General features: G+C 67.7%; 47 protein-coding genes and 2 tRNA genes (2 of these 49 only partly in view). 27 read left to right on the top strand and 22 right to left on the bottom strand.

What is annotated here, in order from left to right; translation table 11 throughout:
* Both H9634_RS06265 and H9634_RS06260 read right to left on the bottom strand, forming a co-directional pair.
* Window positions 1-793 carry the 5' portion of an MFS transporter gene (locus H9634_RS06265; RefSeq protein ID WP_191725846.1) on the bottom strand. It extends 416 nt beyond the left edge of the window, so only the first 793 of its 1,209 coding nucleotides appear in the window; it begins with the start codon at window positions 791-793; its stop codon lies off the left edge, out of view.
* A complete protein-coding gene (locus H9634_RS06260; RefSeq protein WP_191725845.1) occupies window positions 790-1,428 on the bottom strand; it encodes an O-methyltransferase in 639 nt (212 codons plus the stop codon). Before H9634_RS06260 ends, H9634_RS06265 begins: the two co-directional genes overlap by 4 nt.
* Window positions 1,429-1,556: 128 nt before the next feature.
* On the opposite strand from H9634_RS06260, the gene H9634_RS06255 reads away from it, so the two are divergent.
* The gene (locus H9634_RS06255) at window positions 1,557-1,979 is read left to right on the top strand and encodes a twin-arginine translocase TatA/TatE family subunit (RefSeq protein ID WP_225210650.1); all 423 of its coding nucleotides are present in this window, start codon (window positions 1,557-1,559) and stop codon (window positions 1,977-1,979) included.
* 68 nt (window positions 1,980-2,047) lie between these two features.
* Here the strand turns inward: H9634_RS06255 and H9634_RS06250 are convergent, their stop codons facing one another.
* On the bottom strand, window positions 2,048-3,175 hold the full coding sequence (locus H9634_RS06250) for an Mrp/NBP35 family ATP-binding protein (protein ID WP_191725844.1): 1,128 nt from the start codon (window positions 3,173-3,175) through the stop codon (window positions 2,048-2,050).
* A gap of 184 nt (window positions 3,176-3,359) precedes the next feature.
* Here H9634_RS06250 and H9634_RS06245 point away from each other — a divergent pair, with 184 nt between their 5' ends.
* Both H9634_RS06245 and H9634_RS06240 read left to right on the top strand, forming a co-directional pair.
* Window positions 3,360-3,707, top strand: a complete 348-nt coding sequence (locus tag H9634_RS06245; RefSeq protein ID WP_191725843.1) for a hypothetical protein — start codon at window positions 3,360-3,362, stop codon at window positions 3,705-3,707.
* Between the two features lie 75 nt (window positions 3,708-3,782).
* Complete coding sequence (locus tag H9634_RS06240; RefSeq protein WP_175294515.1) at window positions 3,783-4,256, top strand: general stress protein; 474 nt, start codon at window positions 3,783-3,785, stop codon at window positions 4,254-4,256.
* Between the two features lie 30 nt (window positions 4,257-4,286).
* Here H9634_RS06240 and H9634_RS06235 read toward each other — a convergent pair whose 3' ends face one another.
* Both H9634_RS06235 and H9634_RS06230 read right to left on the bottom strand, forming a co-directional pair.
* Window positions 4,287-5,396, bottom strand: a complete 1,110-nt coding sequence (locus H9634_RS06235) for a P1 family peptidase (RefSeq protein ID WP_225210649.1) — start codon at window positions 5,394-5,396, stop codon at window positions 4,287-4,289.
* A gap of 2 nt (window positions 5,397-5,398) precedes the next feature.
* Window positions 5,399-6,970 (bottom strand): aminopeptidase P family protein, encoded by a 1,572-nt coding sequence (locus tag H9634_RS06230; RefSeq protein ID WP_191725896.1) that lies wholly within the window; start codon window positions 6,968-6,970, stop codon window positions 5,399-5,401.
* A 68-nt stretch (window positions 6,971-7,038) separates the two neighbouring features.
* Here H9634_RS06230 and H9634_RS06225 point away from each other — a divergent pair, with 68 nt between their 5' ends.
* The gene (locus tag H9634_RS06225) at window positions 7,039-7,890 is read left to right on the top strand and encodes a PHP domain-containing protein (protein ID WP_191725842.1); all 852 of its coding nucleotides are present in this window, start codon (window positions 7,039-7,041) and stop codon (window positions 7,888-7,890) included.
* Window positions 7,891-7,922: 32 nt separating this feature from the next.
* On the opposite strand, the gene H9634_RS06220 is transcribed toward H9634_RS06225, so the two are convergent.
* Window positions 7,923-9,416: a DEAD/DEAH box helicase gene (locus tag H9634_RS06220; RefSeq protein WP_318245022.1), complete on the bottom strand. Its 1,494-nt coding sequence runs from the start codon at window positions 9,414-9,416 to the stop codon at window positions 7,923-7,925.
* Between the two features lie 70 nt (window positions 9,417-9,486).
* On the opposite strand from H9634_RS06220, the gene H9634_RS06215 reads away from it, so the two are divergent.
* On the top strand, window positions 9,487-10,119 hold the full coding sequence (locus H9634_RS06215; RefSeq protein WP_191725840.1) for a ferritin-like fold-containing protein: 633 nt from the start codon (window positions 9,487-9,489) through the stop codon (window positions 10,117-10,119).
* Between the two features lie 60 nt (window positions 10,120-10,179).
* On the opposite strand, the gene H9634_RS06210 is transcribed toward H9634_RS06215, so the two are convergent.
* A complete protein-coding gene (locus H9634_RS06210) occupies window positions 10,180-10,404 on the bottom strand; it encodes a DUF3107 domain-containing protein (RefSeq protein ID WP_191725839.1) in 225 nt (74 codons plus the stop codon).
* Window positions 10,405-10,406: 2 nt separating this feature from the next.
* On the bottom strand, window positions 10,407-11,096 hold the full coding sequence (locus H9634_RS06205; protein WP_191725838.1) for a TetR/AcrR family transcriptional regulator: 690 nt from the start codon (window positions 11,094-11,096) through the stop codon (window positions 10,407-10,409).
* A 151-nt stretch (window positions 11,097-11,247) separates the two neighbouring features.
* On the opposite strand from H9634_RS06205, the gene H9634_RS06200 reads away from it, so the two are divergent.
* Both H9634_RS06200 and H9634_RS06195 read left to right on the top strand, forming a co-directional pair.
* Entirely contained in the window at window positions 11,248-14,592 is a 3,345-nt protein-coding gene (locus tag H9634_RS06200) for a UrvD/REP family ATP-dependent DNA helicase (protein WP_191725837.1), read from the top strand.
* Window positions 14,589-18,128: an ATP-dependent helicase gene (locus H9634_RS06195; RefSeq protein WP_191725836.1), complete on the top strand. Its 3,540-nt coding sequence runs from the start codon at window positions 14,589-14,591 to the stop codon at window positions 18,126-18,128. Before H9634_RS06200 ends, H9634_RS06195 begins: the two co-directional genes overlap by 4 nt.
* 4 nt (window positions 18,129-18,132) lie before the next feature.
* Here H9634_RS06195 and H9634_RS06190 read toward each other — a convergent pair whose 3' ends face one another.
* A complete protein-coding gene (locus tag H9634_RS06190) occupies window positions 18,133-19,434 on the bottom strand; it encodes a phosphotransferase (protein ID WP_191725835.1) in 1,302 nt (433 codons plus the stop codon).
* A 140-nt stretch (window positions 19,435-19,574) separates the two neighbouring features.
* Between H9634_RS06190 and nudC the strand changes: the two genes are divergently transcribed.
* Both nudC and H9634_RS06180 read left to right on the top strand, forming a co-directional pair.
* On the top strand, window positions 19,575-20,555 hold the full coding sequence (nudC, locus tag H9634_RS06185) for an NAD(+) diphosphatase (RefSeq protein WP_175294524.1): 981 nt from the start codon (window positions 19,575-19,577) through the stop codon (window positions 20,553-20,555).
* Window positions 20,552-22,699: an ATP-dependent DNA helicase UvrD2 gene (locus tag H9634_RS06180; RefSeq protein WP_191725834.1), complete on the top strand. Its 2,148-nt coding sequence runs from the start codon at window positions 20,552-20,554 to the stop codon at window positions 22,697-22,699. The genes nudC and H9634_RS06180 overlap by 4 nt, the downstream gene beginning before the upstream one ends.
* Here the strand turns inward: H9634_RS06180 and H9634_RS06175 are convergent, their stop codons facing one another.
* Window positions 22,700-23,590 (bottom strand): hypothetical protein, encoded by an 891-nt coding sequence (locus H9634_RS06175; protein WP_191725833.1) that lies wholly within the window; start codon window positions 23,588-23,590, stop codon window positions 22,700-22,702.
* A gap of 674 nt (window positions 23,591-24,264) precedes the next feature.
* On the opposite strand from H9634_RS06175, the gene H9634_RS14860 reads away from it, so the two are divergent.
* Window positions 24,265-24,807 carry a M48 metallopeptidase family protein gene (locus H9634_RS14860; RefSeq protein WP_318245021.1) on the top strand — a complete coding sequence of 181 codons (543 nt, stop codon included), beginning with the start codon at window positions 24,265-24,267 and terminating at the stop codon, window positions 24,805-24,807.
* 12 nt (window positions 24,808-24,819) lie between these two features.
* Here H9634_RS14860 and H9634_RS06165 read toward each other — a convergent pair whose 3' ends face one another.
* A complete protein-coding gene (locus tag H9634_RS06165) occupies window positions 24,820-25,389 on the bottom strand; it encodes an NUDIX hydrolase (protein WP_191725832.1) in 570 nt (189 codons plus the stop codon).
* Window positions 25,361-26,800, bottom strand: a complete 1,440-nt coding sequence (locus H9634_RS06160; RefSeq protein WP_191725831.1) for a zinc-dependent metalloprotease — start codon at window positions 26,798-26,800, stop codon at window positions 25,361-25,363. Before H9634_RS06160 ends, H9634_RS06165 begins: the two co-directional genes overlap by 29 nt.
* A 233-nt stretch (window positions 26,801-27,033) precedes the next feature.
* Here H9634_RS06160 and H9634_RS06155 point away from each other — a divergent pair, with 233 nt between their 5' ends.
* The 4 genes from H9634_RS06155 to H9634_RS06140 all read left to right on the top strand — a co-directional run bounded on the left by H9634_RS06155 (window position 27,034) and on the right by H9634_RS06140 (window position 32,873).
* On the top strand, window positions 27,034-28,221 hold the full coding sequence (locus H9634_RS06155; protein ID WP_318245020.1) for a YlbL family protein: 1,188 nt from the start codon (window positions 27,034-27,036) through the stop codon (window positions 28,219-28,221).
* Between the two features lie 24 nt (window positions 28,222-28,245).
* The gene (locus H9634_RS06150) at window positions 28,246-31,239 is read left to right on the top strand and encodes a UPF0182 family membrane protein (RefSeq protein WP_191725830.1); all 2,994 of its coding nucleotides are present in this window, start codon (window positions 28,246-28,248) and stop codon (window positions 31,237-31,239) included.
* Window positions 31,240-31,372: 133 nt separating this feature from the next.
* A tRNA-Met gene (locus H9634_RS06145) sits at window positions 31,373-31,446 on the top strand.
* 251 nt (window positions 31,447-31,697) lie between these two features.
* Window positions 31,698-32,873: an MFS transporter gene (locus H9634_RS06140; RefSeq protein ID WP_318245019.1), complete on the top strand. Its 1,176-nt coding sequence runs from the start codon at window positions 31,698-31,700 to the stop codon at window positions 32,871-32,873.
* On the opposite strand, the gene H9634_RS06135 is transcribed toward H9634_RS06140, so the two are convergent.
* From H9634_RS06135 to H9634_RS06105, 7 genes are all read right to left on the bottom strand, one after another.
* Window positions 32,866-34,137: an aminotransferase class I/II-fold pyridoxal phosphate-dependent enzyme gene (locus H9634_RS06135; RefSeq protein ID WP_191725829.1), complete on the bottom strand. Its 1,272-nt coding sequence runs from the start codon at window positions 34,135-34,137 to the stop codon at window positions 32,866-32,868. The two genes, H9634_RS06140 and H9634_RS06135, sit on opposite strands and share 8 nt — an antisense overlap.
* Window positions 34,130-34,906 carry a histidinol-phosphatase gene (hisN, locus tag H9634_RS06130; RefSeq protein WP_191725828.1) on the bottom strand — a complete coding sequence of 259 codons (777 nt, stop codon included), beginning with the start codon at window positions 34,904-34,906 and terminating at the stop codon, window positions 34,130-34,132. The genes H9634_RS06135 and hisN overlap by 8 nt, the downstream gene beginning before the upstream one ends.
* Before the next feature lie 78 nt (window positions 34,907-34,984).
* Window positions 34,985-36,025, bottom strand: coding sequence for a ribosome small subunit-dependent GTPase A (gene rsgA, locus H9634_RS06125; RefSeq protein ID WP_191725827.1), 1,041 nt, complete (start codon window positions 36,023-36,025; stop codon window positions 34,985-34,987).
* A gap of 2 nt (window positions 36,026-36,027) precedes the next feature.
* Window positions 36,028-37,329 (bottom strand): 3-phosphoshikimate 1-carboxyvinyltransferase, encoded by a 1,302-nt coding sequence (aroA, locus tag H9634_RS06120; protein WP_191725826.1) that lies wholly within the window; start codon window positions 37,327-37,329, stop codon window positions 36,028-36,030.
* Between the two features lie 5 nt (window positions 37,330-37,334).
* Window positions 37,335-37,814: a DoxX family protein gene (locus tag H9634_RS06115; protein WP_191725825.1), complete on the bottom strand. Its 480-nt coding sequence runs from the start codon at window positions 37,812-37,814 to the stop codon at window positions 37,335-37,337.
* 172 nt (window positions 37,815-37,986) lie between these two features.
* Window positions 37,987-39,105, bottom strand: a complete 1,119-nt coding sequence (locus tag H9634_RS06110) for a fatty acid desaturase family protein (protein WP_191725824.1) — start codon at window positions 39,103-39,105, stop codon at window positions 37,987-37,989.
* 160 nt (window positions 39,106-39,265) lie between these two features.
* A complete protein-coding gene (locus H9634_RS06105) occupies window positions 39,266-39,469 on the bottom strand; it encodes a cold-shock protein (RefSeq protein WP_102159650.1) in 204 nt (67 codons plus the stop codon).
* A gap of 668 nt (window positions 39,470-40,137) precedes the next feature.
* On the opposite strand from H9634_RS06105, the gene H9634_RS06100 reads away from it, so the two are divergent.
* The gene (locus tag H9634_RS06100; RefSeq protein WP_404801674.1) at window positions 40,138-40,974 is read left to right on the top strand and encodes a sigma-70 family RNA polymerase sigma factor; all 837 of its coding nucleotides are present in this window, start codon (window positions 40,138-40,140) and stop codon (window positions 40,972-40,974) included.
* Window positions 40,971-41,267, top strand: coding sequence for a mycothiol system anti-sigma-R factor (gene rsrA / locus H9634_RS06095; protein WP_191725822.1), 297 nt, complete (start codon window positions 40,971-40,973; stop codon window positions 41,265-41,267). The genes H9634_RS06100 and rsrA overlap by 4 nt, the downstream gene beginning before the upstream one ends.
* A gap of 69 nt (window positions 41,268-41,336) precedes the next feature.
* Here the strand turns inward: rsrA and H9634_RS14995 are convergent, their stop codons facing one another.
* The 3 genes from H9634_RS14995 to H9634_RS06085 form a co-directional block, all read right to left on the bottom strand.
* The gene (locus H9634_RS14995; RefSeq protein ID WP_375544706.1) at window positions 41,337-41,414 is read right to left on the bottom strand and encodes a 50S ribosomal protein bL37; all 78 of its coding nucleotides are present in this window, start codon (window positions 41,412-41,414) and stop codon (window positions 41,337-41,339) included.
* 95 nt (window positions 41,415-41,509) lie between these two features.
* On the bottom strand, window positions 41,510-42,124 hold the full coding sequence (locus H9634_RS06090; RefSeq protein ID WP_191725821.1) for a GDSL-type esterase/lipase family protein: 615 nt from the start codon (window positions 42,122-42,124) through the stop codon (window positions 41,510-41,512).
* Window positions 42,125-42,127: 3 nt separating this feature from the next.
* Window positions 42,128-45,913, bottom strand: a complete 3,786-nt coding sequence (locus H9634_RS06085) for a multifunctional oxoglutarate decarboxylase/oxoglutarate dehydrogenase thiamine pyrophosphate-binding subunit/dihydrolipoyllysine-residue succinyltransferase subunit (protein WP_318245018.1) — start codon at window positions 45,911-45,913, stop codon at window positions 42,128-42,130.
* A 99-nt stretch (window positions 45,914-46,012) separates the two neighbouring features.
* Here H9634_RS06085 and guaB1 point away from each other — a divergent pair, with 99 nt between their 5' ends.
* From guaB1 to thrB, 11 genes are all read left to right on the top strand, one after another.
* Window positions 46,013-47,467, top strand: a complete 1,455-nt coding sequence (gene guaB1, locus H9634_RS06080; RefSeq protein ID WP_191725819.1) for a GMP reductase — start codon at window positions 46,013-46,015, stop codon at window positions 47,465-47,467.
* Between the two features lie 90 nt (window positions 47,468-47,557).
* Window positions 47,558-47,719, top strand: a complete 162-nt coding sequence (locus H9634_RS06075) for a hypothetical protein (protein ID WP_191725818.1) — start codon at window positions 47,558-47,560, stop codon at window positions 47,717-47,719.
* Window positions 47,719-49,074, top strand: coding sequence for a hemolysin family protein (locus H9634_RS06070; RefSeq protein WP_191725817.1), 1,356 nt, complete (start codon window positions 47,719-47,721; stop codon window positions 49,072-49,074). Before H9634_RS06075 ends, H9634_RS06070 begins: the two co-directional genes overlap by 1 nt.
* Window positions 49,071-50,132, top strand: a complete 1,062-nt coding sequence (locus tag H9634_RS06065; RefSeq protein ID WP_191725816.1) for a hemolysin family protein — start codon at window positions 49,071-49,073, stop codon at window positions 50,130-50,132. Before H9634_RS06070 ends, H9634_RS06065 begins: the two co-directional genes overlap by 4 nt.
* Before the next feature lie 400 nt (window positions 50,133-50,532).
* Window positions 50,533-51,459, top strand: a complete 927-nt coding sequence (locus H9634_RS06060) for a M15 family metallopeptidase (protein WP_191725815.1) — start codon at window positions 50,533-50,535, stop codon at window positions 51,457-51,459.
* Window positions 51,460-51,573: 114 nt separating this feature from the next.
* Window positions 51,574-51,646 (top strand) — tRNA-Arg (locus tag H9634_RS06055).
* A gap of 154 nt (window positions 51,647-51,800) precedes the next feature.
* Window positions 51,801-53,498, top strand: a complete 1,698-nt coding sequence (gene argS, locus H9634_RS06050) for an arginine--tRNA ligase (protein WP_191725814.1) — start codon at window positions 51,801-51,803, stop codon at window positions 53,496-53,498.
* Window positions 53,498-54,994 carry a diaminopimelate decarboxylase gene (gene lysA, locus H9634_RS06045; protein ID WP_191725813.1) on the top strand — a complete coding sequence of 499 codons (1,497 nt, stop codon included), beginning with the start codon at window positions 53,498-53,500 and terminating at the stop codon, window positions 54,992-54,994. The genes argS and lysA overlap by 1 nt, the downstream gene beginning before the upstream one ends.
* A complete protein-coding gene (locus H9634_RS06040) occupies window positions 54,991-56,301 on the top strand; it encodes a homoserine dehydrogenase (RefSeq protein ID WP_191725812.1) in 1,311 nt (436 codons plus the stop codon). The genes lysA and H9634_RS06040 overlap by 4 nt, the downstream gene beginning before the upstream one ends.
* 42 nt (window positions 56,302-56,343) lie before the next feature.
* Complete coding sequence (gene thrC, locus H9634_RS06035; protein WP_191725811.1) at window positions 56,344-57,432, top strand: threonine synthase; 1,089 nt, start codon at window positions 56,344-56,346, stop codon at window positions 57,430-57,432.
* A protein-coding gene (gene thrB, locus H9634_RS06030; protein ID WP_191725810.1) for a homoserine kinase crosses the window boundary here: on the top strand, window positions 57,432-57,671 show its 5' end (the start). The gene runs 729 nt beyond the window's last position; the window shows 240 of its 969 coding nt (coding positions 1-240); its start codon is at window positions 57,432-57,434; its stop codon lies off the right edge, out of view. Before thrC ends, thrB begins: the two co-directional genes overlap by 1 nt.

The following is a 57,671-nucleotide window of genomic DNA, read 5'->3' as shown; positions in this document are numbered from 1 at the left end:
CGAGAGCAGTGACCGACAGCAGCAGGCCGTAACCGACCGGGCCGAGGCCCAACTTCTCTCGCGCGAAGAGCACGAGGTAGGAGAACGGAATCATATAGCCGATGCTCGCCAGTGCCGTGACGGTGATGAGCGTTCCGATCACCGGCTGACGATGCGCCCACCGCACCGCGGTGCCGAGGTCGGCGCACACCGCAGTCCTCTGCTCTGGCGGGGCCTGCGGAGCGTACCTGCCGGTGAGGAGAAGGAAGCAGCCGGTGGCGATGAGAGCGGCCACCGTGTTGGCCCCGAAGGGCAGGAACGCGGCAGCTGCGAACAGCAGGCCACCCAGCGGCGGACCGACGAACTCGTCGATGAGCGTCTGGGCACCCGCGATGCGCGAGTTCGCAGCGTCCAGTGCATGCGGGTGAGGGCCTGACGTCTGCGGGATGACAGCCGCGACGGTGCTGTCTGAAACCAGCTCCGCGATCCCGATGACCGCGAAGATCAGGTACAGCGACCACAGCTGGATCATGCCGGTGAGAACGAGAACGGCCAGCAGCGCGAACAGCGAGGCGCGAACGAGGTTCGACGCCCACAGCAGCCGCCGGCGGGCAACCCTGTCGATGACAACACCGATGCCCAGCACGGTCAGCAGGCGCGGCAGGGTCGAGGCGACGGTCAGACCGGCCACGGCACGCGGATCATCGGTCAGTGCGGCAGCCAGCAGCGGCAACGCGGCGAAGGCGATGCCGTCAGAGAGGTTCGAGGCGGCATTGCCCAGCCACAGGCGGCTGAACTCCCGCCCGAGCCTCACTGACCCAGGCGCCGGAGCACGAGCAGGCCGGCATCGATGGGGATCATGAGCCGTTCGATGTCGGTGCGGGCTTCGATGTCGGAGAGCACGGTGCGCATCACCTGGGTGCGCGGGGCACGGTTGGCCGGCTTGGCCACCGCATCGCCGAGCAGCGCCTGGTTGATGATGAGCAGTCCGTCGGCGCTGAGCCGTTCGATCGCCAGCGGCACGAGCCGTGGGTAGGTCAGCGGCTCGGAGTCGAGGAACACGAGATCGTAGCCGCCGGGTGCGAGCCGGGCGAGGACGTCTTCGCCGCGGCCGTGGATCATGCGCACGCAGTGCGGGCGGATCCGTGCGGCACCGAGCAGCTCGCGGGCCACAGCCTGCTTGTCTGCGTCGACGTCGATGCTCGTGAGCACTCCGCCTGCGGGCATGCCGCGCATGATCGCCAGCGTGCCGGTTCCGGTTCCGGTGCCGACCTCCAGCGCGCTCGCCGGCTTCGCCAGCTGGGTGAGCAGGCGCAGCAGGCCTGCGGTGTTGGCCGACAGCGGGGTGACGGCGTAATCAGCGGCGATGGTGCGGGCGGCGTCGAAGACGGCGTCGGCAGGGTTGTAGCGTTCGGCGTATTGCGCGTTGATCGCCCAGTCGCGGCTCATACGTTCCTTCCTGCTGACAGCGGATCGCGGACCGGCAGAAGAAGACGTGGAAAGCGCCGGCGATCCGTGCCCTCAGTGTAGCCCGGAGCAGCCGTGAGACCCCTGAGCGCACTGTTAGAATGAGGGCCATGTTCGGGATCAACGGCACGGAGATGCTCATCATCGTCATCGTTGCCCTCCTTGTCATCGGCCCGCAGCGGCTTCCCGAATACGCCGAGCAGCTCAAGGAGTTCGTCAAGCTGCTCAAGCGCCGCGCTGACGAAGCCAAGGGCAGCCTGCGTCGCGACTTCGCCGAGGACCTGCCCGATGTCGACTGGAAGACCCTCGACCCGCGTCAGTACGACCCGCGCCGGATTGTGCGCGAGGCGCTGCAGGAGGAGTCCCAGGCACAGGCGTCTTCCGGTTCGCGGAAATCCACAGGCAGCACGGCTGCCGGTTCCAGCTCAGACGAGGCAGCAGCCGCGCAGCTGAGTCCCGTCCAGCGCTACCGCGCCCAAGTCGCTCTGCGCGACGCCGAGGCGGCCCCGCCCTTCGACCCGGAAGCCACCTGAGCCAGAATCCAGGCTGGGGTCAGTCCGGCAGGGGCCGATCAGGCAATGTCTGATGCGGCAGGGGTCGATCAGGCAGGGGAGAGGCCGAGTGATCGGCCGGCGAGTCCGCGCGAGCGCGTCGCCAGCTGCTGAGCCACCGCCCGCAGAGCCGTTGAGGCTGGTGAATCGGGGGCTGCCAGCACGGCAGGAGTGCCCTCATCTCCGCCGGTGCGCACGGGCGGATCGAGCGGGATCTGGCCGAGCAGCGGCACCTGACCACCGGTGATCTGAGTGAGGTTCTTCGCCACTGACTCTCCGCCGCCGGAGCCGAAGACGTCCATCCGGGTGCCGTCGGGCATCTCCATCCACGACATGTTCTCAATGACACCGGTGACCTGCTGTTGGGTCTGCGTTGAGACCGACCCGGCACGCTCAGCGACCTGTGCGGCTGCCTGCTGCGGGGTGGTGACGACGAGCAGTTCAGAGCGCGGCAGCAGCTGGGCGACTGAGATCGCGATGTCGCCGGTGCCCGGCGGCAGATCGAGGAGCAGCACATCGAGATCGCCCCAGAACACGTCGGTGAGGAACTGCTGGAGAGCCCGGTGCAGCATCGGTCCGCGCCACACGACGGCCTGACCGGGCTGGACGAACATGCCGATCGAGATGACCTTCACCCCGTGGGCGACCTGCGGCAGGATCATCTCATCGACCTTCGTCGGCTTGCCGGAAAGGCCCAGCATGCCCGGGATCGAGAATCCGTAGATGTCGGCGTCGATGACCCCGACGCGCAGCCCTTCGGCAGCGAGCGCCACGGCGAGGTTGGCGGTGATCGAGGACTTCCCGACCCCGCCTTTGCCGGAGGCGACCGCGTAGATGCGGGTGAGTGAGTTCGGCTTGTTGAACGGGATCTCGCGGTCGGCACCGGGCCCCTGCAGCTTCTCTCGCATCGCCTGCCGCTGCTCAGGGGTCATGGTGCCCAGGGTGACCGTCACGCCGGTGACGCCGTCGACCTTCGCAACCGCTGCTTCGGTGTCGCGTGTGATGGTGTCCTTGAGCGGGCAGCCGGCGATGGTCAGCAGCACGGTGACGGCGACATGCCCGTCATCGGCGACGGCGATGTCGTCGACCATGTCGAGTTCGACGATGCTGCGGCGGATCTCGGGATCGAGCACAGTGGCAAGGGCGGCGCGGACGGCATCGATGGTGGGGGCGGTCATATGCGCTCTGAGTGTCCTTCCAGCAGGCCGGAGATCGCGGGCGATTCCAGCGTACTCCATTCGCTGCCGCCTGCAGCTGTGCGATATCCGACTCTCCTCGGCGTCCCGGTCATCATCCGGCGTGGACGCTGCCGACACGCTCCCGCTACCGTGATGCCGTCCCCATCTGAACGGAGTCACTCTCATGCCCGCTGAGCCCCGCATCGTCGCCACCCGGATCTTCGAGACCGACACGGGTGGTCTCACCCTGCACATCAGCGACACCACAACTGACATCCCAACGTTTCGCTACGACCTCGTCGACGAGACCGGGGCGGTCACCGACTCGATGGAGGTCTACGGGGAGGACTCAGTGCAGGCGCTGCTGTTCGCGATCACCGCCGCCGGTGATTACCTGCAGCGCTTCGTCCCGTCCGCCTCGTTCGTCGGGCTGGGAACCCACGGTCTGCTGACAACCGACCTCAGTGCTGCCGACCAGTGGCGGGCACACGTCGTCCTGCCGGCCGGTGAGGTCGACCTGCCCCCAGACTGATGGTGCACACCCGGCAACCCGGCAACCCGGCAACCCGGCACCCATGTGAGCCGGTGACTAGTCCATACTGGAGGTATGGCTTCCAGACGACCGGTCACCCAGATCCCGCACGGCGAAGTGCTCGGCTCCTACCGCACGCATGAGGATGCGCAGAAGGCGGTCAGGTTCCTCGCTGAAAAGGACTTCGACGTGTCCTCACTGACGATCGTCGGCTCCAATCTCAAGATCGTCGAACCGGTCACCGGGATGCTCACCTGGGCAGCCGCAGCCGGCCGCGGAGCGCTGTCCGGAGCCTGGATCGGCATGCTCTTCGGCCTGGTGTTCATGCTGCTCGGCGGCGGCACCGACGCGTCCCTGACCACCGGGGCGCTGCTGCCGGGCATCGTCATCGGCGTCGGCCTGGGCATGATCTGGGGGATTGCGATCAAGGCGATCAACCGCAAGCAGAGTGCCGTGATGTCCAGCCCGCAGGTACTGGCGACGACCTATGACATCATCTGCCCGCCCGGCGTCGTGAACGAGGCGCAGGCGATCCTCGCCACCCGCTGAGACACGGAGCCCAACAGCCGCAGGGGTTCGTCAGTCGAGTGACTGCCAGGCAGCCGCGAGCTGCGGGCACACCGTGCGCAGCGGGGGAGGAGAAGCCGGGAGCGGCGCACCCTCGGCATAGTCGCCAGCGGAGATGACCGCATCGACGATCGCTGCCGAGAGCACATCCGCGGCCGCGATATTCAGCTGCGCGAGCACCATCGTGTCATCCGCCTCACCCGGCGCACCGGCTGACCGAGTCAGCGGTACCGCACCCGTGGCTGCGGCGAAGACCGTATCACCGTCGAAGAGCGTATGCGAGGGGTGGATCGCCCGCGCCAGCCCGGCATGAGCCGACTGCGCCAGCCGGTGAGCCTGCGCGGCATCGAGTTGGGCGTCGGTGACCACCGCGGCGATCGTCGTGTTCCGCGCCGGAGGCGGGCTGCCGGCAGTCTGCGCCGCCAGTGCTGCGAACCGCTCCCGCAGCGCGGCAGAGTCGTCTGCCGGCACGTCGATGCCGTAGCCCGCGAACACCTCGGCAGCATGCAGCCGGCCGGTCGGCGCGATGACGGTGCCCATCGGATTGGCGACAGCGATCGCTGCCACCCGGTGGCCGGTATCGGTGTCGATGACAGCCGAACCGAGGCCGCCGCGCAGCAGCCCGCGACCGGTCCACGCACCGATGCCGCCGCCGACAGACCCGCGGACCACCGCCTCGGGACCGGTGAGCCTGTTGGCATAGGCAGCCTGCCCGGTCTCGATCGTCGGCGGCAGGCAGGGTGCCCCGCCGCGGCCGAGGTCGAAGATCCCAGCCGCCGGCACGAGCGGGACAGTCACGCCGGCCAGGCCGGGAGCGGGGAACCCGCGCCCGGCAGCGGCGAGACCGGCCTGCACGCCGTGAGCGGCGGCCAGTCCATAGGCGCTGCCGCCGGTGAGCACGATGGCATCGCATCCGGCTGTCAGGGTGCCGGGAGCCAGCAGCTCGGTCTCGTGACTGGCCGGCCCTCCGCCGCGCACATCGACCCCGCCGGTCGTGCCCGGCGGCAGGATGAGCGCGGTCGTGCCGGTCAGCGCACCGGCAGCGGAGTCGATGCGGCCGGCGTGGCCGAGTCCGACACCGTCGATCTCGCAGACCCCTCCGCCGCGGCGCAGCACCGGCATGTTCAGCGGCCCTGCTGGACCCAGGCCTCGACTTCGGCGCGGGTGCGCGGGAAGCCGGCCGAGAGGTTCTCGACGCCGTCCTCGGTCACGAGCACGTCGTCTTCGATGCGCACACCGATGCCGCGGTACTCCTCGGGGATGAGCTGGTCCTCGGCCTTGAAATACAGGCCCGGCTCGATCGTGAAGATCATGCCCGGTTTGAGTTCGGCACCCAGGTACATCTCCGCGCGTGCCTGCGCGCAGTCATGCACATCGAGGCCGAGGTGGTGGCTGGTGCCGTGGACCATCCAGCGGCGGTGCTGCTGACCCTCAGGTGAGAGCGACTCCTCGGCACTGACCGGCAGCAGACCCCACTCTTCGAGGCGGTGGGCGATGACGTTCATCGCCGCATCGTGGACCTCGGCGAAGATGACCGGGCGCTGGGTGTGCTCGGCGGCCACAGCGAAGGCGGCATCAGCTGCTTCGAGGACGGCGTCGTAGATCCTGCCCTGCACCTCGGAGAAGGTGCCGTTGATCGGCAGGGTGCGGGTGATGTCGGCGGTGTAGAGGGAATCGGCCTCCGCACCGGCGTCGACGAGGATGAGATCACCGTCGCGAACCTCACCGGTGTTCTTGATCCAGTGCAGGGTGCAGGCATGGTTGCCGGCAGCGGCGATGGTGTCGTAGCCGACGCCGTTGCCGTCGGTGCGGGCAGCGGATTCGAAGGCCGTCTCGATGACGCGCTCGCCGCGGTGGTGGACGATCGCCTCCTTCAGCGAGGTGACGACGTTGTCGAAACCGGAGCGGGTGATGTCGATGGCGTGGCGCATCTGGCCGATCTCATAGTCGTCCTTGATGAGGCGCAGCTCGGAGAGGAACTGGGCCATCTCGGCATCCCCGGCCCGGGAGATCTCCAGGTCGGCCTCGACCTCGGCGCGGGCGGCATCGACCTGCGCGTCGAGCGCCTCATCGGCACCGCGGACCAGGCGCAGCGACATGGCGCCCAGGTCCCGGCAGATCGCCTCGGTCGCGTGGGCGATGTCAGCACACCGGATGCCGGTCTTGATCGCCATCGTCTCCAGGTCCTCGCGCGGGCCGACCCAGTACTCGCCGTAGCGGGCATCGGAGAAGAACTCCTCGGTGTCGGCTCCGGCACGCGGGCGGAAGTAGAAAGTCGACTCGTGGCCGTCATCGGTGGGCTCCATGACGAGGACCGAATCGGGTTCGAGGTCCGAGTGCAGGCCGGTGAGGTGGATGAACGCCGAGTGGGCGCGGAAGCGGTAGTCGGTGTCGTTCGAACGGACCTTCAGCCCGCCGGCGGGGATGACGAGGCGCTCGCCAGGGAACTGCTCAGACAGCGCCTGGCGGCGGGCACCGGTGTAGGCGGCCGAGGCGAAGGGCTCGACATCGTCCTCACTGGTGCGATCCCAGCCGGAGGCGACGAAATCGCGGAAGGCCTTCGACTGGGGACGGCGGGAGCGGTTGTTCACTCGGTCTGACAGGGGCTGGTCGGGGGAGCCGGTGCCGGAGGGGGCACCGGATTCAGCGGCGGAGGGGCTGGTGGTCTGCGCGTTCGGGTCAGAATCCTGAGTCATCATGCGGCCATTCTAGCCACCGCCCACCGGCAGGGGAGGAATCGTGGCGATCGTCCTATGATCGACTCATGATCATCGACCTGCACACCCATTCGACCGTCTCAGACGGCACCCAGAGCCCAGCAGAGCTCATGGCCGAGGCGGCGGCCTGCGGCGTCGATGTCATCGGCCTGACCGACCACGACACCACCAGCGGGTGGGCCGAAGCCAGCGAAGCGGTCACGCGGCTGGGCATCGGGCTGGTGCCGGGCATGGAGATCTCCTGCCGGTACGAGGGCATCAGCGTTCATCTGCTCAGCTACCTCCACGATCCCGGCAGCACCGAACTGGCCGCCACCGTCGGGGCTGCGCGCAGCGACCGTGAGGGCCGGGCACGCGAGATCGTCGCCCGCCTGGCAGAGGACTTCCCGCTCAGCTGGGCCGATATCGAGGCCGTCTGCGAACCGGGAGCGACGATCGGCCGGCCGCACATCGCCGATGCGCTCGTGCGCGCCGGAATCGTCAACGACCGCACCGCAGCCTTCGGCGAGCTGCTCTCCACCCGGTCGAAGTACTACGTCACGCTGCCGACAGTCAGCCCGATCGATGCGATCCGCATGGTCCGCGAGGCCGGCGGAGTATCGGTCTACGCCCACCCCCGGGCGCGGATGCGCGGGCGAGTGGTGCCCGAGGCCGGGATGCGCGAGATGATCGCCGCCGGTCTTGACGGCATCGAAGTCGACCACCGCGACAACCCGGTGGCCGAACGCGCCGAGCTGCGGCGCATCGCCGCATCCCACGACCTCATCGTCACCGGATCCTCGGACTATCACGGTGCCGGCAAGCCGAACCTGCTGGCAGAGCACACGACGGCCCCGGAGATGCTGGCCCGCCTTGTGCGGGCAGCCTCCGGGGCCAGTCCTGTCGGCGTCAGTGTCTGAAGCTCAGCTCTGCCGGCCTCAGCATCTGAAAGTCAGCTCTGCGCAGCCGGCTGCTCGGCATTCGAGCGGCGGCGACGGCGGCGCCGCCGCGGAGCGGACTCACCTGAGCTCTGCTCCGGCTTCGAGGTGTTCGTGTTCGCACCGGCGTCACCGGCATTCTCACCCGAACGCCCGCCGCGGGTGCGGCGGCGCTGACGCCGCTCACCCGTGCGGCCCTCCTGCCGGCCGCGGTCACCGGAACGGCCGGAATCACGGCCGCCGCGGCCACCGCCTCGGCGGCGGTCACGGCCCTCCTCGGCAGGCTTGGCGCCCTTGATCCGGCCCTTCGTGCCCTTCGGGATGTTGAGGTCCTCGAAGAAGTGCGGGGACGTCGAATACGTCTCGACCGGCTCATCGAAGTCGAGGCCGAGCTGGCGGTTGATGAGCTTCCAGCGCGGCACATCGTCCCAGTCGACGAACGTCACCGCGATGCCGGACTCACCGGCACGGCCGGTGCGCCCGATCCGGTGGACGTAGGTCTTCTCGTCATCGGGGCACTGGTAGTTGATGACATGGGTGACGTTCGAGATGTCGATGCCGCGGGCGGCGACATCGGTGGCGACCAGCACGTCGACAGTGCCGTCGCGGAAGGCCTTGAGGTAGCGCTCGCGCATCTGCTGGGGCAGATCGCCGTGCATCGGCTTGGCGTTCATGCCGCGGTCGCCGAGCTCCTCGGCCAGCCGGTCGGCGGTGCGCTTGGTGCGCGCGAAGATGATCGTGCGTCCCCGGCCCTCAGCCTGCAGCAGGCGAGCGACCATCTCGGTCTTGTCCATCGCATGGGCGCGGTAGATGTACTGGGTGGTGTTCTTCGCCGTCTGCGTCGTGTCATCCGGGTCCTGGGAGCGGATGTGGGTCGGCTGGATCATGTAGCGGCGGGCCATCGAGATGACCGCACCGGGCATGGTGGCCGAGAACAGCATCGTCTGCCGCTGCGCCGGCAGGTGCGAGATGATCTTCTCGACATCGGGCAGGAAGCCGAGGTCGAGCATCTCGTCAGCCTCATCGAGCACGGCGGTGCGCACGCCACCCAGGCGCAGGATGCGCCGGCCGACGAGGTCGAGGAGGCGTCCGGGGGTGCCGACGACCACCTCGGCGCCGGATTCGAGCGCCTTGATCTGGGGTTCGAAGTCCTTGCCGCCGTAGATGGTGACAACGGAGATGTTGCGTCGCGTCGACGCGGCCTCCAGGTCGCCGGCGACCTGCTGGGCGAGCTCACGGGTCGGCACGACGACGAGCGCCTGCGGGATCCGGTCGGCCGGGGCGCCGTCCTCATCGGGGCCGACGACGCGCTCGAGCAGCGGGATCCCGAAGCCCAGCGTCTTGCCGGTGCCGGTCTTGGCCTGGCCGATGATGTCGGCGCCGGTCAGTGCGACCGGCAGGGTCATCGCCTGGATGGGGAAGGGGTGCACGATGCCCTTGTCGGCAAGCGCATCGGCGATCGGGGCTGACACACCGAGGTCAGCGAAAGTCTGTTCAGTTGTGGTCACGTTATTCTCCTCACAGTGCTCCTTCGAGGAGCACGCGTTCACGTCTGAGTGAGGCGGTAGGCTATGGGGCATGCCCCAATCCTCGTCAGCTGCCTCGACTCCGGTGACAACCCTTGCCGTCATCGCCCACGGTCAGCTCACCGCATTCGAGCGGTCAGCCACCGATGCGCAGTACGCGCCCACCATGCAGGACAGAGTGGATCTTGCGACTGTCGCCGGACACTGCCTGGACAATTTCTCGCGTCTGGCCGCTCGCATCGGCGAGCTCGGCGAAGACACGACGGCGCAGATGCAGCATGTGCAGCAGGCCTACAGCGAACTGCGGGACCGCACCGCACCCCATGACTGGCACGAAAGCCTGATGAAGGGCTACGTGCTCGACGGGATCATGCACGACTTCTATCGCGCGGTGCTCACCGGCCTCGACGAGGAGAGCCGGCAGGTTGCCACCGCTGTCCTCGATGATACACGCCAGTCCGAGTATCTCCGCACCCGGCTGGCCGCAGCGATCGAGTCCGACCCCTCGCTGTCGTCTCGCCTGGCGCTGTGGGGACGCAAGCTGGTGGCCGATTCGATGGGCCGCGGCAGACGGCTCATCCGCCGCTATCACGCCGCTGAGACGCAGGAGGCGGAGGCGCAGATGGTACAGCAGGCGATGACCGCCCACTCGAGGCGGATGAGCGCGCTCGGCCTCGTGGCCTGAACGCGCTCATCGACGGTGCCGGCATCCGCTGCCGGCGAGGCTGTCAGCTGGCGTGCGGGCTCAGGAGAGCCCGAAGCCGACCGGATGCTGCTGGGCGCTGCCGGTCTCGACGTAGGCCAGAGCGGCTGCCGGGACGATCACCTTGCGGCCCTTCTCGTCGGCGAGGACGAAGGTCGAACCCGAGGACAGCGCCTCGTCGACCTGCTGGGTGATCTCCTCAGCGGTGGCCTCGGTTTCGATGACGAGTTCGCGCGGGGCCTGGCGGACGCCGATCTTGACTTCCATACTCACTCCTTGTGATCCGGGTTCGGGTGGGGCAACCCTGGATAGTCTACGTCCCACGGGCGCGCTTCGGCCGAACCGCCCGGCCCCGGTGGCGCAACCTCGTCGACGCGCGGCATCGACGTCAGCCCCCGGTAGGTCATGAAGGCCATGAGGCGCGCACTCGAATGGGGATCCATCGACGCGGACTCGACCACCTGGCTGGCGGCCTTCTCAGCGATCCCGACGACGCCCTGCGCCAGCAGCAGCGCCTCATCGAGAGTCGCGTAGGTGTAGCGGGTGATGAGCTCGGCGATCTGACTGGCGATCCGGCGCCGGACCGCCTCGGCCCGGCGCGCCGCCTCGGGCTCGTAGCTGTCGGCCGAGAAGAGCACGATGAACTCGTTGCGGTTCTCGCTGACGAAGGTGAAGAAGGCGTTGAACGTGCTGTAGACGCGCTCCTCGTTGTTCTCCGTGGCCTGCAGCGCACTGCGGACGGAGGCGTCGAAAGCGGCCGCTGCCGCATCGATGGCGGCCAGATACAGGTCCTTCTTGGAGGTGAAGTGCTGGTAGAGGACCGGCTTGGACACCCCAGCGGCCTCCGCGACATCGTCCATCGACGTCGTGTGGTAACCGGAGTCGGCGAACATGGCGGTCGCTACGCCGATGAGCTGTTCGCGGCGCTGCTCACGCGGCATACGCTGTGTCGGAACCATGGCCATATCCTATCCGCGGTAGTGGGGTCGGGGCGTTCGGTATGCCCTCTAATTTATGTAACAAGCGTTCGGCGGAGGAGACAGCGGGGGTCGGTGAAGGCGTTTCCGGTGCGGACCCGGCGATGTCCGTGGGCTGTGCTTCAATGAAGCCATGGTCGCAACGGAAGATGAGCTCACACCGCACACCAGCAGGGAAGGCGCCGGTTCCGCGTCTGCTTTGGGTGACGTCATCGAGCGGTGTGTTCGTGAACTGCGCGACATGCATTCTGGGTCCAACATCACAGTCATCGGAGCGCCGGGAACCGGGAAGACGACGCTTGTCTGCACGGTGTTCGAACAGCTCGCCGCGACACCGGGCGTCGGTGCTGATGACATCCTCGTGCTGACTCCCAACCGCGACCACGCCACTGTGCTGCGCGACCGCCTCGGGCCCGGCCGCAACGGAATCCGCTCGGCACCAGCCGCACGCAGCATCCACTCATTCGCCTTCGGGCTCGTCAGCGCGCTCAGCGGAGCCACCGAAGGCCGGCAGTCGCGGTTCATCTCCGGCGCCGAACAGGACGCCTTCCTCGCCGACATGCTCGAGGGCTACGAATCCGGGCGCGTTCCCGCCCCCGCCTGGCCGGAGCACCTGAGTGCCGAGGTGCGGACCACCCGCGGCTTCCGCGACCAGCTGCGCGAAGCCCTCAACGAAGTCATGGCACGCACACTCGATGCCAGCGACGTGTTCGCAGCCGCCGCTGCCCACGCACGAGGGGAGTGGGAGGTGCTGGCCGTCATGATGCGCGAGTACCTGGAGCTCAACTCGTTCCCCGGTTTCAGCGGCGTCGATACCGCCAGTGTGCTCACCGAGGCGACGAGCATCCTCATCGACCAGAACGACCGCGGGGTGCGGGCCGGCAGCCACTGGGACTTCTCGGTGCCCGGCCGTCCTGTCAGCGAACAGCCGGGCCAGCCGGTGCCGCGCTTCGTGCTCGTCGATGCCGCCCAGGATCTGCCCGATGGCGCACTGTCGGTGCTGCAGTGCCTGGTGGCCTTAGGATGCCGGATCCTGCTGACCGCCTCACCTGACACGACGACCCAGGCGTTCCGCGGGGCGACCGGCGTGCTGCTGCGCCATGCGGTCCGCCAGGACGCCACCGGCGGGCCGCTCGCAGGACCCGGCGGCAGCTGCGTGCTCACCCTCGACCCGCGCGACCCGTCCTGCCGCGGTGCCGGTGCGCTGGCGCAGATGTGGCACAGCTTCGCTTCAGCGCTGTCTGCCGAACAGGCATACGGACACCTGCCGATTCCCGACCGCACAGCTGAGGAAATCGCAGAACCCGGTGAGCGGGGCGCGAGTGAACCAGCGTCATTCACCGTGTTCCCCAGCGCGGCCGAACGAACCCGCGGCATCGCCCGGACGCTGAGGCGCTGGCATCATGACGCAGGCCTGGACTGGTCGGACTGTGCGGTGCTGTGCCGCACCGCAGGCACGGCCACGGCGCTGCGGCAGGAGCTCGAGCACTTGGGAATCCCGGTCGCCGGCAGCAGCATGTCGCTGGCCGCCGACCCAGCTGCCGCCCCGCTGCTGCGGCTGCTCGACCTCGATCGCGATGACGACATCGCCGTCGAGGCCGTCGCCCGCGAGCTGCTCACCGGGGTCTACGGTGACGTCGATGCGCTGGCGGTGCGCGGCCTCGAACGCGAACTCGCCGTCCTCACCGGCAGCGCGGACGACGCGCTGCTCACCGCCTTGCGCACCTATCCTGCCGAGCAGCTGCCCAGGGAGCTGGCGATGGTTCACCGGCTGCTGAGCACGGCCGCCGAGGTGCGGGGCGCCGATCCGCACACGGCACTGTGGCAGCTGTGGGAGACCTCCGGCGCGGCGCGCCGCTGGGAGCCGGTCGTCGCATCCCAGCCGACGCACCCGCTCAATGACCGTCTCGATGCTGTCATCCGGCTCATGACACTGGCCGAACGCTACAGCGGCCGCGACGCGATGCCTGCCCACAGCTTCGCCCTCAAGGTCCTTGACCAGGATTTCGCGCAGGACTCCCTGGCCCGCCAGCATCACGGTGACATGGTCGTCGTCGACTCACCGGCAGCTGTGGCCCACCTCGACTTCACCGCCGTCATCGTCGCCGATGTCAACGACGGCCAATGGCCCAACCCCAAGATCCGCGGGTCGATCTTCGACACCGTCGACCTCTGCGACGCCCTCGATGAGCGCCTGCCAACGGCAGGCCCTGAGACCGACAGCTCCGCTGCCCAGGCGGCCCGCTTCGCGCAGCGACGCCGCGAGGTCATCCGCGATGAGGCCCGGCTGCTGCTCGCCGCGCTGTCCCGGGCCCGCACCCACCTGCTCATCACCGCTCTCGATGACGGTGAGTCGAGCCCCAGCGGCTTCTTCACCCTGCTGCGCCCCGACCCCGATGCCGGGGCAGACCACGCCGATGCGGTGGCAGCCGCCGAGGCGCCCGTCGCCGGTCCTGCTGCTGAGCTTGCCACCCAGCAGCTGAGCATCCGGTCGATCGCAGCACACGCCCGGCACCGCTTCGAAACAGCCGACACCGCCGAGGAACAGGAACAGTGGGCAAAGCTGCTCGCCGCGCTCACGCGCGCACATGTGAGCGAAGCCGACTCGACGACATGGCAGCGCTGGTACGAACGCAGCTCACAGGACCCGATCCGGGCAGCAGATGAGATCGTGACCCTCAGCCCGTCGACAATGGAGACATTCGCGACGTGTCCGCTTCAGTGGTTCCTCTCCCGGCACGCCGGCGACACGGCGGCCACACAGGCGCAGACGACCGGCACCCTCATCCACGCGCTGGCCGAGGAGTTCCCCGATGGGGACCTGCTGGGCATGCAGCAGGCGTTCGAAGAGAAATTCGCCCAGCTCGAATTCGACGCAGAGTGGGAACGCGAACGCGAATACGAGGCGATCGCAGGAATGGTCGACAATCTCAGCACCTACCTGCGCGCGCGCCGCAGCGAAGCTACCCTGGTCGGAGTCGAAGCCAGCGTCAGTGCCGTGGAGAACGACCCCGAGCAGGGTGGTCCGTGGCAGATCCGCGGCCGTATCGACCGCATCGAGCAGCTCGCCGACGGACGCGGCCTGTACGTCATCGACTTCAAGACCGGCAAGAACCCGACGCCACGCAAGGAGATGCCCGAACACCCGCAGCTCGGCACCTATCAGGCAGCGCTCGCACATCCGAGCGGGACGGTCGAACTGACCGACGGCAGCCACGTGCACGGCACGCCAGCCGGAGCGGAACTGGTATTCCTGCGCAATAGGAAGCCCACGACCCGCGAGCAGCCTGCCCTGCAGACTGACGAGGACAGCCCCGATGGCCACACCTGGGCTGGCCGGATGGCCGTCGAGACCGCCCGGCAGATGCGCTCGGCGTACTTCCCAGCCACCCCGTCTCCGGAGGCCTGCCGATACTGCCCGGTGCGCAGTTCATGCCCGGCCGTGATGGACAGCGACAACGAGGAGGCACGCGCATGAGCGCGCAGTACAGCGCCGCCGCACTCGCCGAGATCGTCGGAGTGCACCCCCCGACCGATGAGCAGGCGGCGATCATCGAAGCCGAACTCGAACCGACCGTCATCATCGCCGGTGCGGGCTCAGGGAAGACGGAGACGCTCGCGCTTCGCGTGCTGTGGCTCATCGCCAACGGCTACGCCGACCCGCAGCGCATCCTCGGCCTGACATTCACCCGCAAAGCCGTCGGTGAGCTCACTGAGCGGATCTGGGCGTTCGTGCGCACCTTCCGCCGCGCCCGTCCTGCCAGCACCGGCACCGGAGGCGGGCAGCCTGGCAGGCTCGCTGATCTTGAGATGCCGACGATCTCGACCTACAACTCCTATGCCGCCTCGCTCGTGAGCGACTACGGCCTGGCGATCGGCATCGAATCCGACTCCTCAGTCCTCGACGCAGCTGGATCGATCCGGCTGGCCGAGCAGATCATCCTCGCCGCAGAACCGCACGAGATCCCCGCCGACGTTGCGCGCACTGCTCTCATCGCGCGCGTACGCGAGATGGCAGGGCAGATCAACGAGCACCTGCAGACCCCGCAGAGAGTCCTCGACTACCTCGACGACTGCATCGACCACCTGCTCGGTGAACCCGGTCTGACATCGTATTTCGCGAAGATCCGGCGGGGACGATCGCTGCGGAAGGAGGAGAAGGACGGCGTCATCGCCGAGCTGTGGGCGCTGGCCGACGAAGCTGGTGTCGGCCGAGCAGGCAAAAGCCACACAAACCGCGGGACGCGCGACGAACTGGCCGAGCGGATCACCGAACTGTGCAGCAGGACCGCGCTCGAGAAGCTGCTGGACAAGCGGAAGATCACCGTGCTGGCCGAACGGTTCCTCACAGCCAAGCGGCAGAGCTCGGCCATGGAGTTCTCCGACCAGGTGAAATACGCCTACGACATCATGAGCCGGCCCGACGGACGGATCCTGCCGATCGAGCGCAGCAGGTGGGATGCCATCATGCTCGACGAATACCAGGACACCTCGGACTCGCAGTTCCAGCTGCTGCAGCGGCTGTTCAACGGCAAGAACGTCATGGCAGTCGGTGATCCCCGGCAGTCGATCTACGCCTGGCGCGGCGCCTCAGCCCGCAATATCAGCGACTTCCCGAAGCAGTTCCAACGTCAGCTGCCGGCAACCGGCCCGGGCGGCGAGCAGCCGGCCGTCGCCGACGCGCACGTCCGGACGCTGAGCATCGGCTGGCGCAACGACAAGAGCATCCTCGCCGTGGCCAACCGGATCTCCGAGGACCTGCCGGAATACGACGAGAAGGACGTGCTGCGGCCCCGGCCCGGCGCCGGCGACGGCCAGACACACGTCGTCTCGACCATCGGCGAGATCGACCAGACGTACGGCACCGACCTGATGGCAGAACTCGTCGACTTCATGCACGCCGCCACCGAGACCTGGCACGCCAGCGGCAGGACTGACCCACCCCAGCGCGCAGTGCTGTGCCGTAAACGCTCCTTCCTGACTGAAACGGCCACCGCACTGGAGAATGCCGGCTTCGAAGTGCACATCGCCGGTGCAGACGGACTGCTCGAAGACACCTACGTCGCTGATGTACACGCAGCCCTGCACGCGGTGGCCGATCCGAACGCCGGCACCGAGCTCATGCGCCTCATCAGCGGTCGCAGCTGCTCACTCGGTGCTGCTGACATCGCCGCGCTGCACCGGTTCGCCAAGGCCCGCAACGAGCGCGCCCAGCAGGTCTTCGAGGCCAGCCAGAGCGCTGCCGGCACCGAGACCGACAGTGCTGAGACCAGTGGTGCCACCGCAGACGGCACGGGAGTTGTCACCGTTGGGATCATCGAAGCTGTTGACGACCTCATCGCTGTCGCCTCTGCCCTCGACGGATCAGACAGCGCCCAGCGCTCACCGGTCGTCGCTGACTGGCGCAGGTCGAAGCTCAGTGAGACGGCCACGCGCCGGCTCATCCGCCTGGCTGAGAGCCTGCGTCACCTCAGGCGCCTGGCTGTCACCGTGCCCGGCCTCGTGCGGGCAGTGATCGTCGAGCTCGACATCGACACAGAGATCGAATCACTGCCGGAAGCAGCCCGGGCCAACCATGAGAAGTCCGTCGATGCCTTCATCTCGCTGACAAGTGACTTCGTGTCACAGAACCCGGTGGGATCACTCGATGACTTCCTCACCTGGCTTGCGGTCATGGACGCCGAACAGTCACTGAGCATTCCCGAGGAGCCGGCTGCCGAGGGCGCCATCACGATCATGACCGTTCACGGGTCGAAAGGGCTGGGATTCGACATCGTCGCCATCCCGCACCTGACCGAAGGGGACATGCCCACCACGCTGCGCAGCCACCAGGCGTGGCTCACCGGCGGAATGCTGCCGTATGCGCTGCGCGGCGACCGGCACCACATTCCCCGCTTCGACCTCACCGACACCCGATTCGCCACCGAAGACGACATCGAGACATACCGGGACACGGAGCTGAAAGAACAGCTCAACCTGCACCACGCCATCGAGGAACGCCGCATCGGCTATGTGGCAGTGACACGAGCGAAACAGCACCTGTGGCTCGGCGGCAGCCTGTTCACCACCCGGCAGAAGCAGAACGAGTTCTCACCATTCCTGTACGAGGCCGCTGAGGTCCTCGACCTCGACCCCGACGAGGTCCTCAACCCCGGAGACGACGACACCGAACGCCCAGAGGGTGAGGCGATCTCCGTCGAATGGCCGAAACGTCCCGACCCCGCGGAGGCCGCGCGACGAGCGGAGCTGACCGGGGTTTTCGCCTCCGCCCTGCGAGCGAAACCCGAGCTTGAGCAGCTGGCTGAATCACAAGCGGACAGCGACGCCGGCGCGGCTGCCGAGGTTGCCGCACTTGCACAGATGGCGCTGGCACTGCAGGCGGAGCGGACCCAGCAGGCAGACGAGTTTCCCCTGCCGAGCCGGCTCTCGGCCACCGGGCTCGTGCAGCTGGCAGAGGACCCGCAGCGCTACCGCCGCGAACTCAGGCGCCCCATGCCGCAGGGCCCATCGCACGCCGCCGGGCTCGGCACCGCCTTCCACGCCTGGGTGGAGAACTTCTACGGCCAGGCGGCACTGAGCGACCTCGACGACGACCCGAACACCGTGACTCTGCCGGCATACCTGCACGAGCAGCTCGACGAGCTGTGCCGGCGATTCGAGCGCTCACGTTTTGCAGCACTCGAGCCGGCGGCGGTGGAGCAGTCCTTCGAACTCACCCTCACCGGCGCTGACGGACACACGGTGACGGTGCCGGGCAAGATCGATGCGATCTTCGCCATCGACGGCGGCTACTACGTCGTCGACTGGAAGACCGGCAGGTCCCCGCGCAGTGAGGACGAGCTGGCAGACCGGGCGATTCAGCTGGCGATCTATCGGATGGCTGTGCATAAGATGCCGGCTTTTGCCGATGCGGAGCGCATCGAGTGCGGGTTCTACTTCCTCGGTGATGACCAGGAGATCACGGTCCCGCACATCATGAGCGAGTCAGAGCTCGTCGCCCGGCTCGAGCTCTGAGCGCTCAGAACTTCTCGGGACGTTCGCCGGATTCCTGCGGCTGCTCGTCGACATCCATGATGCGCTCCGTCGGCACGTCTGCTGAGACTCCCTCGTCAAACGGGGCGGGGTCAGCTGCCGGACGGAATGTGTCAGGGTCGCTGCTGCGCTGCACCTGCGGTTCGACTCGCGGCTGCAGATCAGGTGCGGACAGCCCAGGCGAGGCCGTGTCGGGCTCATCGTCTGCAGACGTATCCTCTGCAGGAGTGTCCGCTGCGGGAGTGTCCGCTGCGGGAGTGTCCTCTGCAGACCCTGGCGCAGGGGCGTCCTCCTCGTGGGTGGCTGCGTCATCTGCCAGGGCCTCGCGGCGATCGGTGAACTCGTACGGCTGGGCATGCCGGGGCTGTTCGGCATCAGCTGTCGCCACCTCGGCAAGCGAATTCAGCAGGGCGACCGCATCGGACTTCGCGGTCTCATCTTCGGTGTCGACTGCCAGCAGCAGCCAGTCGAGGACTGCCAGTTCGGCCAGCAGCTCGGCGCGTGCCTGCAGACCGGCATCCTTGATGTCGCGCTGCTGGCGGTAGCGGTCGAGGAAGTGCTCGTAGTGGGAGCCCTCCACAAACGTCGACACCGCCGCTAAGTCGGCTGCCGGGTCGCCGACTCGGAAGCGGAAGAAATCACTGACACTGGTGATGCGCTCATCTTCGATGCGGATCGCCTCCGGAGCCAGCGTTGCGTGGATCGGGCAGGGCAGGAACCGCCAGGTCGAGACGTTCTCCAGGGCGTCTTCCCAGCGCTGCAGCAGCACCGCAGGCACAAGCCCGGTGCCGGCCGCGCGATCGAGATCAGCCAGCAGCTGTTCGCGCAGCTCAGCCGAATCATGGACGACGAGCCCGGCATCGGCGACCGCACCGGTGTCGCTGTTGTGCAGGTCGGCGAGGAAGTCGGCCAGTGCGCTGACCAGCTGCTGGGATTCTGCGAAGCCCTCCAGCGTTGCAGGGGTGCCGGCCAGAGGGTCGGAGATCTGGACCTCGTAAGTGCGGTCGTCCTCGGTCAGGTCATTCGGAGCCCGAACGGTCGCGAGGATCTGCGGGAACCCGATCTGCGTATCGGGCAGCAGGCTGCGCAGCACAGCGCACGCCACTGCCTCGGTCTGAGCGGCCGGCACATCAGAGTCGGGGATGAGGCTGACGACCAGCGAGCGGTCCTCATCGCTGAGCAGCACACGCGGGCCGCGCGAATCCGGCAGCTTCGTCCACAGCGACGGTTCGAAACCGGCGATCTGTCCGGCGGCGATTGCTGCAAGCCTGAGTCCCAAGGTGTCCACGTCACCCAATCTACCTGTCCGCGCGCGGAGGTTGGTGGATCTACACTCCGATGCCGCCGCCCGGTGGCAGAAGTTCGCGTCCTCCACAGGCGCGGCCATTCCTCGAATCGATGTCCCTGCCCTTCGCTACAGTGGAACGCATGAAACCCCTCCCGATGCTCCAGCCGGCCAGCCTTGCCCGCAGTGCCGTCGACCGCAACGATGCGGCGCGCGGATCCGACGGCGATCTCTCCGAGCTGTGGCAGCGTTCGCGCGTGCACGGGATCCTTGCCCACCGCGGCTACCTGCTCGTCGCCTCAGGCGGCCTGGCCCCGGTGACCGAAGCTGAGGTGCCGGAGGACTCCACCCAGATCTACCTGGGCGTCGACGACACCGACACCCATTGGATCGGCATCGACCTCACCGATGCGGGACGTGCGGCGATCGACTCCTCATTGGCCGCGCAGCGCGACCGGGACGCCGTCGACTTCCTCGACGCACCGGCCAGCGGCATCGACGCAGCCGAGCCGACCTGGCTGCCGCTGCGCGAGATCGCCGAGGCGCTCAGCGACCGCGACGCAGGACTGGCCTGCGAACTCGTCGCGGTGGGCAACTGGCACCGCACACATACGCACTCGCCGCGCAACGGCGCGCCAACTGTGCCGATGCGCGGCGGCTGGGTGCGCAGGGATCCCGAGGCCGGCAGCGAGCACTTCCCGCGCACCGACCCGGCTGTCATCATGGCCGTCGTGCACACCGACGAGCACGGCACCGAACGCCTCCTGCTCGGCAGCAACGCGGCCTGGCCCGAAGACCGCTTCTCAGTCCTCGCAGGTTTCGTCGAACCCGGAGAGACCCTGGAGAACGCCGTGGTGCGCGAGGTCTGGGAAGAAGCACGCGTGCCGTGCCGCAACCCCCGCTACCTCGGATCGCAGCCGTGGCCGTTCCCTGCCTCGCTCATGCTCGGCTTCAGCGTCGAGGCGCAGACGCTGGACTTCCAGGCCGATCTCGTCGAGATCTCCGGCCTGCGCTGGTTCACGCGTGAGGAGCTGCGCGAACAGGTCGACACCGGTGCCGTCTCGGTGCCCGGCAGCGTCTCGATCGCAGGCCAGCTCATCTCCGCGTGGATGCACAACGCATGAGCCCACAGCCCACCCAGCCCCGCGCGCACAGCCACGCGGATACGCCCCCAGGCCCCGGCGCCTCGGGACCGGTCGCCGAAGAGCTGCTGGCCGCCCTCGACCCCGAACAGCGGCAGGTTGCCGAGCACTTCGACGGCCCGCTCGTCGTCCTTGCCGGTGCAGGCACCGGCAAGACACGAGCGATGACACACCGCATCGCCTACGGCGTGCACACCCGGCAGTTCCGCCCTACCGAGGTGCTCGCCCTGACGTTCACATCGAAGGCCGCCGGTGAGATGCGCTCCCGGCTGCGCAGCCTCGGCGTGCCCAGCGTGCAGGCCCGCACCTTCCACTCAGCTGCGCTGCGACAGCTGCGGTTCTTCTGGTCATCAATCGCCGAAGGTCCGTTTCCCGACCTGCTGACGCACAAAGCCGGAGTGCTCTCGCAGACGATGGCCGGCCTCGGCTTCGAACCAGAACGCGAAGTCGTCCGCGATGTCGCAGCCGAGATCGAGTACGCCGCAGCCTCCCTGCTCGGCGTCGAGGAATACCTGCACGCTGCAGGTGACCGCGAGCTGCCCGACGGCATCGATGTCGCCAGCATGGAGCGGATCATGCTCGCCTACTCGGAGATGAAATCCCGCCGCCGCCTCATCGACTTCGAAGACGTCCTCCTCGTGCTCAACGGCGTGCTCGGCACCCGCGAGGACATCGCCGCGAAAGTCCACTCCCAGTACAGCAGCTTCGTCGTCGACGAGTTCCAAGACGTCTCCCCGCTGCAGTATGACCTGCTGCGCCGCTGGCTGGGCAGACGCGAGAGCCTGTGCGTCGTCGGCGATCCAGCCCAGACCATCTACACGTTCGCCGGTGCCACCGACTCATTCCTGCTCGGCCTGCGCCGGGACCTGCCCAACGCCTCGACCGTCAGACTGGTGCGCAACTACCGATCGAGTGCCGACATCGTCGACACCGCCAACCGGCTGCTGACCCACACCGGCCGCGGGGCGCTCGTGCTCCAGGCCACCCATCCCCGCATGGGCCCGGTGCAGTACTTCGAATACGGCGACGACCCATCCGAGGCAGCAGCCGTGGCAGACGCCGTCGCCCATGAGCTCGCTGCCGGACGCGCCGCCCAGGACATCGCGGTGCTGTTCCGCACCAACGGCCAGAGCCAGGCCTACGAAGAGGCCCTCGCCGCCCGCGGCATCACCTATGTGCTGCGCGGCGGGGAGCGGTTCTTCGCCCGCCCAGAGGTCAAGCAGGCCCTCGTCATGCTCAACGCCGCCACCCGCACCCACGGGGTAGGGCCGCTGCCCGAGGTGGTCCGCGAGGTGCTGGAGAACACCGGCTGGAGTGCCGCCGGCGAATCGCGGGTGGGTGCCGCCCGCGAGAAGTGGGAATCGCTTGCCGCCATCGTCGACCTTGCCGAGGCGATGCAGGCCGACAGCGAGATACCGGTGCCATTGGAGACGTTCGTCGCCGAGCTCGCCGACCGGCAGGAGCACCAGTTCGCTCCGCCGATCAACGGCGTCACACTGGCCTCTGTGCACGCGGCCAAGGGCTTGGAATGGGACAGCGTTCACGTCGTGGGCCTCAGCGAGGGGCTGATGCCCATCAGCTATGCTAGCGAACCAGCCGAGATCGCCGAGGAGCGCCGGCTGCTCTATGTCGCGGTGACCCGTGCGCGCAAGCAGCTGCGGCTGAGCTGGTCGAAAGCCCGGCATGCCGGCCGGGCCGGATCGCGGCGCCCGTCACGCTTCCTGGCCGAACTGCGCGGCGACCAGCTCCGGCAGGTCCCGCAGGCACGGCGCAGCCGGGCTGCCGGCACGACCCGCGGGGGAGACACGGTGCACTGTCAGAAGTGCCAGAAGGTCCTCGTCAACATCGTCGAACGCCGCATCGGTCGCTGCGGCGACTGCCCAGGAGCCATCGACCCGCAGCTGCTCGAAGCGCTCAAGGACTGGCGCAAGCAGGCTTCGGAGGACCACCAGATCCCTGCCTACATGGTGCTGACGAACGCGACGCTGAATATGGTTGCCGAGGTTGCGCCCCGAAACCGGGAAGAGCTCGCCCGGGTGCCTGGCATCGGCCCGGTCAAACAGGAGCAGTTCGGTGAGGCGATCATCGAGACCGTCCGTCAGCAGCGCAGTGACAACGCCTCCTGATCACACGCGGCTCAGATGCTGCAGGACGGATGCCCGGCAATCGCAGCTGGCATGGAACTCCGGTGTCTCGATGACGACCTCGCCGCCGGCGGAGACGACGAGATCATCGGCGACACAGCCGGGATTCAGAATGTGCTCGCGCACGCGCTCGGCCTGATGCGCATACGCCAGAGCGCACAGCACCGGATCGAGCAGCGACGCGGAGGGAGCCTGCTGCCACAGCGCCTGCCAGCTGCCGAACCAGTCGGCGTCGTCATCGCAGCGGAAGCCGATCGCACAGCGCGTGCAGGGAGTCTCCTGTGCCCGGATCACATGCGACAGACGCACCTGCTCCTGCCCGACCGTGACGTGGCAGTGGTCGATCCCGTGCTCATGGAGGAATCCAGCGCCCACCGCGTCATCGACCCAGGCGCCGGTCAGCACGACGAGCGGCCGGTCCGCCGTCAGTGCATCCTCGGCCCGGTCGATGATGTCAGCGCGCATGCCGGCGGCCACGAGCAGGGCCTGGAGTCCGCGTCGCAGCGGCCCGAGGACGAGCACGCTGGGTCGAGTGAGCTGTCCGGTGATGCTGCTGGGCTCTGCCCGGATCCGGGCGGCATAGGCATCGACGTGCGCGGTGCTGCCGGCCCGATACGCAGTGCGCTCAACAGGCATGAGCACACCGGCTTCACTCAGAAGGGACAGCAGCGAAGCTGAGCGAGCCGGGCTGACTTCGAGATGGGCTGCGCGGGCGTCGAAGTCGCGGGCGCTGATGCCCATCCGGATCGCATTGATGAGTTCGGTGTCGGCCGCGGTGAGCCCGTCGATGAGCACGGGGGAGTCGACACCGAATTGGATGCATCGTGTGCTGCGCCAGACCACCGGTACCGATCGGTAAAGCTGATATCTCATGCCGTGAACCCCCTTGTACACCGGCATCGTAGGCTCACACGCACATGCACGGACAGGGGGATGAGGCGATTGTGGAAAACTCTGTGCAGAAACGGGCCCAGACAGAAATGAGACCGGGCGAACGCACTCATGACATGAGGCGTGAGATGCACGCCGTCAGAGCTGTTCGCCCGGTCGAAGCCCTCAGCCGCTCGCGAGTTTCGTGAACCTTCCCCCAGCCCACGAATCTCGGGTTTTCCGAGGGTCTGACTCCTCAAACTATGCCGCTTGCCGCACCCACGTCAACAGACTGCCGAGCACCCCCTGTGCATGGTGTGTGGAAAACGCCGGGGAACTGACGCCGTTTGTGTGGATAACGGTGTGCATTGTGTATCGGGTTCGGGTGAGCGCAACTGCCGGGAAGTCCCGATTGACGTGAGGAATCACCCCCTGGGTGAGGTGTGGACACAAAGAAATCTCGAGAATTTTTTCCGGAGCTCCTGACTGCGGCGTTGCGGCTTGGTTTTCCCTGCCGCCTGTGGCAGGTCGCTGCCGGTCGAGTGGTGGCTGTCACGCGGGAGGTGGAGTCGGCGGGTCCGGCGGAGTCGATGGGCCCGGCGGCGGTGGTGATGTCTGTGCGGCGTGCGAAGATGTCTGCAGTGGCAGAGCCGTGTGAAAGGGCAGGGTGAGAGTACGTGGACGCCTCGGATGTGCGAGCAGGGATCGGCGACGGCACGATCACCCTCAAGCGCTCAGCGCGACGCCGCAAGACGATCTCGGCGACGAAGACCCCGGTGGGTTATCAGCTGGCTGTGCCTGCCCGATTCGACCTGGAGCGCAACATCTCCTCGATCGCACGGCTCATCGAGCGCCTGGAGCGCCGGGCTGCGGTGCCGGCACCAGGTGATGAGGATCTGGAAGCCCGCGCGGATGAGCTGAACGCACGTCTCTTCGACGATGGGATCGCCCCGACCTCGGTGCGCTGGGTGTCCAATCAGCGCACCCGATTCGGGTCGACGACGTCGGCCACCGGTCAGATCCGGATCTCCGAGCGCCTGCGCGAGGTGCCGGCGTGGGTCCTCGATGCGGTGCTCGTCCACGAGCTCGCGCACCTGCGCGAGCCCAATCACTCGCCGGCCTTCCATGCGCTGACGGACCGCTATGAGCGCACCAAGGACGCCGACATCTTCCTGTCGGGGTTCAGCTACGGAGAGGGCGAAGCCCGGCACACCAGCTGACCAGCCTGTGAGTCAGCGCTGTGCGAGCTGGTGAGCAGCATCCCACAGCTTCGGAAGCCGGTCGGTCAGATCCGGCATGAGCTGATCCGGCAGCGCATCGAGGCTGAACCAGCCGAGCGCGTGGGACTCCGGCGAGACGCTCACCGATTCGGTCTCAGAGGCATCGGCTGCGAAGAGCACATCCCGGTGACGGGTGCACCGGCCGTGCTGGGCTGAGAGGGTGTACGAGGTCACGGACACAGGCATGGGGGAGAACCAGCGCCAGGAGCACAGACCCGCCTCCTCGCTCAGCTCGCGCGCGGCTGCGGCAGCAAACGAATCATCATGCGCCTCGACGTGGCCACCGAACTGCATCCACTTGCCGGTCTTGCGGTGCTGCTGCAGAAGCACCCGCCGATCATCGGCTGCGAGGTCGAAGACGACGCAGCTGGCAGTGAAGTGATCCGGACCGGCGCTCTTCGACAATGCGGCAGGCCCCGCAGCGAGCAGAAACTCTGCCTGCGGGGCCTGTCCGGCGCTGCGCAGCTCGGCAGCGAAGTCGTTCAGCGCTCGATCAGCGCTCATCATCCGCATCGGTGCCATCGGCGGCTCCACTGTCACCGTCATCTGCTGCGCCTGCGCTGCTGTCAGCATCGTCAGCGGTCGGCTTCTCGGCCGAACCTTCACTCAGGATCTTCTCGAGCGCCTCGTCGATCTCGGTCTCACTCGACCAGGCTTCCTGACGGCGCTCCCGGTAGCCGAGCGGATCATCAAGATCCTTGGCGCTCGGCAGCAGATCCGGGTGGGTGAAGATCTGGTCGCGTGCCTCAGCGCCCTCGGACTGCTCCAGGTATCCGAACAGTGCGACGGCATCGCGCAGTCGGGTGGGCACCAGTTCGAGGCCGACGAGTTCGGCGAACCGGCGATCAGCAGAGCTCTGGGTGGCCAGCCGGCGATGGAGCGCCTCCCGGATCGCATCGCGCTCGCTCAGCGCCTCGCAGGCGGAGTAGGTGACGACATCAGCCCAGCCGGCGATGACCGACAGCAGGTTCTGCACCTGCTCGAGGGCCGCAGCCTGCTGCGGGGTCTGCTGCGGGTTGAAGAGGCCCTCGCGGACCTCCTGGCTGACCTGCTCCAGGTTGCTCGGATCGATCTGCCCGGCCAGCCCCTCGATGCGGCCCATATCGACTTCGATGCCGGAGGCGTACTTCGCCAGCGCCGTCTCGACGTGGCCGGCCAGCCACGGGGCGCGCGTGAACAGCCACAGGTGGGCAAGCTCACGCACGGCCAGGTAGATGCGCAGCTCCTTCGGGTCGATGTCGAGCTCTGCTGCGGCGCCGACGATGTTCGCGTGCACCAGCACCGGCCTGTCACCGGCGACCAGCGGCAGGCCGATGTCCGTCGACGTCAGCACCTCACCGGAGAGTCCGCCGAGCGCCTCACCGAGCTGCACGCCGAACATCGAGCTGCTCATCGAGGCGAACATCTGCGAGGCACCGGCGAGCATCGGCTTGAGCTCTTCGGGTGCCTGCTCGGCGATCGTGCTCGTCAGCGCCTGGGTCATGTTCGTCTGCACCGGGGCGAGGAACTTCTCCCAGCCCGGCAGCGACTGGTGCACCCATTCCCTGCGGGTCAGGGTCTGCGCATCTCCGATCCTGGCCGGCTGGTCGGTGACCTTCGCCAGCCACAGCTCAGCGACACGGAACGCATCCCGGCTGGCGGCGGCAGTCTCCTCGCTGACGTCCGGATCGGGAGTCGGCACCTTGTCCTCGGCGGCCTTGAGTGCTGCCTTCTGGGCACCGGCTCCGCTCATCATCTCCTGCAGCTGCTGCATGATCCCGCCGAGCATCGCCGGGTCGAACGGGAACCCGCCGGGCATGCCCTGCTGGCCGCCGGAGCCGCCGCCGGGGCCGCCGAAACCTGCACCGCCGCCGGGTCCGAAGAACATGCCGAACATGTTGCCGAAAGGATTGTTCTCGTCAGGCTGCTGTTCGTTGTCGTTCTTATCGGTCATGCGGACCCCCTGGTTCGGTGCGGGCGGTGGTAGTCATGTCAGGCTAACCGGAGAAGCTGGTCAAATGTTCCGAACCACCGGTCCCGAGGCGGTCGTTTCGTCCTCGGCGAAATGCGCGCCGGCCCTCGCACACACAGCCGGCGGACAGGGGATTCCTGAGTGGTTCCCATCCGGTGCCTCGTCTAGACTGGAGCAGGTCTGTTCACTGGTGCGTATCGAAAGGGTTGAACCACGTGACGAACAACGCCGGAGCCGGTTCGGGTCACGCACCTGAGCCCGCCCCCGTCGGCGCGCCGCAGACCCCCACGACCAGCGCTGACAGCGCCGCAGACCCGGCAGGGAAGCCGGCCGGCAGGCCCCGCGCCCGCTCCGGTGGGATCCTGTCCGGAATCATCACCTACGGCCTCGTGCTCGCCTGCGCACTCATCCCGGTGCCCTATCTGCTGCAGATGCCCGGCCCGGTGGTCAACACCCTCGAGCCGGTCGACGGTAAAGATCTCATCACGATCAGCGGCACCGAAACGTATGAGGCTGAGGGCCAGCTCGACATGCTCACCGTCGCCGTCGCCGGCGGCCCGGGCAACACCGTCTACGCCTCCGAGGCGCTGCGATCGGTCATCAAAGGAACCGATACCGTCGTGCCCAACGAGACCTACTACCCGCTGACGACCACCCGCGAGGACGTCACCGGCCAGAACACCGCCCAGATGGCCTCCTCGCAGGACACCGCCACCGCTGCTGCGCTCGGCGAGCTCGGCATCGACTACTCCTCTGTCACCACCGTCGCCGAGGTCGTGGCAAACTCGCCGGCAGACGGGCAGGTCCAGCCCGGAGACGAGATCACCTCGATCGACGGCACCGGACTCGGAGGCGACCCCGATGCCGCGACGGCAGTCGCGGCGGCCGTCACCGAATCCGAGGGCAGCGTGCAGCTCGGCCTCAAGCGCGGGGACAACGAGCTGTCTGTCGAACTGGAGCCCAAGCCGGTGCACGGCAAGAAGATGATCGGCATCTCGATGCAGCAGCGCTTCGACTTCCCGTTCGAGGTCACCTACAACGTCAAAGACATCGGCGGGCCCTCAGCAGGCATGATCTTCGCCCTGACGATCATCGACGAACTCACCCCAGGCAACCTCACCGGCGGCACGCCGATCGCCGGCACCGGCGCCATCGATCCCGCCGGGACCGTCTCGCCGATCGGCGGGGCCCGGCAGAAGGTCAGCGCCGCCTCGGATGCGGGTGCCGAGTACTTCCTGTCACCGGCGAAGAACTGCCCCGAGGTGGTCGACGCCGCCGCCTCCACAGATCTGAATGTGGTCCGCATCGACACGCTGTCCGATGCCCACGCTGCGGTCGAGGACATCGCCGCAGGAAATACCGACAGCCTTCCGCAGTGCGACGCCCAGCAGGGCGCGCGATGACACCGCTTCGACGAAAGGGAACGAGTGACGTTTTCCGCCGGTCCACCCCGTAAGCCCGGTTCGCCCGGTCGGCCGCAAGGCCGGTCGACGAAGGTCTCGCCGCTGGTCCTCACGCTCATCGGCGTGGCCGTCGTGCTGGGCCTGTTCGTCGTGTTCGCGCAGGTCTACACCGACATCCTGTGGTTCGACCAGCTCGGCTTCCTGCAGGTGTTCACCACCGAATGGGTCACGAAGATCGTCCTGTTCGTCATCGGTGTGCTGCTCATGGCCGCACCGCTGTGGCTGTGCCTGAACCTGGCCCACCGCAAGCGGCCGGTCTATGCGCCCACGACGCCGCAGCAGGAGAACCTCGACCGCTACCGCGAGGCCATCGAACCGCTGCGCGCAGTCGTCACCATCGTCGCCTCGCTCGTCGTCGGTGTGCTCGGCGGCATCGCCCTGTCGGCCTCCTGGCAGCAGGTGCAGATGTTCCTGCACTCCACCCCGTTCGGGATCAAGGATCCCGAGTTCGGCTGGGACGTGTCCTTCTTCGTCTTCCAGCTGCCGGTCATCCGCCTCATCGTCGACTACCTCGGCATGGTCGCGCTGCTGGCCTTCATCGGCTCGCTGGTCGCCCACTACCTGTTCGGCGGGCTGCGTCCCGGTGAGCAGCGCGGTCTCGACATGACCCGTGCGGCTCAGGTGCAGATCGCCATCACCGCCGGCGTGCTCATCCTGCTGCAGGCCGCCCGCCTGTTCGTGCTGCGCTACGAGTCGCTGACCAACACCAGCGGCATCGTCACCGGTGCCACCTACACGACCAGCAACATCACGCTGCCGGCGATGCTCATCATTGCCCTGGCCGCGCTCGTCGTCGCGCTGCTGTTCCTTGCCAACGCCTTCCGCAGCATGTGGAAGCTCTCGATCGTCTCGGTCATCATGCTGCTCGTCCTCGGTGCTGTGTCGGTCATCGGCCTGCCGGCTGCCGTGCAGCAGTTCCAGGTCTCGCCCTCCGAGCAGTCCCTGGAGCGCGAGTTCATCCAGCGCAACCTCGACGCCACCCGCTACGCCTACGGCATCCAGGACGTCGATGTGATCCCGTACTCGCCGACCACCGAAGGTGAGCCCGGCGCGCTGCGCGCCGATGCCGAGACCGCCGCCTCGGTGCGTCTGCTCGACCCGAACCTGGTGTCCGATACGTTCCGCCAGCTGCAGCAGCAGCGTCCGTTCTACAGCTTCCCCGAACAGCTCGACGTCGACCGCTACCGGATCGACGGCGAGATGCAGGACACGGTCATCGCGCTGCGTGAGCTCAACCCGGATTCGCAGGCGGATTCCTCGTGGCTCAACCAGGCCGTCGTCTACACCCACGGCTTCGGTGTCGTCGCCGCGTACGGCAACCGCCAGGGCAATGACGGCCAGCCGTCCTTCCTCGAAGCCAACATCCCGCCCACCGGTGAGCTCGGCGAGTACGAGCCGCGCATCTACTTCGGAGAGCGCTCACCGCTGTACTCGATCGTCGGCGCACCCGACGGCGCCGACCCGCGCGAGATCGACTACCCCGCTGACGGCGACGACGGCGAGGCCCAGGTGTACAACACGTTCTCCGGTGAGGGCGGACCGTCTGTCGGCAACTTCTTCAACCGCCTCGTCTACGCCGTGAAGTTCCAGGACGAGCAGATCGTCCTCTCCGATGCGGTCAACGAGGAATCCCAGATCCTGTACGAGCGCACCCCGCGTGAGCGCATCAAGCGCGTCGCCCCGTTCCTCGAAGTCGACGGCGACCCCTACCCGGCGGTCATCGACGGGCGCATCAAGTGGATCGTCGATGCGTACACGACGAGCCCGCACTACCCGTACTCGACTCCGCAGGTGCTGCAGGATGCCACGCAGGACTCGAACACCGAGCGCAGCGGCAGCCAGCAGGCGCTGCCGCCGCAGCAGGTGAACTACATCCGCAACTCGGTCAAGGTCACCGTCGACGCCTATGACGGCGAAGTCGACCTATACGAGTGGGAAGACGACGACCCGGTGCTCAAGACCTGGATGAAGATCTTCCCGGGCCTGTTCAAGTCCACCGATGAGATGAGCGCAGACCTCATGGCGCACGTGCGCTACCCCGAGGACCTGTTCAAGGTGCAGCGTCAGCTGCTCACCCGCTACCACGTCGACGACGCGAACTCCTTCTACACGGGCCAGGACTTCTGGACGCTGCCGACGGACCCGACGGTCAACCAGGAGCGCAACCTCCTGCAGCCGCCGTTCTACCTGACGCTGCGCATGCCCGGCCAGGAGAAGCCGTCGTTCTCGCTGACCTCGTCGTTCATCCCGCGTCAGGCCCAAGGCCAGACGCGCAACAACCTCACCGGCTTCCTGGCGGCCAACGCCGATGCCGGTGAGGAAGCCGGCACGAAGAGCGAGGACTACGGCCGGCTGCGTCTGCTGCAGCTGCCGCGCAACACGACGTTCCCCGGCCCGGGCCAGGCGCAGAACAACTTCAACACCGAGCCTGAGATCCAGTCGAGCCTCAACCTGCTGCGCCAGGGTGAGTCGCAGGTGCAGAACGGCAACCTGCTGACCCTGCCGGTGGCCGGCGGTCTGCTGTACATCCAGCCGGTCTACGTCCGCTCGGCCGGTGAGACCTCCTACCCGGTGCTGCAGCGCGTGCTCGTGGCCTTCGGTGAGCAGATCGGCTTCGCCCCGACCCTCGATGCCGCCCTTGACCAGGTGTTCGGCGGTGACTCCGGCGTTCAGGCCGGTGACGCCGGCCAGGAGCCGGTCGACGAGGACGAGGGTGCGACCGGCGGCACCCAGCCGGAGGAGACTGCCGACCAGGCTCTCGCCAACGCCCTCGACAAGGCCAAGCGGGCCATGGAGGATTCTGACAAGGCCCTGCAGGACGGCGACTTCGCCGCCTACGGTGAGGCACAGACGCGCCTGCGGGAGGCCCTCGACGAGGCGATGAAGGCGGAGAACGAGGCCTCGCCGGCTGACAGCGAAACCGAACCCGGTGACGCTGCCACCGACGGCGGCAACTGAGCCCGCCGGCCCCGTGCCCGAGGCGGCGGTCACCACTGCGGTGACCGCCGCCTCGGCGATTCAGGCAGTGTTAACAAGGTCACCATCAGGGATTTGGACGCACGTCAGGACTGCCGTATAGTGGAACGTGCGCCGCGGGGTGGAGCAGTTCGGTAGCTCGCCGGGCTCATAACCCGGAGGTCGGAGGTTCAAATCCTCCCCCCGCCACGAGAAAAGGCCCGCTGACCAGCAGAAATGCCAGGTCAGCGGGCCTTCTGCTTACCTCCGAGCAAGAGCAACTGCGGGTTGATGCTCCCAAGGCGGGTTGATGCCCACGACGTGTGGATGGGTTCGGCGCGTCATCGGTGCCGTGTCTCGACCGCAAAGCAAGGGACGAGCATCACCTGGAGCGCTGCGCGCATCGGCGGTCGTGGTGAACCGATTGCGCACCGCTGAACGCTGGATGCAAGAATGACGTGGTGAAATCCTCAGCCGCCTACGTTCTCGTCGTCATCGGCATCGTCGCCGCCGGTTTCAACCTGCGGCCCGGCGTCACCGGGCTCTCGCCGCTGCTTGACATGATGGCTCAGCCGCTGGGCGTGACCGCCGCATTCCTCGCCGTGATCGGGATGCTGCCCCCGCTCATCTTCGGCATCGCAGGATTCCTCACTCCACGCCTGACGATCCGCTGGGGTGCGGTGAGCGTCATCAGCCTGGCGATGATCATCATCGCTGCCGGCCTGGCCATCCGCAGCGCCACCGGCTCACCGGTGGTCTTCCTGCTGCTCTCAGGGTTCGCACTCATCGGCATGGGCATCGGCAACGTCGTCATCCCACCGCTGGTGAAGGGATTCTTCCCCACCCGGATCGGCCTGTTCTCGACCATCCACGTCGCAGCCCTGCAGTTCGGCACGTTCATCCCACCGATCCTGGCGGTTCCGCTGGCACAGGGACTGGGATGGCGGGGCTCACTGGCCGTGTGGTCACTCGCCGCTGCCGTCCCCGCCGCGATCTGGCTGCTGCTGTGGATCAGGCGCGTGACCCCCGAAGCCGCCCCGAACTCCGCCGTCGTGTCCTCTGGCCGCTACCTGGAGCTCTTCCGCAGCAGCCGGGCGTGGGCGCTCATGCTCATGACCGGCATCACCTCGTTTAACAACTTCATCCTCTTCACGTGGCTGCCGCTCATCTTCGTGCGCGCCGGCTTGTCCGAGAGCTTCGGCGGGGCGATGCTCTCACTGGTCACCGCGATCCCGTTCGTCCTCGGGCTGGTGCTGCCAATGTTCGCCGAACGCGTGCGCAGCCCGGTGGCCGTGGTGCTGGCCTTCTCCGCCTGTCTGGCGGCCGGCTACCTCGGGCTGTGGCTGGCTCCGGCTGCCGCGCCGGTGCTGTGGACGGTGCTGCTGGGCCTGGGCATCTCGACGTTCCCGCTGGCCCTGACCCTCATCAGCCTGCGCTCCTCAAGCACCGAGTCAGCTGCTGCCCTGTCCGGATTCGTCCAGGGCCTCGGCTACTGCCTGGCCGCCGCCGGCCCGCTCATCTTCGGATTCCTCGTCCAGTCCAGCGTCATCTGGCCGGCGTTCGCACTCGTCCTCGGTTCGGTCGTGGTCAAGGCGTTCGTCGCCGCACGGGCCTGCCAGCCCGGAGCGATCAGCTGAGCTTCTCGGCTGCCGCCCGCACACGGCGTGCAGCCTCAGCCGTCTCCTCCTCGCTCTTGCAGAAGGAGTAGCGGATCGTCTGCGCGAAGGCCTCACTGACCGGGGTGCCGGCTGCGCACAGCGCGGGGCCGGGGATCCCGGTGAATCCGAACTCGCGGGTCAGCCGTTCGTTGAGCGCATAGGCGTCCTCATCGGTGGTGCCGGCGAAGTCGACGAGCGTGAAGTAGCCGCCCTGCGGCTGGGAGACACGCACGCCGGGCAGGTGCTCGAAGGCCGGGACGAGGGTCTCCGAACGGGCAGCGAGGCTGCGCGCCGAGGTGTGGGCGAAGTCCTCATGCTCGTTCAGTGCTGCAGCGACCGCCGGCTGGAAGGGCGCGCCGCCGGTGAAGCAGAAGTACTGCTTGACGGCCTGGATGGCCACGCGCACCGCGGGAGCGGCGATCGTCCAGCCGATCTTCCAGCCGGTGATGTTGAAGCTCTTGCCCGCAGACGAGATCGACACGACGCGTGAGGGGTCGTCGACGATGCTGGCCAGTGCCACATGCTGCCGGTCGCCGAAGACGAGGTACTCGTAGACCTCGTCGGTGAAGATCCAGGCGTCGCTGTCGACGGCTGCCTGGTAGATGCGGGTGAGCATCTCGGCGGTGAACACGAGCCCGGTGGGGTTGTGCGGCGTGTTGACGATGATCGCTGCCGTCTGCGGGCCGATGGTGCGTTCGAAGGCCTCCCAGTCGGGTGCGAAGCCGCCCGCGCCGTCCTCGATGAGCCCGACGGCGCGCAGCTTCCCGCCGGCCAGTGCGGTGGCGGCGGCATAGGAGTCGTAGAACGGCTCGAAGACGATGACCTCGCCGCCGCGGGGGACGAGGGCGACGATCGCAGCGCTGAGCCCCTCGGTCGCTCCGATGGTGATGAGCACCTCGTCAGCCGAGACTTGCTGGCCGTAGCAGCGGCGCCGCTGCTCGGCGACAGCGTCGATGAGGACGCGGTGGCCCTGGCCGGGGGCGTACTGGTTGACCCCGGCGCGCATCGCCTCGGTCGCGGCGTCGATGAGGAAGTCCGGTGTCGGATCCCCCGGCGATCCCTGCCCGAGGTTGATCGCGTCGTGGCGGCCGGCCAGGGCGGTCATCTGCCCGAAGATCGTCTCACCGATCGACCCATCGGCATTCACCAGCCCGGCTGCGGTGGCCATCTGGTGCCACGTCGGGGCCGCGTACAGGCCGGGGTGGGCAGCATTGCGGCTGCCGGACTGGGTGGCATCAGACATAGGTGAGAACCTCCGTGTGCAGTCGTCCGTTGGTGGCCAGGCCGTTGGCGCCGAAGGGCCCGGGCTGGCCGTCGAGATCGGTGAAGCTGCCGCCGGCTTCGGTGATGATCGGCACGAGCGCGGCCATATCGTAGAGCTCGAGCTCTGGTTCGCAGGCGATGTCGACGGTTCCTTCGGCGACCATCATGTACGACCAGAAGTCTCCGTAGGCCCGTGTGCGCCACACCTGATCGGTCAGCGCGATGAAACGGTCCCGATCCCGGTGGGTCGCCCAGCCGGTCAGCGACGAGTACGACAGCGACGCATCACCGAGCGTGCCGACGGTCGAGACCCGCAGCCGCTCGGGCTCACCGCCGCCGAGTCCCGGCGCCAGGGTGCGGAATGCACCGCTGCCTGCTGCGGCATACCAGCGCATCCCGAGCGCGGGGGCGCTCACGACGCCGACCAGCGGCCGCGCGCCGTCGTAGAGGGCGATGAGGGTGGCGTAGACGGGCACGCCGCGCACGAAGTTCTTCGTCCCGTCGATCGGGTCGACGATCCAGCGCCGCGATGCCTGCCCACGGCTGCCGAACTCCTCACCGTAGAACGCATCCTCTGGACGTTCGTCGCCGATCGCCTTCCGCAGCATCTGCTCGACTGCCTGGTCGGCATCGGTGACCGGGGTCAGGTCCGGCTTCGTCGAGACGTGGAAGTCATGCGACCGGAAGCGCGGCAGGCTGATGGCGTCGGCCTCATCGGCCAGGCGCAGTGCGAGTGCGAGATCGTCCATGGTGACACTGTAGCGGTGCCGTTGGCTGTGCCTGCGGCCTGGTCGGCATATGGAAAAGGCAGGCGCCAGGGGAGAGGTTCAGTAGGCCGGCTGCTGCAGGCCGCCGAGCAGGCGGCGCAGGGAGGCCAGCCGCTGCGGCCCGGCTTCCCCGGCCTTCCCCTCGGCGACCCATGCGTCGAGTGCGCAGTCGGGGGCGTCGTCGAGGTGTGTGCATCCGCGCGGGCAGTCGGCGGTGGCCTCGACGAGTTCGTCGAAGGCGGTGAGCACGCTGTCGATGTCGACGTGGGCGAGTCCGAAGCTGCGCACTCCGGGTGTGTCGATGAGCCAGCCGGAGTCCGGCAGCGGCAGGCACAGCGCCGAGGACGAGGTGTGGCGTCCGCGCCCGGTGACGGCGTTGACGTCGCCGATCGCCCGGTCGGCTGCCGGGATGATCGCGTTCATGAGCGTCGACTTGCCCACCCCGGAGTGCCCGACGAGCACCGACAGCCGCCCGGTCAGCTCCGGCAGCAGCTGCCCGATCTGCGGGCGGCCGGTGGCGTCGAAGCCGCAGGCCACCACCCGCACACCGGCTGCGGCATAGTAGTCGCCGATCGCGTCGAGCGGGGCCAGGTCGAGCTTGGTGACCGCGATGAGCGGCTCCATGCCGGCATCGAAGGCGGCGACGAGCGCCCGGTCGATGAGCCCCCAGGACGGTTCGGGGTCGGCGGCGGCTGTGACGATGACGAGCTGGTCGGCATTGGCCACCAGCACCCGTTCGGTCGGGTCGGTGTCATCTGCGCTGCGGCGCAGCAGCGTCCGGCGGTCGAGGATCTCGACGATCCGGGCCATCGTGCCATCGGCTCCCGAGGTGTCGCCGACGACCCGGACGCGGTCACCGGGGACGATGGAGCGGCGGCGCAGCCGGGAGGAGCGCACGCAGGTGACGATCGGCCCGTCGACCGGTGCCTGCCCGTCATCGTCATGGACGACGACCCGGTAGCGGCCGCGGTCGACGGCCGTGACCATCGCCGTCGGGGCATCCGAGTAGTCGGGGCGCTCCTTGGTCCGCGGCCGCGAGCCCTTGCGGTTGGGCCTGGGCCGGTAGTCGTCTTCGGTGAAGTTGTTGTACCGTCGGCCCATGCTCAGCGCTCGCCTGCCAGCATGCCTGACCACAGCTGCGTGAAGGCGGGCATCGTCTTGGCCACGGTGCCCACATCAATGACCTCGACTCCGTCGACGCACAGGCCGAGCACGGCTGCGGCCATCACCATCCGGTGGTCGTGATAGGTCTCGAACCGCCCGCCGGTGCGTGCTGGGGCGTGGATCGTGAGCGCATCGGCATGTTCGGTCACCTCAGCGCCGAGCCGGCCGAGCTCGGCGGCCAGGGCGGCCAGCCGGTCGGTCTCGTGACCGCGCAGATGCCCGATGCCGCGCAGCCGGCTCTCGCCTGGTGCACACGCCGCGACAGCGGCCGTGACCGGGGTGAGTTCGCCGACCGCGGAGAGATCGACGTCGATCGGAGCCACCGCCTCGGGCCCGGTGACGCACAGGGTGCCGTCAGCGAACGCGACCTGGGCGCCGAACTCCGCTGCCAGGCCGCGGAAGGCGTCACCGGCCTGGGTCGTCTCGGCAGGCCAGTGCGGCACGCACACCTGCCCGCCGGTGACGATCGCCGCGGCGAGGAAGGTCGCGGCGTTCGACAGGTCCGGTTCGACGGTGACGGTGAAGCCGCGCGGCCGGCCGGGAGCGACCGTCCACTCGTCCGGTCCGGTGGCGCGGGCATCGATGCCGGCCAGGCGCATCGTCTCCAGGGTCATCTCGATGTGCGGGCGCGAGGGCACGGACCGGCCGGTGTGCACGAGGGTGAGCCCGTCGTCGAACAGGCAGCCGGCCAGCAGCAGCCCGGAGACGAACTGGCTGGAGGCAGAGGCGTCGATCTCGACCCGCCCGCCGGGTACCCCGCCGGGGGAGTGGAGGTCGAACGGCAGGGAGGTGGCGCCGGCTGTGATCTCGACGCCGAGGTCGCGCAGCGCCTCGATCATCGTGTCCATCGGCCGCACGTAGGCCTGTGCGTCGCCGTCGATGCGCACGCTGCGGCCGGTGGCAGCGGCCAGCGGCGGGATGAAGCGCATGACGGTGCCGGCTAGCCCGCAGTCGACGGTGGCGGCGGCGTCCGCGCCCGAGGCGGTGGCCGGCACCGGGGTGATCGTCACCTGGCCGTCGGTCGAGCGGTCGACCTCAGCGCCGAGTGCGGTGATCGCTGCGAACATGAGCTCGGTGTCGCGGCTGATGAGCGGGTTGATGATCGTCGAGGGCTCGGCTGCGACCGCGGCAAGGGCGATGTAGCGGTTGGTCAGGGACTTGGAACCGGGTACTGCGACTGTGGCCCGCACCGGTGCAGTTGCACGCGGGGCGGGCCACAGCGAGACGTCGCGCTGGGTCATCGAGTTCAGCCGAGGTTGACGGCGTCCATCGCCTTGGCGGAGGTCTTCTCGACGTTCTTGCGCAGGTCCTGCGCTGCGTGCTGGACGCGCCAGGCCAGGCCCGGCTTGCCGGCGGTGTCGACAGCGGCGATGAGCGCGCCGCCGATCATCGAGGTCTTCGTCAGCAGCGAGACCTGCGAACGCTCCTCCTTCGGGGTCAGCAGCTGCTCGCCGATGACGTCGATGAGGTAGGTGCCGACGAGCACCGTGGCGGAGAAGCGCGGGAACTTGCCGATCGCCAGCAGGGAGCCGGCGGCGACCTGTGCGACGCCGGTTGCGCGAGCGGCGAGCTCAGCGTCGATCGGGATGTCGACCTGCTTCTTCACGGCGTTGATGACCGGGGTGATCGAATCGGTTGCGGCCTGCGGATGCTTGATCCGGGAGACGCCGTTGGCGATGTAGGCCGAAGCGAGCATAGGGCGGGCGATGAGGCGAACCAGGGACACGGTGGCTTCCTTCCGATTGACGTCGATGAGTCGAGCCTGGCTCAAGCATAGTCGAAGATCAGGCTCACGCCATGCGCTGGCATGTAGATGAGCGGCCGGCTGGTGATCGCTGCTGCTGCGAGCGCTCCGGCAGACAGTCAGAGGCAAGGCGCCTTGTTCCTGTGCAGGAGGCTCAGCTGCGGCGCAGCTGGCTCATGAGCGGGCAGTCGAACGGGTCGCGGGCGGCGAGTCCGACCCGGTTGAGATAGGCGATGACGATGCCGTAGGAGCGCCACAGGCTCGTTTCGGTGTAGGGCACGTCGAAGCGCTGACAGGCATCGCGGACGATGAGGCGGGCCCTGGCCAGGTGCGGGCGCGGCATGGAGGGGAAGAGGTGGTGTTCGACCTGGTAGTTCAGTCCTCCCATGAGTGCGCTGGCCCACCAGCCTCCGGCGATGTTGCGGGAGGTGCGCACCTGCTTGGTGAAGAAGTCGATGCGCTTGGCGTCGTGGGCGAAGACCGGCATGCCCTTGTGGTTAGGGGCGAAGGAGGCGCCCATGTAGACGCCGAAGACCGCCAACTGCACGCCGAGGAAGGCAAACGCCATGCCGATCGGCAGGAAGGCGAAGACGGCGGTGAGCAGGAGGGAGAAGCGGACGGTGATGAGGCAGAGTTCGGTCCAACGCTGCTTGACCGGTCCGCGGCTGCTCAAGTGCTTGAGTCCCTGGAAGTGCAGGTTGATGCCCTCGAGGGTGAGCAGCGGGAAGAACGCCCAGCCCTGATAGCGGGTGAGCAGGCGGCGCAGCCCGCGTGACTCGGCGGCGTCTTCTTGCAGGAAGGAGATCGTGTCGACGGCGATGTCAGGGTCCTTGCCGACCCGGTTGGGATTGGCATGGTGACGGGAGTGCTTCGAATCCCACCAGCTGTAGCTCATGCCCACGACGCCGCAGCCGAGAAGGCGGGCGAGCCGGTCGTTGGCTGGGCCGGAGGAGAGGATCTGGCGGTGGGCGGCCTCATGGGAGAGAAAGGCCACCTGGGTGAAGACGACGGCCAGGCCGCCGGCGATGAGCAGCTGGAACCATGACTCGCCGAGCAGAATGAATCCTGCTGCCAGCGCGGCGAAGGCCACGGTGAGGCCGGTGCCGAGCAGCAGGTAGAAGACAGGGGTGCGGGCAAGGAGTCCGTGGGCGCGGATGGCCTGGGAGACCTCGGCGTAGGTGCGGGCCGCCGGCGGAAAGTCCTCAGGCCGCAGATAGCGGCTCGTCCGGGTCGGCTGGACGGCGGTTGTCGGTGGCGTCTGTGCGGCTGGCATCGGCAGGGCTCCTTCGGGTGTGGATGCGGGGATCCGTCAGTGCCCAGGGCAGCCGGCGGGGGAGGGCTGTCCGCAGTATGCGGTCAGCGCGGTGATGGGAGGTGGGTATGCAGCAGCGGGGCAGGGTCGTCAGACCGCTGCCCCGCTGATGTCAGGAGTCTCAGAGGACGCGCACCGAGGTGGCCTGCGGGCCCTTCGGGGTGCTCTCGGAGGTGTACTCCACCGTCTGGTTCTCCTCGAGGCTGCGGTAACCCGAGCCCTCGATGGCGCTGAAGTGCGCGAACACGTCAGCCGAGCCGTCGGAAGGCTCGATGAAACCGAAGCCCTTTTCAGCGTTGAACCACTTGACGTTGCCTGTAGCCATTGTTTTTCCTCTTTGTGTAGATATGGCCATATTCATGACCTCTTGCTCCATGCCGATAGATGTGACATGGAAATCTGTGGATTGCGCAACACGGCAGAGTTCTGCCCGGGTGCATGCACATGAGATGAACTGAGAATGATGCTGTCCGGCTTCCGCGAGTCAGAGACTCTCAACTGCCAGCATGGATGCGGGCGCGTGCAGATGTGCAGCATGAGAACGCGGCGAAGGTGCCGCGCAGAGAATGGGGGAGACTGAGATAAACCAACCGAATCGTCAGTGGCACGTCCGCGAGCTGATCGCAGGTGCCGAGATGAACAACAGCAAACCGATTCATGATCCTTGACGAAATCGGATGTGCCGCAGCGGATATCCCGAATTCCGGGTTTCATCCGCCTTGGACATCTTCAACTGTATCAGCAATTTCGGCTCACACGAATTCGCTCGTTGAGGTGGGCGTGAAATCGGGATGAACGATGCGCATCTGACCAGGGCCCGGAACCAGTCCCGGGAGCAGTCCTGGGAGCAGTCCTGGGACTTGCTGAGGTGACGCGAGGAATGGACGGCGGCCACCGCCTCGGGCACGGAATGATCGCAGGCCCTCATGCGTTGTGACTCATGAACGGCCAGCCGCGCACAGCCGGCACGACCAGGCAGGAAGGGGCGATGCGATGCCAGTCATAGAAGCGCAGACGCATAAGCGCGTACCATGGACGGTGATGACGAAACCTCTTGCTCCAGACGCACCCCAGTCCTCACCGCCGGACGAGAATCTCGATGCCGCCCACAGTGACGAGACCACCGAGACGCCCGAAGAGCAGCATGCGCGCTTCGAGCGCGATGCGCTCGAGTACGTCAACCAGCTGTATGCGGCTGCCCTGCGCATGACGCGCAACCCGGCTGATGCCGAGGACCTCGTACAGGAAACCTATGTCAAGGCCTACGCGGCCTTCCACCAGTACAGGAAGGGCACGAACCTCAAGGCCTGGCTGTACCGGATCCTGACGAACACCTTCATCAACTCCTACCGCAAGAAGCAGCGCCAGCCGCAGGAGTCCAGCGGTGAGGGGATCGAGGACTGGCAGATCGCACGCGCGGCCAGCCACACCTCATCCGGTGGCCGCTCAGCCGAGCTCGAAGCCCTTGATCACCTGCCGGATTCCGACATCAAGGAAGCGCTCTCGCAGCTGCCCGACGACTTCCGGATGGTCGTGTACTACGCCGACGTCGAGGGCCTGCCGTACAAGGAGATCGCCGAGATCATGGACACGCCGATCGGCACCGTGATGTCGCGTCTGCACCGCGGCCGGCGCCAGCTGCGTGAGATGCTCTCCGACTACGCACGCGAGCGCGGCTTCGGCGTCGAGAAGAACGGCGACACGGCAGCAGCTGATCGGAAGACCGCGACGAAGACCACGACCGCAACGAAGACCACGACCGCGAAGCAGGAGAAGACCGCGAAGCGGGACACGACTGCGAAGAAGACGACCGAGGAGGTGTCCTCATGAGCGAAGAGCCACTCAGCCACACCGGCTGCTGCGATGAGCAGAACCGCCAGAACAGCCTCATGCGGATCTACAACTACCTCGACGGCGAACTGACGCGCGAGGAGATCGACGTCATCAAAGACCACCTGGCCAACTGCTCACAGTGCCAGGACGATTACACCATCGAGGCGCTGCTCAAGGAGCTGGTGCGCCGCTCCTGCTGCCAGGATCAGGCACCGGCCGGGCTGGCCGAGCGGATCCGGGCGCGGATCGTCGTCGAGCGCCGCACCTACGTGCGCCGCACATTCGGCTGAGAGAGACCGCACGCGAAAGGCGGGGCGGAGATGTGATCTCCGCCCCGCCTTCGTCAATGTCTGAATAGATCAGGTGTTGGGACGCTTGCCGTGGTTGGCCCCACGCTTCTTGCGATCCTTACGCTTGCGAGCGCGCTTGCTTGCCATCTCGGTTCACTCCTTCTTTTGAATCCAATCCATTTTTCCACACCCGTGCCAGCGGAGCAAAACAGTCCATGCTGTCAGACGGGCGGTGCGGGTGCTCAGCGTCCGGCGAGCACGTCGGGCACAGCGAGCCAGTCGAACCATCCGCGGTGGATGACGAGCCAGGCGAGCAGACCGTAGCCCTCCTGACTCGGCAGTCCCGTCGACGATGAGGCGATCTCCCGCTGCCACACGGCATGACCGCGCAGGGGAGTGAAGGTGTCGACGTAGGGCACACCTCGGCGATGGGCGACATCGGCGAAGCCTGCGTTGAGATCGGCGATCGACCGGTTCGTCAGCTCCCCGATCGCCGGAGGCGGGCCGACGACGAACGTCGAGATCTCGGCAGCCAGGGCCGCGTCGAGGATATTGGCGAGGTTGAGCCGCGACCGGGCGGTTGAGAGCCCCGCTTCGATGTCGGCGATGCCCGGGGCGATGACGAGGCGGTTGTCGGTCTCCGACGAGAACCGGCGCATCGCTTCTGCGATGCAGCGATCATGCAGGTCAGCTGAGGTCTCATCCGGCGCTGCCAGGGTGTAGAAGTTCGCACTCGGCAGCGCGGGGTGCGTGCGGACGGCGACACGGCCGACCCATCCGAGACCGCGACCATCGCTGTGGCCGGCAACGAGTTCGCTGCCGGCCACGACGATCGAAGTGGACTTCGGGGTGCTCACGCTTCAGCGCTCGAATACGCGCTCGATGAGCTCCGCCTGCTCGGCATCGTGGACGAGCTTGAGGCCGGTCGCAGGCGACGCGGAGGCAGCCCGGGCGACGACGCGGACGTCCCGGCCGAGCACCGGCACGAGGTTGAGCGCCATGAACGGCCAGGCACCCTGGTTCTCCGGCTCCTCCTGCGCCCAGATGAGCTCGGCGTCGCCGTACTGATCGAGCACCTCGGCGATGGCGTCGGCCTCGAGCGGGTAGAGCTGCTCGACGCGCACGATCGCGGTCTTGTCGTCGCCTGCCTTCTTGCGCTTGGCGACCAGGTCCCAGTACAGCTTGCCGGAGACCATGATGACGCGGTCGACCTGCTCGGCATCGACGGAATCATCGGCGATGACCGGCTCGAACCTGCCCGAGGTGAACTGCTCGACCTGCGTGGCGGCGGCCTTGAGACGCAGCATCGACTTCGGGGTGAAGACGATGAGCGGGCGCTTGTTGTCCGTCAGTGCGTGGCGGCGGATGAGGTGGAAGTACGATGCGCCGTTCGAGGGCATCGCCACCGTCATGTTGTTCTCCGCGCACAGCTGCAGGTAGCGCTCGATACGGGCTGAGGAGTGATCCGGTCCCTGGCCTTCGAAGCCGTGGGGGAGCAGCAGCACGATACCGCCGGTCTGCGCCCACTTCTGCTCTGAGGACGAGATGTACTCGTCGATGACCGACTGGGCGCCCTGCGCGAAGTCGCCGAACTGCGCCTCCCAGCACACCAGGGCGTCCTTGCGCTCGACAGAGTACCCGTACTCGAAGCCCATCGCAGCGTACTCGCTCAGCAGCGAGTCGTAGACCCAGAACTTCGCCTGGTCGTCGCTGAGGTTCGACAGCGGCGTCCATTCGTTGCTGTTCTGGTGGTCGATGATAACCGAGTGGCGCTGGGTGAAGGTGCCGCGGCGCGAGTCCTGGCCGGCAAGCCGGACCGGCACACCCTCCATGAGCAGCGAACCGAAGGCCAGCAGCTCGGCGAAACCCCAGTCGATGCCGCCGGAGCGCGACATCTCCTCGCGCTTCTCCAGCAGACTCTTGAGCTTCTTGTGCACCTCGAAGTCCTCAGGAACCTCGGTGTGAGCCGAGCCGATCCGTTCGACAACCTCCTTCGACACCGCCGTCTTGACGGGGTTGTCGGTCTCGAGATCGTCGGGACGCTGGTAGTCCTTGGTGAAGGTGGTGTCCTTCTCCGAGCTGTCCTTCTCCGCTTCCTTCGTCTCGGCGAAGGCGGATTCCAGCTTGGACTGGTAGTCCTTGAGCGCTTCCTTCGCCTCGTCCTCGGTGATGCAGCCACGTCCGACCAGCGACTCGGTGTAGAGCTTGCGCACCGAGCCCTTCTTCTCGATCAGGGAGTACATCACCGGCTGGGTCATCGACGGATCGTCACCCTCATTGTGACCGCGGCGGCGGTAGCACACGAGGTCGATGACGATGTCGCGGTTGAACTCCTGCCGGTACGCGAACGCCAGCTGGGCGGCACGGTAGACCGCCTCCGGGTCATCGCCGTTGACGTGCAGCACCGGAGCGCTGATGATCTTGGCGACATCGGTGCAGTAGTACGACGAGCGGGCCGAAGCCGGCGGGGTGGTGAAGCCGACCTGGTTGTTGATGACGACGTGGATCGTGCCGCCGGTGCGGTAGCCGCGCAGCTCCGACAGGTGCAGCGTCTCAGCGACGACACCCTGCCCGGCGAAGGCGGCATCGCCGTGCACGAGGACCGGCAGCACCGTGAAGCCGCCCTCACCCTGGTCGATGACGTCCTGCTTGGCGCGCGTGATGCCCTCGAGCACCGGGTTGACGGTCTCCAGATGGCTCGGGTTGGCAGCCACCTGCACCTTCGTCGAGTTGCCCGACGGAGAGGTGAAGGAGCCTTCGGCGCCGAGGTGGTACTTCACGTCGCCGGAGCCCTGGAAGCTGTCCGGGGCCATGGTGCCGTCGAACTCGCGGAAGATCTGCGTGTAGCTCTTGCCGGCGATATTGGCCAGCACGTTGAGGCGGCCACGATGGGCCATGCCGATGGTGACCTCGTCCATGCCGACGTCAGCGGCCTGGTTGAGGACCTCGTCGAGCAGCACGATCGCCGATTCGCCGCCCTCGAGCGAGAAGCGCTTCTGGCCGATGTACTTCGTCTGCAGGAAGGTCTCGAAGGCCTCGGCGGCGTTGAGGCGGCCGAGGATGTGGCCCTGCTCAGCGCGGGTCAGCTCCTCATGCGGAACCTCCAGGCGCTCCTGGAACCAGCGGCGCTGCGCCGGGTCGGAGATGTACATGTACTCGATGCCGGTGGTGCGGCAGTACGAGTCGCGGAGCAGCCCGAGGATGTCGCGCAGCGGCATGATCGGCTTGCCGCCGAATCCGCCGGTCGGGAACATCCGCTCCAGATCCCACAGCGTCAGACCGTGCTGGTTGATGTCGAGATCCGGGTGGGAGCGCTGCCGGTAGACGAGCGGATCGGTGTTGGCCATGAGGTGGCCGCGGTTGCGGTAGGCGTCGATGAGCTCGATGACCCGGGCGGTCTTATTGACGTCGTCCTGGTCACCGGTGTCGACATCGGGCACCCAGCGCACCGGCTCGTAGGGCAGGCGCAGGGAGGCGAAGACGTCGTCGTAGAAGCCGTCCTTGCCCAGCAGGTACTCGTGCACAGTGCGCAGGAACTCTCCGGAGCCGGCACCCTGGATGACGCGGTGGTCATAGGTCGAGGTCAGCGTCAGGACCTTCGAGATCGCCAGCCGGTTGATCGTCTCCTGGCTGGCGCCCTGGTACTCGGCCGGGTACGTCAGTGCGCCGACACCGATGATGCAGCCCTGGCCCTTCGTCAGGCGCGGGACCGAGTGGACCGTGCCGATGCCGCCGGGGTTCGTCAGCGACACGGTGGTGCCGGCGAAGTCATCGGCGGTGAGCTTGCCTTCGCGGGCACGGTCGACGAGGTCGTCGTAGGCATCGACGAACTCCTTGAACGACAGGGACTCGGCCTTCTTGACGTTGGGCACCAGCAGCGAGCGGGTGCCGTCCTTCTTGGGCACGTCGATGGCCAGGCCGAAGTTGATGCGGCCGGGCTTGACCATCACCGGCTTGTCGTCCTGGATGTCGTAGTAGACGTTCTGGTTCGGGTTGGCCTTGAGAGCACGGATGACGGCGTAGCCGATGAGGTGCGTGAAGGACACCTTGCCGCCGCGCGTGCGCTTGAGGTGGGAGTTGATGACGATGCGGTTGTCGATGAGCGCCTTGGCCGGCAGCGACCGCACGGAGGTGGCAGTCGGGACCGACAGCGACTCGTCCATGTTCTGGGCGATGAGCTTGGCCGGTCCGCGCAGCTTGACGATCTCGTCTTCACTGGTCTCGTTGTTCGCCGGCTTCGCTGCCGATGTCGTCGAGCGCTTGCGGGCTGCGGCTGCGGACTTCGACTCCGCCTTCTGCGTCTCCGACTCCGTCACCGAGGGCGTGACACCCTTCTGGTCGGTGGAGCTGGTCTTCCTCTCCTTGGCGGGGGCGTCCTTCGCGGCACCGGTGTCCTGGTGGGCGCTGACGTCGTCGCCGGACTTCTTCTGGCTCTTCTTCTCAGATGACTTCTGCGCAGAGGGCTTCGAACCGCCGCCGGAGCCGGAGTCGGCCGGTCCGTCGCCGTTCTCGAACTTCTCGAAAAACGGCCACCATGACTTGTCCACTGAGTTCTTGTCCGCCTGGTACTGCTCATACAGCTCTTCGACAAGCCATTCGTTTGACCCGAAGTCTTCGACGCTGCGGGTGCTGGTCTGTTCCGACACGGCGGGAATCGCCCTCTTCCTCATCTGGATACTAGACGGTTTGCCACAATATTAGCGCTTCCGGGCGACAATCTCGCGTCTGAAAGGGACACTGGTGCTATGCGTTTTCTCACGGAACATCCTCCACATGACCTGACGTACTCCGATGTCTTCCTCGTCCCGCGCCGGTCGTCGGTGGCATCGCGTTTCGAAGTCGATCTCTCCACCTCCGACGGCACCGGCACGACGATCCCCCTGATCGCGAGCAATATGACGGCCGTGTCCGGCCGCCGGATGGCGGAGACGATCGCCCGGCGCGGCGGCATGGCCGTGCTGCCGCAGGACATCCCGCTGCCGGTGGCCGCCGCCACGATCGGGTGGATCAAAGAGCGCCACACCGTCTACGAGACCCCGGTGCGCGTGTCGGTCGACGACACGGTGCTCTCAGCCCTGCACCTGCTGCCCAAGCGCGCCCACGGTCACGCCGTCGTCGTCGACGACGACAGCCGCGTGCTCGGCACCGTCTCCCACTCCTCGCTCACCGGCGTCGACCAGTTCACCTCCGTGCACCGGGTGATGGAGCCGATCGAGGAGCCGGTGCAGGCCTCCCGCCTCGACGACCCCACCCGCGAGGTGCTCGCCGGCGTCTACGAGGAGCTCACCTCCCAGCGGCGGGACTTCGTGCCCGTCGTCGACGGCCAGACCCTCGTCGGCGCGGTGACCGCGCAGTCGATCCTGCGCTGCTCGATCTACACCCCGGCCCTCGATGACCAGGGCCGCCTGCGCGTGGCCGCCGCCGTCGGCGTCAACGGCGATGTCGCCTCCCGCGCCCAGGCGCTCGTCGAGGCCGGCGCCGACGTCCTCGTCGTCGACACCGCCCACGGCCACCAGGAGAAGATGCTCGAGGTGCTGGCCACCATCAGCGGCCTGGAGCTCGGCGTGCCGATCGTCGCCGGCAACACCGTCACCGCTGACGGCACCCGCGACCTCGTCGAGGCCGGTGCCACCATCGTCAAGGTCGGTGTGGGCCCGGGCGCGATGTGCACCACCCGCATGATGACCGCCGTCGGCCGGCCGCAGTTCTCCGCAGTGGCCGAATGTGCAGCCGCCGCCCGCGAGCTCGGCGCCCACGTGTGGGCAGACGGCGGGGTCAAGCATCCGCGCGATGTCGCCCTGGCACTCGTCGCCGGCGCCTCCCAGGTGATGATCGGCTCGTGGTTCGCCGGCACCCTCGAGAGCCCCGGCGATCTGCTCGTCGACCCCGACGGCCGCCAGTACAAGGAGAGCTTCGGGATGGCCTCAGCCCGCGCCGTGGCCGCCCGCACGCAGAGCGACTCGGCCTTCGACCGCGCCCGCAAGGGCCTGTTCGAAGAGGGCATCTCCTCCGGCAAGATGTTCGTCGACCCAGCCCGGCCCGGCGTCGAGGACCTGCTCGATGAGATCACCTCCGGAGTCCGCTCCTCGTGCACGTACGCGGGCGCGCGCACACTCACGGAGTTCGCCGAGCGCGCCCAGGTCGGCGTCCAGTCCGCCGCCGGCTACCAGGAGGGCATGCCGGTTCATCACTCCTGGTGAACAGGCTGCCATCTGAGATCCTCGCCCCGGGCCCGAGGCGGTGGCCGCCGCACATGGCGACCACCGCCTCGGGCACGGTAAGCTTCTCGCATGACCAGTGACAGTCCCAGCCGGCGTGAAGCCGGCAGCCCCGATAAACCCCGAATACCCGGCATCAGCCCCGCCGCGCGCGACGCGGCCCTGCTGATGCGAAGCTCCACCCGGCGCGTGCGCGCCGATCACGGTCACCTGGCGGCAGGGGACAGCCGCTGATGGAATGGCTCCTCCTCGCCCTCGCCCTGCTGCTCATCCTCGGCACCGGCGTGTTCGTCGCAGCCGAGTTCTCCCTCCTCACCCTTGACAAGCACACCGTCGACGAGGCCGTCGCCCGCGGCGAACCGGGATCGAAATACCTGCGCAAGGGCATCACACATCTCTCGACACAGCTGTCTGCAGCCCAGGTCGGCATCACGATCACAACGCTGCTGACCGGTTATCTCATGGAGCCATCGCTCGGTGCGCTGCTGCGCGGGCCCCTGCATGCCCTCGGGCTGCCCGAGGGCGCCTCCGGCAGTGTCTCCCTGACGATCGCGCTGCTCATCTCGACCCTGCTGTCGATGGTCGTCGGTGAGCTCGTGCCGAAGAACATGGCGATCTCTTCGCCGCTCAAGACCGGCAAGATCTTCGTGCCGCTGCAGTACTTCTTCTCCATCGCCTTCCGCCCGATCATCGCAGTCCTCAACGGCACGGCGAACAAGGCGCTGCTGGCGATGGGCATCGAACCGCAGGAGGAGGGCTCCGCCGGCCGCTCGGCCGATGAGCTCACGGCACTCGTGCGGCACTCGGCCCAGGAGGGCACGATGAATGAGCAGACCGCCGATCTGCTCACCCGCACGCTCAGCTTCTCCGAACGCACCGCCGAAGACGTCATGACCCCGCGCACCCGGATGGTCACCGTCAAACGCGAGACGACGGCTGCTGAGATCGTCGAACTCGCCCGCTCGACCGGGTTCTCCCGGTTCCCCGTCACCGGCGAGTCCCGCGACGAGATCGAAGGGGTTGTGCACATCAAGCAGGCCGTGGCCGTACCGCTGGCCAACCGCGCCGATGCCTACGCCGCCGGCCTCATGACCGAGGTCGCCGAGTTCCCCGAGACCCTCGCCCTCGACCCGCTGCTCATGGAGCTGCGCTCGCGCGGCACCCAGATGGCCGTCGTCGTCGACGAATACGGCGGCACCGCTGGTGTCGTGACCTTGGAAGACGTCGTCGAGGAACTCGTCGGCGAGGTCGTCGACGAACACGACCGGCTCTCGGTGACCGTCCGGCCGGCCCGCGACGGCTCGTGGATCATCCCCGGCCGGCTGCGCCCCGACGAGGTCGCCGGCATCATCGGCGTCGAGATCCCCGAAGACCCCGACTACGAAACGGTGGCAGGCTTCGTGCTCATGGAGCTCGGCCGGATCCCCGACGTCGGCGACACCGTCCGCATCGAAGACGCCACCCTCACCGTCGAGCGCCTGCACGGCCGGCGCATCGAACGCCTGCGGCTGCGCCCGGACTACACCACCGTCGAGTGGGATGAGAGCTCCTGGCCGGTCGGAGACTCGAGCGCAGGAGGTCAGTCATGAGCGATTGGCTGGGCCTCGTGTGGCTCGTCGTCCTGCTGCTGGGCAACGCCTTCTTCGTGGCCGCAGAGTTCGGCATCGTCTCGGCCAAGCGCTCGCAGATCGAGCCGAAGGCCGAAGAGGGATCCAAGGCAGCGAAGACCACGCTGTTCGCCATGGAGCACGTCTCACTCATGCTCGCGATCTGCCAGCTGGGCATCACCGTGTGCTCGCTGCTGCTGGGCAACGTCGCAGAACCTGCGATCCACCACCTGCTCGTCGGCCCGATGAGCTTCCTCGGCGTGCCCGAGGCGCTGTCCGGGCTCATCGCCTTCATCATCGCGCTGTCGGTGGTGACGTACCTGCACGTCGTCGTCGGCGAGATGATCCCGAAGAACATCGCGCTCGCCGTCTCCCAGCAGGCGGCCATGCTGCTCGCCCCACCGCTGGTGGTGCTGGCCCGCATCTTCGGCTTCGTCATCCGCCCGATGAACGCGTTCGCCAACCGGATCCTCAAGCTCATGGGGATCGAACCGCGCGACGACGTCAACGCCGCCTACACAATCGAGGAAGTGCAGTCGATCGTCGCCGAGTCCCAGCGCGAAGGACTGCTGAGCGATGACACCGGGCTGCTCAAGGGCGCCCTGGAGTTCTCCGACAAGACCATCGGCGACGTCATGGTGCCGATGGACCGGGTCGTCACCGTGGCCGAGGAAGTCACGCCTGCGCATATCGAGCAGCTGGTCGCCCGCACCGGCTTCTCGCGCTACATCATCCTCGACAGCAACGGGGAGTCCAGCGGCTACATCCACGTCAAGGATGTGCTCTACGCCGACACGGAGGACGACTACGCCTCCGAGATCCCCGACAAGCGCTTCCGCTCACTGGTGACGCTGCGTGGGGCCGACGAGATCGAGGACTCCCTCGATTCGATGCAGCAGGCAGGACACCACGTCGGCCGGGTGCTCGATGAGAACCACCGCACCGTCGGCATCCTGTTCCTCGAAGACGTCATCGAGGAACTCGTCGGCGAGGTGCACGATGTCATGCAGCGCGCACCGCGGGCGCGCAGGACCGACTGAGCCCAGCGGCGCCTGCGCCGGAATCGCAGTGATATAACGGTGGAGGCGCCGATCGCGGACGTATGGCCCGAGCGTGGCCGAGATGACGGACAACACAACAGTTCTGTTACATAGCGACACGCGTGGCGATGCGCCGACGAAAGAATTTCCGACGCACATGCGCCTGATATGAGACCGTATGTGCGCATGAGCGCTGCTATCGCGCGGATCCCCCGCGCTGATGACGTGCGGATGGCGAGCGATATGACAACTCGTAACATTGTCGTTATAGTGCTGTGACATGTGGCCGATCGCCGTGACACAACGGCTGCGGCACCGGTGCGACAGCACCACGACAGACTTTGCAGTAGAGACAGTTGGGAGATGAGTAGTGGCACAGGAGCCGACACAATCGGTCGCCATGACTCGCCGCGAACGCCGGGAGCAGGAGAACGCGAACCGCACACGACGTGCACCCTTCCGCATCCCAGGCACCCACCGGAACCGCACCACCAGCACCACCGACAGCGCCGTGGCCTCGCCTGCCTCCCGCACGCGCAAGGTCGGAGCCGGCGCCGTGTCCTACCGCGGATCCGATGGCTCGCTCGTGCGCACCTACAAGCGCCGCCGCCTGGCAACCGTCTCGGCCATGGCCTCGGTCTCCGTCGCCGGCAGCGCGATCGCCGCCATGTTGCTCATCGGCAACACCTCCACGCAGGACCAGGTCGCAGCCGGCAGCACCCTCGACGCCGCCGCCACGAACGTCGTCGGAGCCGAATCGGTGCAGACGAACGTCACCTCCGCCGGCAACGAGTCCGGCACCCAGAACTACGCCGGCGGCGTGCCGAGCGCCAAGAAGGACCGCGACGCCGAGGCCGCCTCGCGCTCCGTCACCCGCACCGTGCTGCCCGGATGCTCCGGAGAAGCACCCGCCGGTGACTACAGCAACGGCCAGGTCCCCGATGACTACCTGTGCGATGTCGGCATCGGCAAGCACAAGCTGCGCGCCGACGCCGCTGTCGCCTTCGCTGAGATGAACGCCGCGTTCAAGGCCGAGACCGGCAAGGACATGGCCATCACCGACTCGTACCGCACACTCGAATCCCAGGTCTCGGTCGCCGGCCGCAAGCCCGGCCTGGCCGCCCGCCCCGGCACCTCGATGCACGGATGGGGTGTGGCCCTCGACTTCGGCGGCGGTGCCGCCAGCGCCTCGGGCGAGCAGTACAACTGGCTCGTCAAGCATGGCAAGGAATACGGCTGGGAGAACCCCGCCTGGGCGAAGACCTCGAAGTACGAGCCGTGGCACTGGGAGTACGTCCCGGCGCGCGACAAGATCAAGGGTCAGTGACCCACTGACTCACGGCCGCAGCGCTGACAGGCAGCGCCGCGGCACCGTGGCTCGGCTCACCAGCGGCCGGTGCGCGTGACAGCGCACAGGAGTGCTAGTATTGTCGAGTTGCCAGCCCGCGTAGCTCAGCGGATAGAGCGTCTGCCTCCGGAGCAGAAGGTCGTAGGTTCGAATCCTGTCGCGGGCGCGACATCAGGCCCGTCACCTGGAAATCCAGGTGACGGGCCTGCTTCGTCCCAGCCGCCGGTCAGCCGCCGGCCGGACGTGTCGGCCCGCTCACACCGATACCGAATAGCGGGCCTCAAGTCGCTTAGCCACGGGCAAGGTAATACGCTAAGCACGTGACTCCCGAACAGCTCAAAGAAGCCATCCGCTCTGCCATCGGCCAGCTGAACATGCAGCACGGCTACGCCATCGAAGCACCCGCCCGGCTCGTCGTCGAGCGACCGAAGAACCGCGCCCACGGCGACTGGTCTTCGAACGTGGCACTGCAGACGGCGAAGAAGGCCGGGCTCAATCCGCGGGACCTCGCCACCGAGATCGCCGCGGTGCTGGCCGCTGATGAGGGCATCGACGACGCCGAGGTGGCCGGACCGGGATTCATCAACATCACCCTGGCCGCCGGTGCCGCCGGCGCGCTGGCCGCCGACATCATCGCCGCCGGAGACGACTACGGCCGCACGAAGACCCTGGCCGGGCACATCATCAACATGGAGTTCGTCTCCGCCAACCCGACTGGCCCGCTGCACCTCGGCCACACCCGCTGGGCCGCCCTCGGCGATGCGATCGCCCGCGTGCTCGCCGCCGCCGGGGCGAACGTCACCGCCGAGTACTACATCAACGATGCCGGCGCGCAGATGGACGTCTTCGCCGACTCCGTCGTCGCCCGCCTGCTCGGCCGCGAGGTGCCTGCCGGCGGCTACCCCGGCGAATACGTCACCGAGATCGCCCAGACGATCACCACCTCGGACCCGGAGCTGGCCGCCGAGGTCAAAGCCACCGCGCAGGTGCCCGAATCGGATGCCGACGATCCGGCACCGGCCGTCATCCCCGATGATGTGCGCGCCCGCCTGCGCGAACGCGCCTATGAGCTGCAGATGGCCGACATCCGCGACACCCTCGCCGACTTCGACGTCAGCTTCGACGTATGGTTCTCCGAAGCCGGCCTGCACAGCTCCAACGCCGTCACCACCGCTGTCGGCCGGCTGCGCGAACAGGGCCACGTCTACGACCACGACGGCGCCGTGTGGCTGCGCACCACTGAGTTCGGCGACGACAAGGACCGGGTGCTCATCCGCGCTGACGGCAACCCGACCTACTTCGCCGCCGATGCCGCCTACTACCTGGATAAGAAGGACCGCGGCTTCATCGAGAAGATCTACCTCCTCGGCGCCGACCACCACGGCTACATCGGCCGGCTCAAGGCGATCGCGGCAGCTGCCGGCGATGACCCGGAGAAGAACATCGAGGTGCTCATCGGCCAGCTCATCAAGGTCAACGGCGCCAAGCTGTCCAAGCGCGCCGGCAACATCATCGAGCTGCGCGACATCATCGACTGGCTCGGCCGCGACGCCGTGCGCTACTCGCTGGCCCGCCAGCCGGCCGACTCGCCGCTGACCCTCGATCCCGAGGTGCTGCGCAGCGCCAGCAACGACAACCCGGTCTACTACGTCCAGTACGCCCACGCCCGCGCCCACTCCGTGGCCCGCAACGCCGCAGCCGCCGGCATCACCACTGATGCTTTCGACGCCTCCACCCTGACCGACGCGACCGAGGCGACGCTGCTGGCCGCCCTGGCCGACTTCCCGCGCGTGGTCGCCCAGGCTGCCGAGCTGCGCGAACCGCACCGGGTCGCCCGCTACCTCGAAAGCCTCGCCGGCAGCTTCCACAAGTGGTACGACAGCTGCCGCGTCACCCCGCGCGCCGGTGAGGACATCGAGGCGGTGCACTCCTCGCGCCTCGTCCTCGATCTCGCGACCGCCACCGTGCTGCGCAACGGCCTGCGGCTGCTCGGCGTCAGCGCCCCGGAGCGGATGTAATGCCCGCCCATATCGCCGGCATCCTGCATGCCACCCCGCCGCCGGTGTGGCTGCCGTACCCCGATGACGTCAACGCGCTCATGCCCTCGCTGTGGTCGCGCAGCGTCGACAAGACCGCCGACGGCGAGCTCACCATCGCCGGCCTCCGCGTCACCGAGCTCGCCGAGACCTACGGCTCACCGCTGTACGTCCTCGACGTCGCCGACCTCAAGCACCGGGCAGCCGATTTCGTCACCGCCTTCTCCGCGGCGTTCAGCGCGATCGGCACCGAGGCGAAGGCCTACTACGCCGGCAAGTCCTTCCTGTGCACCGCCGTCGCCGAATGGGTCGCAGGCGAAGGCATGGGCATCGACACCTGCACCCTCGGCGAGCTCATGGTCGCCCACCGTGCCGGTGTCGACCCGCGCACTGTCGGGCTGCACGGCAACAACAAATCCGATGAGGAGATCGCCTTCGCCCTCGACTGGGGGATCGGCCGCATCGTCATCGACTCCTTCGACGAGATCCCGCGGGTCGCCGCCGCCGCTCGCGCCCGAGGTGTGCGCGCCCCGGTCATGCTGCGGGTCACCGTCGGCGTCGAAGCCCACACCCACGACTTCATCGCCACCGCACACGAGGACCAGAAGTTCGGCCTGTCCCTGCACAGCGGCGACGCCTTCGACGCCGCCGGGCGGATCGCCGCCAGCGAGGACCTCGACTTCCTCGGCCTGCACAGCCACATCGGCTCGCAGATCTTCGAATCCTCCGGCTTCGACATCGCCGCCACCCGCATCATCGAGCTGCGTGCCCGCATCCTGACCGAACTCGGCGTCGATCTGCCCGAGGTCGACCTGGGCGGCGGCTTCGGCATCCGCTACACCTCGCAGGACACCCCGCTGACCTTCACCGAGATGGCCGGCCGGCTCGCCTCCGTCGTCGCCTCGGCCTGTGAGGCCACCGGCTCGACGCTGCCGGTGGTGTCCTTCGAACCGGGCCGGGCGATCTCCGGTCCGTCGATCTTCACCCTCTACACCGTCGGCAGCACGAAGGTCGTCGAGACCGGGTCGGGGGAGCGGCTCTACGTCGCCGTCGACGGGGGCATGAGCGACAATATCCGCACTGCCCTCTACGACGCCGACTACTCGTGCACGCTGGCCAACCGCGACTCAGCCAGCGAACCGGCAGTCGTGCGTGTGGTCGGCAAGCACTGCGAGAGCGGTGACATCATCGTCCGCGACGAATACCTGCCCAACGACGTCACCCGCGGTGACCTCATCGCGGTGCCGGACACCGGCGCCTACTGCCGGTCGCTGTCCTCGAACTACAACCACGTCCCGCGCCCAGGCGTGCTCGCCGTCGACGGTGAGCGGCTCGGCTGGGTCATCCGGCCCGAAACCCATGCCGACGTCCTCGCCTGGGACACCGGCTTCAGCTCTACGGCCGCTGCCACAGACGGCCGGGCACCCGAAACCACTGACGAGCCCGCGCCCCACGAAAGAAGGAGCACCACACGATGAAACCCCTCAAGGTCGCCATGCTCGGCTGCGGTGTCGTCGGCACCGAAGTCGCCGCCCGGATCCTCGGCAACGCCGCCGACCTCGAAGCCCGCGTCGGCGTACCGCTGGAGATCTCGGCTGTCGCCGTGCGCGATGCCGGCAAGGAGCGTCCCGGCATCCCGTCCGAGCTGCTCACCACCGACACCGCTGCCGCCATCGACGGAGCCGACATCGTCGTCGAGCTCATGGGCGGGCACGAACCGGCCCGCGAACTCATCCTCACCGCCCTGCGCTCCGGCGCCTCGGTGGTGACCGCGAACAAGGCGCTGCTGGCCAGCGACTACGCCGAGCTGCTCGCCGCGGCAGAAGACGCCGGCGTCCGCCTCGAGCACGAGGCCGCCGTCGCCGGGGCGATCCCGATCATCCGCCCGGTCGTCAACTCCCTGGCCGGTGACCGCATCACCCGCGTGCTCGGCATCGTCAACGGCACGACGAACTACATCCTCGACCAGATGGAGAAGGAGGGCTGGGACTTCGACCACGCCCTGGCCACTGCCCAGGAGCTCGGCTACGCCGAGGCCGACCCGACCGCCGACATCGGCGGCCACGACGCTGCCGCCAAGGCCGCGATCCTCGCCTCGCTGGCCTTCCACACCCGCGTGAGCATCGACGACGTCCATGTCGAGGGCATCACCGGCGTCACCGCCGACATGGTCGAGACCGCCTCCGCCCAGGGCTTCACCATCAAGCTGCTCGCGATCTGCGAAACGCTTGAGGACTCACCGGCCGGCCCCGGCGTCTCCGCCCGCGTCTATCCGGCGCTGCTGCCCAAGGACCACGCCCTGGCTAGTGTCGGCGGGGCATTCAACGCCGTCTTCGTCGAAGCCGAAGCCGCTGGTTCGCTCATGTTCTATGGCCAGGGGGCAGGCGGAGCGCCGACTGCCTCGGCGGTGCTCGGCGACATCGTCTCGACCGCCCGCCGCAAGGTCCTCGGCGGCACCGGCCAGGCCCGCCGCTCGGTCGGCAGCCGGCTGCCGGTGCTGCCGATCTCAGCGATCCGCACCCGCTACCAGATCACCTTCGACGTCTTCGACCGCCCCGGCGTGCTCGCGCAGATCTCGCAGGTCTTCGCCGAAGAGGGCACCTCGATCGAGCTGATGCAGCAGACCCAGCTCGAACCCACCGACGACGACGCCCCGCAGCGCGCCAAGCTCGTCATCGCCACCCACTCGGGCACCGATGCCGCGCTGGCCAAGACGGTCGAGCGCGCCGTCGCCCTCGACGCCGTCAACGAACTCAAGTCCGTGCTGCGCATCGAAGGCCACTGAGCCGAGCTCACCGGCACACCACCATCCCGTGAAGGAGACCCCATGACCGCTGCCCACCGCCACCAGTGGCAGGGCGTCATCGAGGAGTACCGCGACTTCCTCGACATCGCCGCCGACTCCCGCGCCGTCACCCTCGGCGAGGGCGGCACCCCGCTCATCCACGCCGAGCAGCTCTCCGAGCGCACCGGCGCCGAGGTGTGGGTCAAGTACGAGGGCATGAACCCGACCGGGTCGTTCAAGGACCGCGGGATGACGATGGCGATCTCGAAGGCCCTCGCCTACGGCGCCAAGGCTGTCATCTGCGCTTCGACCGGCAACACCTCGGCGTCGGCGGCCGCCTATGCGACGAAGGCCGGGCTGACATGTGCGGTGCTCGTGCCGGCCGGCAAGATCGCGGTGGGCAAGATGAGCCAGGCGGTCGCCCACGGTGCCGAGCTGCTCGAGGTCGACGGCAACTTCGACGACTGCCTGACCCTGTGCCGCAAGCTCTCGGAGGCCTACCCGGTCCACCTCGTCAACTCGGTCAACCCCGACCGGATCGAAGGGCAGAAGACCGCCTCCTTCGAGATCGTCGACGCACTCGGCGACGCCCCGGACATCCACGTGCTGCCCGTCGGCAACGCCGGCAACATCACCGCCTACTGGAAGGGCTACCGCGAATACGCGGCAGCCGGCCTGGCGACCGGAACTCCGCGCATGTGGGGCTTCCAGGCCGCCGGTGCCGCCCCGCTCGTCAAGGGCCATCCGGTCGATGACCCGGAGACCGTCGCGACCGCCATCCGGATCGGCAACCCCGCCTCGTGGGATCAGGCGATCGCCGCTCGCGACGAATCCGGCGGCGTCATCAAGGCCGTCACCGATGAGGAGATCCTCGCCGCCCACCGGCTGCTGTCCTCGACCGAGGGCATCTTCGTCGAACCCGGCTCGGCCGCCTCGATCGCAGGACTTCTGCAGCAGGCTGAGGCCGGTGAGATCCCGGCCGGTGCGCGCATCGTGTGCACCGTCACCGGACACGGCCTCAAGGACCCGCAGTGGGCGCTGCACACCGCTGACGGCTCCAACCTCACCCCCACCCGGGTGCCGGTCGACGCGGTCTCCGCCGCCCGCGAGCTCGGACTCGAGGACGCGTGATGACGAGCACCGCACCGGTCACCCCGCAGGCCGTCGCCGAGGTCGAGGTCACCGTGCCGGCCACCTCGGCCAACCTCGGGGCCGGCTATGACAGCTTCGGCATCGCCCTTGACATCCGCGACACCGTCCGCGCCCGGCTGCACGACGGGCCGGTCGACCCCAGCGACTGCGTGCGCATCACCGGTGAGGGTGCCAACGAGGTGCCGACCGGGCAGGATCACCTCATCCTGCGGGTCATG

Source organism: Brevibacterium gallinarum (assembly GCF_014836885.1).
GTDB classification, from domain to species: Bacteria; Actinomycetota; Actinomycetes; order Actinomycetales; family Brevibacteriaceae; genus Brevibacterium; species Brevibacterium gallinarum.
This window is presented reverse-complemented; position numbering and strand designations above follow the sequence as displayed.

Bases quoted from the DNA above. Each gene is read 5' to 3' on its own strand.
- H9634_RS06100 (WP_404801674.1), top strand. From the start codon at position 40,138: ATGCCAGTCATAGAAGCGCAGACGCATAAGCGCGTACCATGGACGGTG.
- H9634_RS06210 (WP_191725839.1), bottom strand. From the start codon at position 10,404: ATGGAAGTCAAGATCGGCGTCCGCCAGGCCCCGCGCGAACTCGTCATC.
- H9634_RS06180 (WP_191725834.1), top strand. From the start codon at position 20,552: ATGAGCCCACAGCCCACCCAGCCCCGCGCGCACAGCCACGCGGATACG.
- H9634_RS06260 (WP_191725845.1), bottom strand. From the start codon at position 1,428: ATGAGCCGCGACTGGGCGATCAACGCGCAATACGCCGAACGCTACAAC.
- nudC (WP_175294524.1), top strand. From the start codon at position 19,575: ATGAAACCCCTCCCGATGCTCCAGCCGGCCAGCCTTGCCCGCAGTGCC.
- H9634_RS06160 (WP_191725831.1), bottom strand. From the start codon at position 26,800: ATGACCGATAAGAACGACAACGAACAGCAGCCTGACGAGAACAATCCT.
- H9634_RS06065 (WP_191725816.1), top strand. From the start codon at position 49,071: ATGAGCGATTGGCTGGGCCTCGTGTGGCTCGTCGTCCTGCTGCTGGGC.
- H9634_RS06175 (WP_191725833.1), bottom strand. From the start codon at position 23,590: ATGAGATATCAGCTTTACCGATCGGTACCGGTGGTCTGGCGCAGCACA.
- H9634_RS06135 (WP_191725829.1), bottom strand. From the start codon at position 34,137: ATGTCTGATGCCACCCAGTCCGGCAGCCGCAATGCTGCCCACCCCGGC.
- rsrA (WP_191725822.1), top strand. From the start codon at position 40,971: ATGAGCGAAGAGCCACTCAGCCACACCGGCTGCTGCGATGAGCAGAAC.
- H9634_RS06070 (WP_191725817.1), top strand. From the start codon at position 47,719: ATGGAATGGCTCCTCCTCGCCCTCGCCCTGCTGCTCATCCTCGGCACC.
- H9634_RS06195 (WP_191725836.1), top strand. From the start codon at position 14,589: ATGAGCGCGCAGTACAGCGCCGCCGCACTCGCCGAGATCGTCGGAGTG.
- H9634_RS06105 (WP_102159650.1), bottom strand. From the start codon at position 39,469: ATGGCTACAGGCAACGTCAAGTGGTTCAACGCTGAAAAGGGCTTCGGT.
- aroA (WP_191725826.1), bottom strand. From the start codon at position 37,329: ATGACCCAGCGCGACGTCTCGCTGTGGCCCGCCCCGCGTGCAACTGCA.
- H9634_RS06060 (WP_191725815.1), top strand. From the start codon at position 50,533: ATGACTCGCCGCGAACGCCGGGAGCAGGAGAACGCGAACCGCACACGA.
- H9634_RS06225 (WP_191725842.1), top strand. From the start codon at position 7,039: ATGATCATCGACCTGCACACCCATTCGACCGTCTCAGACGGCACCCAG.
- H9634_RS14995 (WP_375544706.1), bottom strand. From the start codon at position 41,414: ATGGCAAGCAAGCGCGCTCGCAAGCGTAAGGATCGCAAGAAGCGTGGG.
- thrC (WP_191725811.1), top strand. From the start codon at position 56,344: ATGACCGCTGCCCACCGCCACCAGTGGCAGGGCGTCATCGAGGAGTAC.
- H9634_RS06200 (WP_191725837.1), top strand. From the start codon at position 11,248: ATGGTCGCAACGGAAGATGAGCTCACACCGCACACCAGCAGGGAAGGC.
- guaB1 (WP_191725819.1), top strand. From the start codon at position 46,013: ATGCGTTTTCTCACGGAACATCCTCCACATGACCTGACGTACTCCGAT.
- H9634_RS06245 (WP_191725843.1), top strand. From the start codon at position 3,360: ATGCCCGCTGAGCCCCGCATCGTCGCCACCCGGATCTTCGAGACCGAC.
- H9634_RS06075 (WP_191725818.1), top strand. From the start codon at position 47,558: ATGACCAGTGACAGTCCCAGCCGGCGTGAAGCCGGCAGCCCCGATAAA.
- H9634_RS06250 (WP_191725844.1), bottom strand. From the start codon at position 3,175: ATGACCGCCCCCACCATCGATGCCGTCCGCGCCGCCCTTGCCACTGTG.
- H9634_RS06040 (WP_191725812.1), top strand. From the start codon at position 54,991: ATGAAACCCCTCAAGGTCGCCATGCTCGGCTGCGGTGTCGTCGGCACC.
- H9634_RS06215 (WP_191725840.1), top strand. From the start codon at position 9,487: ATGCCCCAATCCTCGTCAGCTGCCTCGACTCCGGTGACAACCCTTGCC.
- H9634_RS06240 (WP_175294515.1), top strand. From the start codon at position 3,783: ATGGCTTCCAGACGACCGGTCACCCAGATCCCGCACGGCGAAGTGCTC.
- H9634_RS06230 (WP_191725896.1), bottom strand. From the start codon at position 6,970: ATGACTCAGGATTCTGACCCGAACGCGCAGACCACCAGCCCCTCCGCC.
- H9634_RS06255 (WP_225210650.1), top strand. From the start codon at position 1,557: ATGTTCGGGATCAACGGCACGGAGATGCTCATCATCGTCATCGTTGCC.
- H9634_RS06235 (WP_225210649.1), bottom strand. From the start codon at position 5,396: ATGCCGGTGCTGCGCCGCGGCGGAGGGGTCTGCGAGATCGACGGTGTC.
- H9634_RS06205 (WP_191725838.1), bottom strand. From the start codon at position 11,096: ATGGTTCCGACACAGCGTATGCCGCGTGAGCAGCGCCGCGAACAGCTC.
- rsgA (WP_191725827.1), bottom strand. From the start codon at position 36,025: ATGGGCCGACGGTACAACAACTTCACCGAAGACGACTACCGGCCCAGG.
- hisN (WP_191725828.1), bottom strand. From the start codon at position 34,906: ATGGACGATCTCGCACTCGCACTGCGCCTGGCCGATGAGGCCGACGCC.
- lysA (WP_191725813.1), top strand. From the start codon at position 53,498: ATGCCCGCCCATATCGCCGGCATCCTGCATGCCACCCCGCCGCCGGTG.
- H9634_RS06165 (WP_191725832.1), bottom strand. From the start codon at position 25,389: ATGGCACCGATGCGGATGATGAGCGCTGATCGAGCGCTGAACGACTTC.
- H9634_RS06110 (WP_191725824.1), bottom strand. From the start codon at position 39,105: ATGCCAGCCGCACAGACGCCACCGACAACCGCCGTCCAGCCGACCCGG.